The organism is Nostoc sp. (assembly GCF_036917195.1).
Taxonomy (GTDB): domain Bacteria; phylum Cyanobacteriota; class Cyanobacteriia; order Cyanobacteriales; family Nostocaceae; genus Nostoc.
Window position 1 is genome coordinate 57,672 of the sequence record NZ_JBALDG010000008.1, and the last position, 44,292, is coordinate 101,963.

General features: G+C 40.8%; 34 protein-coding genes and 2 pseudogenes. 17 read left to right on the top strand and 19 right to left on the bottom strand.

Going from position 1 to position 44,292, the window contains the following annotated elements:
• The first annotated feature begins 757 nt into the window (after positions 1-757).
• The 5 genes from V7K40_RS01895 to V7K40_RS01915 all read left to right on the top strand — a co-directional run bounded on the left by V7K40_RS01895 (position 758) and on the right by V7K40_RS01915 (position 4,426).
• Positions 758-1,174: a hypothetical protein gene (locus V7K40_RS01895; protein ID WP_334956201.1), complete on the top strand. Its 417-nt coding sequence runs from the start codon at positions 758-760 to the stop codon at positions 1,172-1,174.
• A 72-nt stretch (positions 1,175-1,246) separates the two neighbouring features.
• Positions 1,247-1,675, top strand: a complete 429-nt coding sequence (locus V7K40_RS01900) for a deaminase (RefSeq protein ID WP_334956203.1) — start codon at positions 1,247-1,249, stop codon at positions 1,673-1,675.
• Between the two features lie 284 nt (positions 1,676-1,959).
• Entirely contained in the window at positions 1,960-2,148 is a 189-nt protein-coding gene (locus V7K40_RS01905; protein ID WP_334956205.1) for a DUF3172 domain-containing protein, read from the top strand.
• A 648-nt stretch (positions 2,149-2,796) separates the two neighbouring features.
• The gene (locus tag V7K40_RS01910) at positions 2,797-3,816 is read left to right on the top strand and encodes an RpoD/SigA family RNA polymerase sigma factor (protein WP_334956207.1); all 1,020 of its coding nucleotides are present in this window, start codon (positions 2,797-2,799) and stop codon (positions 3,814-3,816) included.
• Positions 3,817-3,931: 115 nt separating this feature from the next.
• A complete protein-coding gene (locus V7K40_RS01915) occupies positions 3,932-4,426 on the top strand; it encodes an ureidoglycolate lyase (protein ID WP_334956209.1) in 495 nt (164 codons plus the stop codon).
• A gap of 293 nt (positions 4,427-4,719) precedes the next feature.
• Here the strand turns inward: V7K40_RS01915 and alaS are convergent, their stop codons facing one another.
• Positions 4,720-7,362, bottom strand: coding sequence for an alanine--tRNA ligase (gene alaS / locus V7K40_RS01920; RefSeq protein WP_334956211.1), 2,643 nt, complete (start codon positions 7,360-7,362; stop codon positions 4,720-4,722).
• A gap of 251 nt (positions 7,363-7,613) precedes the next feature.
• Here alaS and V7K40_RS01925 point away from each other — a divergent pair, with 251 nt between their 5' ends.
• Positions 7,614-7,814: a heavy-metal-associated domain-containing protein gene (locus tag V7K40_RS01925; RefSeq protein WP_334956213.1), complete on the top strand. Its 201-nt coding sequence runs from the start codon at positions 7,614-7,616 to the stop codon at positions 7,812-7,814.
• An 899-nt stretch (positions 7,815-8,713) separates the two neighbouring features.
• Positions 8,714-9,757, top strand: a complete 1,044-nt coding sequence (locus V7K40_RS01930) for a diguanylate cyclase (protein ID WP_334956215.1) — start codon at positions 8,714-8,716, stop codon at positions 9,755-9,757.
• 5 nt (positions 9,758-9,762) lie between these two features.
• On the opposite strand, the gene V7K40_RS01935 is transcribed toward V7K40_RS01930, so the two are convergent.
• Positions 9,763-10,446 (bottom strand): ATP-dependent Zn protease, encoded by a 684-nt coding sequence (locus V7K40_RS01935; RefSeq protein WP_334956217.1) that lies wholly within the window; start codon positions 10,444-10,446, stop codon positions 9,763-9,765.
• Between the two features lie 692 nt (positions 10,447-11,138).
• Here V7K40_RS01935 and V7K40_RS01940 point away from each other — a divergent pair.
• Complete coding sequence (locus V7K40_RS01940) at positions 11,139-13,250, top strand: AAA family ATPase (protein WP_334956219.1); 2,112 nt, start codon at positions 11,139-11,141, stop codon at positions 13,248-13,250.
• Between the two features lie 241 nt (positions 13,251-13,491).
• Here the strand turns inward: V7K40_RS01940 and purU are convergent, their stop codons facing one another.
• The 5 genes from purU to V7K40_RS01965 form a co-directional block, all read right to left on the bottom strand.
• Complete coding sequence (purU, locus tag V7K40_RS01945) at positions 13,492-14,346, bottom strand: formyltetrahydrofolate deformylase (protein WP_334956221.1); 855 nt, start codon at positions 14,344-14,346, stop codon at positions 13,492-13,494.
• 266 nt (positions 14,347-14,612) lie between these two features.
• Positions 14,613-15,236 (bottom strand): DUF4340 domain-containing protein, encoded by a 624-nt coding sequence (locus V7K40_RS01950; RefSeq protein WP_334956223.1) that lies wholly within the window; start codon positions 15,234-15,236, stop codon positions 14,613-14,615.
• Between the two features lie 95 nt (positions 15,237-15,331).
• Positions 15,332-17,005 carry a Gldg family protein gene (locus V7K40_RS01955; RefSeq protein WP_334956225.1) on the bottom strand — a complete coding sequence of 558 codons (1,674 nt, stop codon included), beginning with the start codon at positions 17,003-17,005 and terminating at the stop codon, positions 15,332-15,334.
• A 127-nt stretch (positions 17,006-17,132) separates the two neighbouring features.
• Entirely contained in the window at positions 17,133-17,945 is an 813-nt protein-coding gene (locus V7K40_RS01960) for an ABC transporter permease (RefSeq protein ID WP_334956227.1), read from the bottom strand.
• On the bottom strand, positions 17,946-18,950 hold the full coding sequence (locus V7K40_RS01965) for an ABC transporter ATP-binding protein (RefSeq protein WP_334956229.1): 1,005 nt from the start codon (positions 18,948-18,950) through the stop codon (positions 17,946-17,948). It abuts the gene before it with no gap.
• Positions 18,951-19,336: 386 nt separating this feature from the next.
• On the opposite strand from V7K40_RS01965, the gene V7K40_RS01970 reads away from it, so the two are divergent.
• Positions 19,337-19,558: a hypothetical protein gene (locus V7K40_RS01970; RefSeq protein WP_334956231.1), complete on the top strand. Its 222-nt coding sequence runs from the start codon at positions 19,337-19,339 to the stop codon at positions 19,556-19,558.
• 161 nt (positions 19,559-19,719) lie between these two features.
• On the opposite strand, the gene V7K40_RS01975 is transcribed toward V7K40_RS01970, so the two are convergent.
• The 3 genes from V7K40_RS01975 to V7K40_RS01985 all read right to left on the bottom strand — a co-directional run bounded on the left by V7K40_RS01975 (position 19,720) and on the right by V7K40_RS01985 (position 23,946).
• The gene (locus V7K40_RS01975) at positions 19,720-21,456 is read right to left on the bottom strand and encodes a diflavin flavoprotein (RefSeq protein ID WP_334956233.1); all 1,737 of its coding nucleotides are present in this window, start codon (positions 21,454-21,456) and stop codon (positions 19,720-19,722) included.
• A 106-nt stretch (positions 21,457-21,562) separates the two neighbouring features.
• Positions 21,563-22,075 (bottom strand): phosphate-starvation-inducible PsiE family protein, encoded by a 513-nt coding sequence (locus V7K40_RS01980; protein WP_334956235.1) that lies wholly within the window; start codon positions 22,073-22,075, stop codon positions 21,563-21,565.
• A gap of 140 nt (positions 22,076-22,215) precedes the next feature.
• Positions 22,216-23,946 (bottom strand): diflavin flavoprotein, encoded by a 1,731-nt coding sequence (locus tag V7K40_RS01985; RefSeq protein ID WP_334956237.1) that lies wholly within the window; start codon positions 23,944-23,946, stop codon positions 22,216-22,218.
• A gap of 221 nt (positions 23,947-24,167) precedes the next feature.
• Here V7K40_RS01985 and V7K40_RS01990 point away from each other — a divergent pair, with 221 nt between their 5' ends.
• Together V7K40_RS01990 and V7K40_RS01995 are read left to right on the top strand one after the other, a co-directional pair.
• Positions 24,168-25,124, top strand: a complete 957-nt coding sequence (locus V7K40_RS01990) for a pyridoxal-phosphate dependent enzyme (RefSeq protein ID WP_334956239.1) — start codon at positions 24,168-24,170, stop codon at positions 25,122-25,124.
• A 108-nt stretch (positions 25,125-25,232) separates the two neighbouring features.
• The gene (locus tag V7K40_RS01995; protein ID WP_334956240.1) at positions 25,233-27,014 is read left to right on the top strand and encodes a DUF262 domain-containing protein; all 1,782 of its coding nucleotides are present in this window, start codon (positions 25,233-25,235) and stop codon (positions 27,012-27,014) included.
• A 646-nt stretch (positions 27,015-27,660) separates the two neighbouring features.
• Here V7K40_RS01995 and V7K40_RS02000 read toward each other — a convergent pair.
• Positions 27,661-27,921 carry a hypothetical protein gene (locus V7K40_RS02000; protein WP_334956242.1) on the bottom strand — a complete coding sequence of 87 codons (261 nt, stop codon included), beginning with the start codon at positions 27,919-27,921 and terminating at the stop codon, positions 27,661-27,663.
• Between the two features lie 645 nt (positions 27,922-28,566).
• Between V7K40_RS02000 and V7K40_RS02005 the strand changes: the two genes are divergently transcribed.
• A complete protein-coding gene (locus tag V7K40_RS02005; RefSeq protein WP_334956244.1) occupies positions 28,567-30,678 on the top strand; it encodes a tetratricopeptide repeat protein in 2,112 nt (703 codons plus the stop codon).
• A 17-nt stretch (positions 30,679-30,695) separates the two neighbouring features.
• On the opposite strand, the gene V7K40_RS02010 is transcribed toward V7K40_RS02005, so the two are convergent.
• The 3 genes from V7K40_RS02010 to V7K40_RS02020 all read right to left on the bottom strand — a co-directional run bounded on the left by V7K40_RS02010 (position 30,696) and on the right by V7K40_RS02020 (position 34,340).
• Positions 30,696-31,457 carry a hypothetical protein gene (locus V7K40_RS02010; RefSeq protein ID WP_334956246.1) on the bottom strand — a complete coding sequence of 254 codons (762 nt, stop codon included), beginning with the start codon at positions 31,455-31,457 and terminating at the stop codon, positions 30,696-30,698.
• Positions 31,458-31,573: 116 nt separating this feature from the next.
• Positions 31,574-33,118 (bottom strand): DUF1565 domain-containing protein, encoded by a 1,545-nt coding sequence (locus tag V7K40_RS02015; RefSeq protein WP_334956248.1) that lies wholly within the window; start codon positions 33,116-33,118, stop codon positions 31,574-31,576.
• 691 nt (positions 33,119-33,809) lie between these two features.
• Positions 33,810-34,340: a pentapeptide repeat-containing protein gene (locus V7K40_RS02020; protein WP_334956250.1), complete on the bottom strand. Its 531-nt coding sequence runs from the start codon at positions 34,338-34,340 to the stop codon at positions 33,810-33,812.
• 280 nt (positions 34,341-34,620) lie between these two features.
• Between V7K40_RS02020 and V7K40_RS02025 the strand changes: the two genes are divergently transcribed.
• On the top strand, positions 34,621-35,511 hold the full coding sequence (locus V7K40_RS02025; protein WP_334956252.1) for a hypothetical protein: 891 nt from the start codon (positions 34,621-34,623) through the stop codon (positions 35,509-35,511).
• 266 nt (positions 35,512-35,777) lie between these two features.
• Here the strand turns inward: V7K40_RS02025 and V7K40_RS02030 are convergent, their stop codons facing one another.
• Positions 35,778-37,172: a TldD/PmbA family protein gene (locus tag V7K40_RS02030; protein ID WP_334956254.1), complete on the bottom strand. Its 1,395-nt coding sequence runs from the start codon at positions 37,170-37,172 to the stop codon at positions 35,778-35,780.
• 520 nt (positions 37,173-37,692) lie between these two features.
• Between V7K40_RS02030 and V7K40_RS02035 the strand changes: the two genes are divergently transcribed.
• The 3 genes from V7K40_RS02035 to V7K40_RS02045 all read left to right on the top strand — a co-directional run bounded on the left by V7K40_RS02035 (position 37,693) and on the right by V7K40_RS02045 (position 39,116).
• Positions 37,693-38,007: an RNA-binding protein gene (locus V7K40_RS02035; protein ID WP_334956256.1), complete on the top strand. Its 315-nt coding sequence runs from the start codon at positions 37,693-37,695 to the stop codon at positions 38,005-38,007.
• A gap of 120 nt (positions 38,008-38,127) precedes the next feature.
• On the top strand, positions 38,128-38,319 hold the full coding sequence (gene rpsU, locus V7K40_RS02040) for a 30S ribosomal protein S21 (protein WP_323199850.1): 192 nt from the start codon (positions 38,128-38,130) through the stop codon (positions 38,317-38,319).
• Between the two features lie 590 nt (positions 38,320-38,909).
• Positions 38,910-39,116 (top strand): hypothetical protein, encoded by a 207-nt coding sequence (locus tag V7K40_RS02045; RefSeq protein ID WP_334956260.1) that lies wholly within the window; start codon positions 38,910-38,912, stop codon positions 39,114-39,116.
• A gap of 737 nt (positions 39,117-39,853) precedes the next feature.
• On the opposite strand, the gene V7K40_RS02050 is transcribed toward V7K40_RS02045, so the two are convergent.
• Complete coding sequence (locus tag V7K40_RS02050) at positions 39,854-40,021, bottom strand: CopG family transcriptional regulator (protein WP_334797488.1); 168 nt, start codon at positions 40,019-40,021, stop codon at positions 39,854-39,856.
• 498 nt (positions 40,022-40,519) lie between these two features.
• On the opposite strand from V7K40_RS02050, the pseudogene V7K40_RS02055 reads away from it, so the two are divergent.
• A pseudogene (locus V7K40_RS02055) lies at positions 40,520-41,421 on the top strand (IS630 family transposase).
• A 303-nt stretch (positions 41,422-41,724) separates the two neighbouring features.
• Here the strand turns inward: V7K40_RS02055 and V7K40_RS02060 are convergent.
• The 3 genes and pseudogenes from V7K40_RS02060 to V7K40_RS02070 form a co-directional block, all read right to left on the bottom strand.
• Positions 41,725-41,868, bottom strand: a pseudogene (locus V7K40_RS02060) (transposase); the annotation flags it as partial.
• A gap of 268 nt (positions 41,869-42,136) precedes the next feature.
• Entirely contained in the window at positions 42,137-42,445 is a 309-nt protein-coding gene (locus V7K40_RS02065) for a hypothetical protein (protein ID WP_334956262.1), read from the bottom strand.
• A 448-nt stretch (positions 42,446-42,893) separates the two neighbouring features.
• Positions 42,894-43,970 carry an IS701 family transposase gene (locus tag V7K40_RS02070; RefSeq protein WP_334956264.1) on the bottom strand — a complete coding sequence of 359 codons (1,077 nt, stop codon included), beginning with the start codon at positions 43,968-43,970 and terminating at the stop codon, positions 42,894-42,896.
• Positions 43,971-44,292 lie beyond the last annotated feature (322 nt).

The following is a 44,292-nucleotide window of genomic DNA, read 5'->3' on the forward strand; positions in this document are numbered from 1 at the left end:
CCAACTTACAAGCTATGGAACAACTTCAAAGATAAACTTTGTCCAGTTAAAGTAGACACTTGGAAAGACTGGATGGATATTTACGTAAGCTGCTTAAAAGCTTTCAGGAACAATTAATTATTGCTCTGAATAATGGTCAATCTTGGAACGATAGGGGACTAGTAATATTAAGATTGTGTGATTTTAGTATTGAATTTGTAAAGACTTGCTATCAGTTTAATTTGCCCAGACTGATGAAAGACTTTTTTTGATTTTACTTGAGGTGTGGAAATTACCACACAGTGAGCCTTCCAAAATTTATTTAATATTGTACCATAAATGTAACCTAGGAGTAATATATAGGAGAGATAAACGGCTAGTAAGTAAGTTGGGACAATAAAACCAAACTATGTTAATAAAGATAAACTAGGCTACAACCCTCTTTTCGCCTGCCTCCTGCCTTGTGCCAACAACAAATTTTTACGCCTACCTAGCTATTAATACGCTTAACAGAATATGAGTTAGTACAGTTGTAGCAGGAAGCAGATAACAGGCAAGTGTCAAATTCCGATGTGGTTAGAGCATGGATTGCTCAACTGCCTCCTCCCAGATAAAAGTCTACATCTGACTAGACTTCACTATATTTTTAATGAAGTTTAGCTATACTTCTTACTACCTGTGTTAATCTGAAGAACTCAAACCAGGCTGCTATTTTTTTGTTTTTGTATTTAGCCAATTGTAATTATTAAACTGATATTAAATGTTAAGAAATTGAATTATGAAATCCTCTTCCATCATCTTAGTCGTTGTAATTAGCGCACTTACTCTCTCCCAGAGTGCCTATGCTAACCAAGAGAATGTTCCCATGACAACAGGCGATGCTCTGAAGGAGCCGTTTCACGATCGCAATCAGGCTGGAGTTTTATTGACGGAACCAGCCACGATTAACACTACATGGGGTAATTTTATCGGACAGACTAATAATCGAAAACAAACTGCTGAATCAATTTCGCTAGTGCGAGAGCGAGGATGCAAAAAAATCAACCCGCTTGAGTTGATCAATAATCCAGAGGCTTTTTTTAAGCAATGTCAGAAACCAACAAATACCCAAAGTTCTCACAGTAGTGAGCCAATTGAGTATCTCAAGGTTCCTAAACTCGATTCTGGTATTAGTGTGACAGTCACTAAGTTTTGATATAATAACTTTTTTAACAAGAGATAACTAATTCTTGATAGTGTAATTTATCTAGATAATTTCCGCTAATATATGGATGAAATATTTATGCTGGCTGCTTTAGCTCAAAGCAGAAAAGCTTTGCCGGAATGTTTACCGAACCCACCAGTAGGCTGTGTGATCGTAGATGCCCAAGAGATAGTAGCTCAAGGATATACACGGACACCAGGAAAACACCATGCTGAGGCTGACGCACTTAACCAGATTCAAGACAAGGCTTTCGACTTCTTGAAAATGTATGTAACTCTTGAACCTTGTTCTTTTCATGGACGCACACCCGCATGTGCTTTAGCGATCGCTGAAGATCGGCGGATACATGAAATATATGTATCTATAGTTGATCCAGACCCCCGTAATAATGGTAAAGGATTAGACATTCTCAGAAACGCAGGAAAGACAGTTAATGTCGGGTTATGCGCCAATGATGTGAATGCTTTTCTTAACCAATATCTAATAAAGTGATAGTTGAAGAGTTAGATTAAAATTGCAACGTAGTACCATTTTCCCAAAAATCTTTGCAAAAAGTCAATCATTTATATGGATGCATAACTGTGTAATTGTGTCAACTTAAGCTGAAAACTAGTAAAAGAGAAAGCTTTAAGATGTTGTCTCCTTAAGAGTCTCAGATGATTTCCGACTTATTAAAGAAGTGGGAAATCTTGTCGGTTAAGTATGCTGCATAACAATCAACCACCCACCTCTAAATGTAAATCTTTTCGCTTCAATTAGGATATTAGTAGCGATCCGTGGGTGTTGCTGTCTTGCCAAGTATTATCCTTGATGTTAATGTGACCACTGTTACTACTTTTAGTCCAAAAAATGTCTCCAAGAGTAATTACATTGATAATACCGCACTTGATGCAGATGTCTGCGTCCAGTATGACACAAGTGGAATTGTTACAGATACCCACGTTTTTGTCATCCTAAATCCCTAATTACAAGTATTTAATCAGACTCTTAAAGAAAACTGTTCTTCAACAGGGGCAGCAGTAGAAGGACTTTCTTTGATGTTTAATGATCGCCCGCTACGTACCCGGCTTTAGATGATTGGATTATCTCGCAAAAAATTAGAGGTCAACAAATGGACATTTTATATTTAATTAATTCCCATTGAATGAGAATTCTCTGGAAGTATAACCAGACTATTAACATTTCAAAAAATAAATTGCTGATGGCTTAACTATTGGGAATTATTTTGAGAGTTACTATTATTAATTGATTTCTTAGCTCATGAAATCATTATCCAGTAAAATTTTGATTTTTTCCAAAAACTGCATTGGATAATTAAACTAAATATAATTCGGGTTTTAAAATATGCAAGAATCAACAAGAAAGGAGTGTAATTACTTCAAAGGATATGTTGATGCTCCTTTAGCTAATTGATTTGTGACTGGTGATGATGTTAGTATTAAGGGGTGGGTTGATTTTGGGTTTATTATCTCCAACAATTGACTTGTAATGTATCATAGACCAGAATTCATCAGTATTGCCAATTGATTGATTAGCAGTGTGAAATGGCTATGGGTCTGAATATCTAGACTTGATACCAATAAATTGATGAGGTTACAGAGGAGCAAATAACCATGAGCAACTTAACATCTCCACATACCGAAGTTCAAAAAACGAAGAAAAAAAGTTTAGCCGCAGATAAAAAACCTCGAGCTACAGATGATATTGTGCGTAGTTATCTGCAAGAGATCGGGCGTGTAGATTTGTTGACTCGCGAACAAGAGGTTATTTTTGCCCAACAAGTGCAGCAGATGATGATTTTACTAGCTGCTAAGGAAGAATTGGCTGTGAAATTAAAGCAGGAACCCACGCTGCAAGAATGGGCAGATCAGGTAGAGTTAAGTGTTGAGGTGTTAGAGCAACAGCTAAATTTAGGACAACAAGCCAAGCAGAAAATGATTCAGGCTAATCTCCGGTTAGTGGTAGCTGTGGCGAAGAAATACCAGCACCGTAACCTGGAATTTATGGATTTAATTCAAGAAGGTACTTTGGGTTTAGAGCGAGGGGTAGATAAATTTGATCCGGCTCTTGGTTATAAGTTTTCTACCTATGCTTACTGGTGGATTCGTCAAGGAATCACACGAGCGATCGCTCAACAAGGACGGACAATTCGCTTACCTATCCACGTCTTTGAGAAACTGAATAAAATTAAACGCGTGCAGCGAGAATTATCTCAACAGCTAGGTCGTGTTCCCACTACTATTGAAATTGCCAATGCGTTATCTTTGACACCCAGTCAAGTTCGAGAGTGTTTATACTTGGCCCGTCAACCCTTCTCCTTAGAGGCGCGAGTTGGTGAACAACAGGATACAGAATTACAGGACATACTGGAGGATGATGGCCCTTCTCCGGAAGACTATGCTGTTGAAGAATCTCTCCACCAAGACTTACAAGACTTGTTGGCAAAGCTGTCTCCCCAGCAGCGAGAAATATTAACCTTGCGCTTTGGTTTGAGTGATGGATATGAACTTTCTTTAGCACAGATTGGCGATCGCATGGGTATTAGTCGAGAACGGGTGCGTCAGATTGAGCAAAAAGCTCTCAGTCTCCTCCGACGCCAAAAGGAACAAGTACGTAGTTATCTAGCTAGCTGAGGTTATTTTTTCACAATGTAGGGCATTTAAACTTAGGAAGTCACCATCATGACTGTATAAAATTCAGTCATTTTGGGGGAAAATAAATCTAAGTAATCTATCTCAAAGATTTGATATGAGCACATCAAAGACAGTGCAACAATTGCAGGCACAATGGGTGACTTCTGAAAACTTTCGGCGTTATGGACAGGTGATTTTTGCGAGTCTTGATGGCAAAGCTTACGATGTGGAAGATGCCCAGTTAAATCTGCAAAACGGGATTCCACGATTTTATGTTATGCGATTGGAGAAGAGAGGGCGAAAGTTTCATAAAATTACTCGCCATGTCCAATGCACTCAATGTCTGGGTTCTTTGTCAGGGAAGGATTGGTTAATTGCAGTTTGTCCTCCTGATAATGATCAGAATGAACCAGCATTAGAAGAGATTGCTGCTTTTCGCATTCCAGGAAATTGTTTTATCAAGCTACATGAGGGTACTTGGCACGCTGGGCCCCATTTTGACTATGAAGCTGTGGATTTTTATAATTTGGAATTAGTTGATACAAATGTGGTGGATCATTTCACTCATGATTTTTTTAAGAGTCATCAATTAGAGTTTGAGATGGTATAGGTGAGATTGAGTTTAATTAGAGATTTTCAAGAAATAAATTATCCAAAGAAACAAACCACTCCCGACGCAGAGAATACAGAGAGGATTTTTGCGTCAGTTTTGGGATATTTTTTTATTTGCAAGTCCCTTATAGGCATAAACTAGTTATAGATAGCAGTGGTTATCCTACACTTGCGATCACTGTATTCATTTAATGTCTAATAGCGCTTCTGGGTTGAGTTCAATATAGACCTAACAAGAACAGCCCCTTCCTTGCAAGTGAAGGGGAGTAATTCTTAAAGTGAGGAAGATGGTTAACCCAACGCGGACTTTAACTCACTTTGTGCTTGTTCCAACGCTTCTGGTAATTTACTCGCATCGCGTCCGCCTGCTTGGGCTAAGTTCGGTCTTCCACCGCCACCGCCACCGCAGATTTTAGCGATCGCACCTACAAATTTACCAGCTTGCAAACCTTTTTTGTTCACTTCTGGACTAAAAGCTGCAACTATGCTAACTTTTCCTGGTTCAGGAACAGAACCCAGCACCACTGCACCGTTACCGATTTTTTGCAGTAAGCGTTCGGCTGCGGTTTTCAATGATTCTGGATCAACATCTTCTAATTGAGCGACGATAATTTTATAATCGCCTACAGTTTGGGCTGTTTGCAACAAGCTGTCAGATTTTGCGATCGCTAACTGTACCTTCAAGGTTTCCAGTTCCTTCTGGCTAGTTCTGAGTTCGGTTTGCAGACTTGTGATTCTATCTGGTAGTTCTTCGGGTTTAACTTTAAAGCGATCGCTCAAATCTTTAACTACTTTATCCCGAAGGTTGAGATAATCTAGGATTGCTGGCCCCGAAACAGCTTCAATGCGCCGTACCCCAGAAGCCACACCAGCTTCTGAGATAATCTTGAACACCCCAATTTCAGCAGTGTTAGTGACATGGGTTCCACCGCACAGTTCCATTGATACGCTAGGGAAGTCAATCACCCGCACTTCCTCGCCGTATTTTTCGCCGAACATAGCAACAGCACCCCTAGCTTTCGCCTCTGCTAAAGGTAATACTTCCACTTTTGCAGCATGTGCTTCAGCAATCCAAGTGTTCACCTGTTCCTCAACTTGTTGCACTTCCTCTGCTGTCAACGCGCGGGGACAGTTGAAGTCAAAGCGCAACCTGTCAAAAGAAACTAGAGAACCAGCTTGAGATATGCCATCATCAACAATTTTCTTCAACGCCGCTTGCAACAGGTGCGTTGCGGTATGGTTAGCTTGGGCGCGACGCCGACAAGCCTGATCAATTTGGGCTGTAACATGATCACCGACGCGCAGTGTACCGCGTTTGATGCGTCCGAAGTGAACAAAGAAATCAGATTCTTTCTTCATATCTTCCACCCGGACTAGAATACCATCACCAGAAATATAACCGCGATCGCCGATTTGTCCCCCGGATTCGGCATAAAATGGCGTTTTGTCAAGGACAATTTGCACCTGTGTTCCCGCTTCTGCTTCCTCTTGGGAAACACCTTCTACCAAAATCGCTTCAACTTTCGCAGTCGCCGCAGGTTGGGTATAGCCTAAGAACTCCGTGGCTTGGATGTTTTCTGCTAATTTGTCGAGGGAACCTTGTACAGTTAAGTCGATGGTTTCATGTGCTGCTTTGGCACGTTCCACCTGCTTTTGCATTTCGGTATCAAATCCGGCTTCATCGACTGTCAGATGATTTTCCTCGGCAATTTCTTGAGTAAGTTCGAGGGGAAATCCGTAGGTGTCATAGAGGGTAAATGCGCTTTCACCGCTAATTTGAGTGTTCCTTTGCTGTTTCACCTCTTGGATGATTTCTTCTAGGAGTTTTTCGCCTCTATCCAGAGTTCTGAGAAAATTGGATTCTTCCCGTTGCAACTCAGCTTTAATTGCTGCTTCCCGTTGGCGCACATTGGGGTAAGCTGATTCAGAAAGAGCGATCGCAGTTTCGGCAACTTGGGTAGTAAATTCGCCAGAAATCCCAATTAGTCGCCCATGACGCACCACGCGCCGAATTAATCGCCGTAGCACATAACCCCGTCCGACGTTGGAAGCACGAATTTCATCGGCGATCATGTGGACAACTGAACGAACGTGATCACCAATGACTTTCAAAGAGATTTTGGTTTTTTCATCACTTTTGTGGTAATCAACACCAGCAATTTGCGCTGCTGTTTGGATAATTGGGAAAATTAGGTCAGTTTCGTAGTTATTGGGCACTTTTTGGAGAATTTGCGCCATTCTCTCCAAACCCATGCCGGTGTCAATGTTCTTGTTTTGCAGCGGCGTTAAATTGCCAGAGGCATCCCGGTTATATTGCATGAAGACGAGGTTGTAAAACTCGATGAACCGGGAATCGTCTTCTAAATCTATATTTTCGTCACCGCGTTCTGGGTAAAAGTCATAATATATTTCTGAACAAGGGCCGCAAGGCCCAGTCGGCCCAGATACCCAAAAGTTATCATCTTCGCCCAGGCGTTTAATTCTCGCTATCGGCACACCGATTTGATCACGCCAAATACCAAAAGCTTCATCATCATCTTCAAAAACGCTGACGACGAGATTTTGGGGGGAAAAGCCAAAAACTTGTGTGGAGATTTCCCAACCCCAAGCGATCGCTTGTTCTTTAAAATAATCACCAAAGCTGAAATTGCCTAGCATCTCAAAAAACGTGTGATGCCGTTTGGTGCGTCCGACGTTTTCGATGTCGTTGGTACGGATACACTTTTGCGAAGTCGTAGCCCGCTTAAATTCTGATGTGCGTTGCCCCAAGAATATCGGCTTAAATGGTAGCATCCCCGCGATCGTCAGCAGCACGGTTGGGTCTTCTGGCACGAGGGAGGCACTTGGGAGAATTTGGTGTTTCCGTTGGGCAAAGAAGTCGAGGAATATGTTGCGAATTTCGTTACCGCTTAGGTACTGAGGATTTGAAGACATGGGTGTTTTTAACTTTAGACTTTAGACTTGGGCGTAGCGGCACTAGGTAGGTGTATTTTCATAAATAGCTTTATATATTCTTGCATTTTGTTTCATATTAGTGCTAGCGAATTGTACCAGTCGATAAGCTATATACAGTTATTGTGATGCTTTTACACCACTACCTTACTTTAGTAGGATGCAGGAGCGCATTTTGGTAGTTAAGATTAATCGTTAAGAAATGATTTAAAATCTCTCTACTGAGGTAACAAATGGCACTAAAACTTAAGGTATCAAATATTGCTTGTGAAGGATGTGCAGAAACAATTGCTGAATCCATCCACGTTATGGAACCTGAAGCCAAGGTGGATGTCAATGTTAATGCTAAAACTGTCACGGTAGAATCCGCAGCTTCTGAGGAGTCAATCAAACAGGTAATTGTTGCTGCTGGTTACGCTGTTGAAGGTTATTGATCTGATTCTAGCTTTTCACAAAAGTTTAGATTTTAATATCTTAAACCAGACTAACAAATTTTCTTATATTTTTCCGCCCTTTCTCCAAGCGGAATCGAACTAATATTCCCACATTAGGGGCAGGTTTTGACATGGGGTTTTTTATTTAGCTTTGTTTTCTAGATTTATGATGTTGGGGCAAATTAAAAAAAGATGTGAATTAAGTTGACAAACAAACACAGATCAAGGTTAAGCTGAGACATTTTTTCTCACTCTAACACATTGTGATACTTGGGTTTAGACCTTATTTAGATTGGAGATTTTTTATACTATCAATTTGATCTGTAATCGTAATGATGTTAGTGGCAGAAAGCTACTTACCTTAGTGTGAGTGGGTTTTGCTGCATATTTGATTGACGTTTTTATGCAATTCAATCCCTACCTTGACACTTGATAAAAGCCGATTCATTAAAGAAAAAGGCTGAAGTGTTCTATGGGTAATAATATTTTTAATTCAATGAGAAAATATTGGCTTTTATAATTTATTATTTTTCTTTATCGGAAGAAAAATGAAACACTAATGTGACAGTTATTACAAACTATTTATTTTGGTAATTACCTCAGAAAAATAACACCTAAGAAACTACTGTAAGGGTTTTTGGACATGCAAATAATATTCAGTAGTTTTACTGATTTAAAAATATTCTGTAAAGAAGACATTAGTTGTCAGAAGTGGAGGTTTTAGAAAGTCTAGTAATAAATCTCAAGTCTTAAGAGGATATTGAACTTGGAAAATTATTGTGAATTTAGTGTCAAAAAAACGAGATATCAAGAAACATAACTCAGTCAAAAATATCATATTTAGTATTAATCAACAATCCCAGCAACTTTTACTAAGTTAATCTCTTTAAAATTTAAATATGATAAAAAATAAACCAAGGAATATTTCTATTCTGGTCTTTGGAAAGAATAACTTTAGCGCCACACTTCCAGATCAGATCCGTTATGCGACTGATTTTAGTGTAGAAGTTATAGACAATCTTAATCAGGCAATGTCGCGAATTCAAATGACGCCCCCCGATATAATATTTGTGCAGGCTAGCCTGGATGGCAGTATGAAACTGTGCAGTTGGTTGAAAAAGCAGACAAAACTATCCTGGATATACTGTATTCTGTTTGAGGATCGTCCCCAACAGCTTACTGATAGAAATAAGTATGGTTGGCAAAGGGAATTGGAGATGAGTGCTGCGGCATTAAAGCAAGGAGCCGATGCTTATATTTGGTATCTTATTGAAGAAAAAACAGACTATACCTTAGCAGAGTTGACCGCTAACCATAGTCTAATACTTGCTCAATTAACTGTTGGCTTGCGGAAAGCGCAAAAATACCAAGATTTGATTCGGACAAATGATATGTTATCAGCGATCGCCTTAGCCGATTCCTTGACAGAATTAAAAAATCGTCGCGCTTTAGCATGGGACTTACCCAGAGAAATTAAAACAGCTAGGACTGAAAAAACTTCCCTGAGTTTGATTATTCTGGATATAGATCATTTCAAGAAAGTTAACGATACTCATGGGCATTTAGTAGGCGATCGCATCTTGCAGTTGCTGTGTCAGCGTCTGCAACACAATCTGCGCTCTCAAGACACAGCATTCCGCTATGGTGGGGAAGAATTTGTGATTCTTCTGGCTAACACTACCGACGACGAAGCACTATCAGTGGCCCGTCGTCTCAATCGCTTAGTCAGCGACAAACCATTTGCACTCAGCAATAAACTGACAATTAATATCACCATTAGTCTGGGCACAGCCTGTCTGCAAGCTGAGGATGATGATCAAGGAGAGAGTCTGCTGTATCGTGCTGATCAATGTCTCTTACAGGCTAAAACTGCTGGGCGTAATCGGGTTATTAACTCGAACTACCCATCTCATGTCTCACGTTTAAAAGCTGTTTCTTCGTGAACTACCTACTCCCCTCTCCCTACTCCTAACTCAACATGACAATCTTCTACCGAAGTGCGTTGTCGCATGGCATTAACTAAAGCTTCGTAGCTAGACCAATTTTCTTGCAGTAGGGTTTTTGCCTGGAGGGTATGAAACCGCAGTTTCTGCTGATAAACTGATTCAGAAAAGCCCAAAATTGTCAATACTCCTATCAGCTTGTTTTTATCATCAGATCCACCTTCAGCATTATTAAAAATTAGGGTTTCAGCAGCAATACCCGCCATCCAAACAGTGCAGTAGCGGTCTAGCATTTGGACACTGATTTTACCCACTTCTAGTTGAGATGCTAATTCGCCATCATCAAAGCTAACGCCGCCTTGCCCAGATTGCCCCTGTTTCCAGGCTTCCCAAGCGCTGAGGGTGTAGCCAGTAACGGGAATACCCAACAGGTAAGCAACCAAAAAATGCCCTGCTTCGTGGTGGACGATGCGATCGCGGTGTTCACTTGAAAAACCAGCAATCCAATCTAAAAAGATAGTACCACCCTTGCCTTGCAAGCTAAAACTATCTAATGTAGCTATACCTAAGATGGTGAAGGTAGCAAGTGCCGGTACTGCTGGCGATAAGTTTAAGAATGGCCCCAGCAGTACCGATAGGGTCATGAGAAAGATAGATATTGCAACTAAATTTAGACTAGTCTGGCTCATTGAGAGTTTTCTGAGAATCTGCTTAATCTTTCTTCATTATGAGGCGATCGGACACCTTCTGTATCAAGTGTCTTTACAAATCCCTTGACGACGTAATTTCCCGCACTGGCATTTGACTAGAAGTGAAGAACTTTTACAAAAGTTTAATAAATTACAACTATCTAAAACCAAGGCTTGTTACCAATAGTATATGCGTGTAAATTAATACTATTCAACTTAGAGTTTCGTTGTGAGCTTTTTGCTGCTGTTATAGGAGATTTTCATAAAGTGTGATCGCTTGTGCGATGACTTGACTAGCTGATTAAACTCGGCTATTAAAGACTTGCCAATAGACGGATTCTGACATCGCGCCCACTGGCTTCTCTTATTTTTTCTAAAACTTTCTGTTTTTCTGCTTTATAAATTTTAATTTTTCCATCTAAAGTATCCTTAGATTGATATATAGCAATCCTAAATCATTTGTGAGAACTAAAATCTCTGAAAAGCCTATATATACGTACTTTTAATCTCCGTAGTTTCTCACCTTTAAATTCAGATTGCTATAGCCCATCAAAACCTTTCTTGATGACTCTATTTATGTGACTAATAGAGTGCTTAATTTTTACTATTCCACAATCAAATGTCAATAAGATGGCGTATATTAAAATTGAATGTGGGTAGTATTAATATTAAAGTTGAATAAAAGTTAAATAATGCGTATTTGTAGCCTTGAAATAAAAAACTTTCGTGCGATTACTAGTCTTAAGCTTACAGATTTGAGCGAGGTTGTTGTTATTGCTGGCCCAAACGGCTGTGGGAAGTCATGCGTTTTAGATGCAATCCGACTGTTAAAGTCAGCCTATGGAGGTTATCAGCAGAATGAGTTGCAGCAGTGGTTCAATGAATTCCAAATTAATAGCAGTAGAAAAGAGGATATCTTATCTCTGTTTCAAGATAAGAATCAGCCACTAGAAGTAGTTGTAGAGATTTTGCTATCTCCTGAAGAAAATAACTACCTTTTAAATGAGACAAATAAGCTATTACAAGATAATGCAAGTAGTCTTATACAAAATCAAATTTTGCAGGGGGCCTCACTTCAAGATTGGCAGGGGGGATTCACCAATGTAGAATCTCTAGCAGTGCAACAACGTATATATACGCCTATTAGAGAACAGCGTATCAGAAAGACAGTTCCATCTCTAATTAAGGATTTAAAGCAGACTTCTCACGTTGGTCGTATAACAATACATCCTAATAGTAATATAGACATAGCACCATCACAAATTCTTGAGCTTGTATTTGGCAATTATAATCCCCAGCACATTGGCATCATTGATTATCATGGAGCTAGTCGGAATTACGCCCGTGAAAAAATTAACGCAATTAACCTCAGTCTTGAGTTAAATGAACAGCAATTGCGGCAACATACACTCTACAACTACACAAACAAATATTTAAACTTGAAGGCAGAAATGGCTTCAGGCTATATTCGTCAACTTCTTGCGAAAGAGATTAGCACAACGGGTGGCGAAAGTGACACGCTAACTAATACATTAAAAGAACTGTTTACAACTTTTTTCCCTGGTAAAGAGTTTTTAGGAGCGCAACCTCAGGCTGATGGACAGCTCCTATTTCCTGTGCGAACTACCTCTGGTGCCATACATGATATCAATGAGCTAAGTTCTGGTGAGAAGGAAGTTCTCTACGGCTATCTGCGTTTACGGAACACGGCTCCTCGGAATTCTGTACTTCTAATGGACGAACCTGAACTTCACCTAAATCCACGCCTGATAAGTGGTCTAGCATCTTTCTATCACAAGCATCTTGGAAAGCCATTAGGAAATCAGTTATGGTTAGTTACCCATTCTGACACTCTTATCAGAGAAGCAGTTGAGCGTGATGACTTCCAAGTATTTCATATCCAGCCGCCTAGCAATTTGGACAGTCAAAATCAGGCTACGGTGGTTAAAGCAAATGAAGATGTTGAGCGAATAATTATTGACCTGGTTGGAGACCTTGCAGCTTACCGTCCAGGTGCCAAAATTGTAATTTTTGAAGGTGGAGGTAATACTGAGTTTGACTGTTGGATGGTTAGTCAGCTGTTCCCAAAATTTTCAGATGCAGTCAACTTTATATCAGGTGGTAACAAAAGGCGAGTTGCAGACCTTTACGAAGTACTGGAGAATACGCGGCGTTATATCCCTGCAAAGTTTTACGCCGTAACTGACCGCGACACAGATGACTCAGATGTGGTAGAAAATTCCAATCGTATGAGTTGGGATGTTTACCATATTGAGAACTATCTTCTCGAACCACATTTCATTTTCCAAGTTCTCCGGGATATAAATACCTTATGTAAAGAAGTTGCGACGGAGGAAGATATTGAGAAACAGCTTATGGAGTTCGCTTCTGAGATAATTACTAATGTGGTTACACATCGGTTGCGTAAGTACGCAGATCACCAACTTAAAAGCAAGCTTGATCTTGGTTTTGGTCGAAGTATTCAATCTGTAGGATCTGAACTTGCAAAAGCAGTTGCTCGATGCCATGAGCGCATTGAAAAATTGACTTTAAATGAGCTTTCTGAAAAACATCTCACTGACCTTGAAAGAGAATATCGCTTAGAAGCAACTACATCTCTTGGAAATGGCACTTGGCGTAGAATTTTTCCTGGGCGCGACATTATGCAGCGCTTTGTAGGAAGATTTGGGCGAGGTATTCCTTATGAAAGGTTTAGAGATTTAATCTTAGCTCGTATGCGTGATAAGAATTTTCAGCCAGCAGGTATGAAGCAAATTGTTGATCGGATAATTGCCGATCATTAACGTTTGAAGGTTTAATTCGGAACGCACAGTTACAACTCCTTCCCTGCACTCTCGGAAATTTCTCTACTGTGATCGCCAAATTGTAATAGACGGGACGCTTGAATATTTGGAAACTCAAGGGTATTAATTTTGATCAGGGTTCACACCTTTTATTGAGAAGCGCTATTGAGGGAATTGAGGATTACTCATGAAGACGCTTTCTAACTTAAAACTGCCTGTTTAGATTCCTTCGGATATAAAATCACTCAAATACTACTGTCCTATTACCATAGACTAATACACGATTTTGTAAGTGCGATCGCACCGCTCTTGCTAATACAACTCTCTCCAAATCTTTCCCTTTTCTCACCAGATCATCAACTTCATCACGGTGACTAACTCGCACTACATCCTGTTCAATAATCGGGCCTGCATCTAAATCAGGAGTGGCATAATGCGCCGTTGCCCCAATAATTTTTACCCCACGTTCAAAAGCTCGATGATAGGGATTGGCTCCGATAAAAGCTGGTAAAAATGAATGATGAATATTAATAATTTGCGGAAATTTATTAATAAAATCTGCACTAACAATCTGCATATATTTTGCCAATACAACTAAATCTATTTTGTACTGGTGCAGTAATTCTAATTGTTGGGCTTCTTGTTCTGATTTATTGTCTTTAGTGATGGAAACGTGCTGAAAGTCGATATTAAATTGTTCTGCAACTACCTTTAAATTAGAATGGTTACTAATAATTAAAGGAATTTCAGCCACAAATTCTTTAGCACGTTGTCGCCAAATTAAGTCAAATAGACAATGGTCTTGCCGACTTACCCAAATAGCAATGCGTGGTATAGTATCAGAAAAACGTATTTCCCACTTAGCGTCTAAAGGTTGTGCGATCGCATTAAAAGCAGGTGCAATAAATTCTCGCGGTAAATTAAACCCATCTAACTGCCATTCAATGCGAGTAAGGAATAACCCAGCAGCAAAGTCTGTATGCTGATCTGCATGGATAATATTACCACCATTAGAATAGATAAAATTGGCAATTTTTGCCACTAATCCCCGTTGATCTGGGCAGGAAATCAGCAATGTTGCTGTCGAATTTGTCATAATAAATTATAAAAAATAGTGAGATTTGAAGTGTCAACTTAACGTTAAATCGGCGTTTAAAAACCGCGTCTACACGAAGCTTTACCCACCTACCCTGCGGGAAGCCAAGGGCAAACGTGGGTTTCAAACCCTCAATTTTTCCTTAGTCCGCGGAGGCGGTGAGACCAGCGCTGTAGGCGGGTTTCCCCCCGTAGGCAACTGGCGTTAGCGCAGCGTTAGCGAGTCATCGAGCGTCACCCGGAGGGATGCCTATGTAGCCGCTATGCTCATTTACCATTTGTCGGAGTTGGTAAAGGGGTGCTGAGTCCAGGTAATTTCTGACTATTATCTACGGGTTGCTGCCACTCTGATAGGTTACGATTCACAGCATTTGCAAAATCTGTAGATACTAACAACACATTTATATTACCATCGGGTTTAGCAACAGAGTCAGCTTGAGCATACAAGAAACGTTTGTTAAAGTTAGATTTACCCAAAATCAATTGATGGCTTTGTCGGTTTTTCAGGGTGATATTGATAGTGGCTTGGGGTTGATCTAAGGCAAATTCTCCAAGCTCTTTTACAGGAGTTGATAGAGTGCGATCGCTCTTACCTTTGACCAACAAATCCATCAAATAAGAAACAATAGCATCATTTGCTGGGGCCGATATCGGAGATTTGATTAACCACTTGGGGTTACTAGATTCAGAGCTACGTTCCAGATTCAAGGTGAGTTTTTTTGTCTTGACTGTTAGAGACTGCACATCATTTTCTGCAAAAGAGAAAATTTGCTGCTTTTGCTCGTTGATTTCTTCTCGCACAGTCGCCCCCCGAATTTCATAGAGGTAAACAAAACCACCTAAACCCAGCGCTAGCAGTATCAAAATTAAAGTATTTCGCGGCAATTTCATTTTTTAATCATTGGGCATTGAGCATTGGTGAAGAGTTAATATTTATAACTCCTGTACAGACGCGATTAATCGCGTCTCTACTCCTAACTCCTTTCTTACCTTCGTTTCCACCAAATAATAACTGCGATCGCAAACCCAATTAAGGGTAAAACTAACAGAGATGACAATATTAAAAGATTAGCTTGTGTGGTTGTCAGGGCTATCCGACGGTTTTTCGGTTCTTTGGGGCGAATGGAAAGGGGTTGCTTTTCCTGTTGACTCAGCCAAGTAACTGAGTTGAGGAATACATCTCCATTTAATTGCTGTTGAAACAAACCATCAGTGGCGAAATTGGAATTTCCTAAAACCACTAACCGTGACTCAGTGGCTATTTGAGATGAGGGAGTGGGGGAAGGAGTGGGAGCAGGGGGGGGAGGGGAGGCAGCGGGAGTGGGGGAAGCCTTGCTTTGAGTGGTTGGTGATGGTAGGGGTGAAGGTGTCGGTGCAACTTGGGGAGTGGAAGCAGATTTAGCTGCTTTTCTTGTTAAGGCTACGCCCAAGGTTAGAGGCCCTTTCAGGTCTTTATCTGCATTAAACTCCAATTTTTCGCTTTGGAGATCGCTTTCTGCCCAGCTATTAGGATAGGGTTTGGTTCGCAGCAGTGGAGTAGCCTCAACACCAGGCACAGAGCTAATTTCCAGAGGTCGGGCAATCGGATAAAAAGAATTGCCCTTACCGAAATCTTTGGTAATCGGATGTTGTCCGTATTCTGTGACTAAGGGCGTTGCAGGGCCAAGTCCCACGACGCTTTCGCCAGAGACATCGACTGCTAAACGATTATCCAGACGAACACCCCACTCTTGTAGCAAGCTGTCAACTTTAGGATCGGTATTAGGATCAATCATCAGCAGTAAGTTACCGCCGCGATTAAGATACTCTTGTAAGGCTTTGACTTCGCCTTCAAACAGCTCTCGCTTGGGGCCAGCCACGATCACCACAGCGGCATCTTGAGGAACTTTGGAAGTTTCTCCTAAATTCAGCGGTGATGTTGTGAAATTTTTGTCGCCTAATCCTTGAATTGCTTGTGATATTGCACCTTTACCAGGCGAAAGTTGGCGTTCGCCATGACCTTGGAGTAAGTAAACTTTGGCTGTAGTTGAATTTGTTAGTTGTTGCAGGCGACTAGTTAATCTGACTTCCGACAGGCGTTCATTTTCATTTACTGTTTGCACTAATTGCCGTTTATCCCCAGATTCTAAATAAACTTCCCCATAATCTTTAACACCAAACTTTTCTGCAAGTCCTGGTCTAGTTTGGGGGTCGATGTACTCATATTTAAATTTTGAGCTTTGCCGCTGATAATTTTCTAGTAATTCTCGGTCTTGGGGATTCTGATTAATATCAAACACCCACACCTTAACTGGCTGTGGTAATACCCTCACCAATTCCCGTGACTGAGGCGCAAGGGTAAATAATTGAGTTTCTGTTAAATCTGCCCGCAAGTGGTAGCGAGTTCCCAAAAAGTTAATCAATCCCAAAATTGCCAACACTGCTAGAGTTGCTACTAAAGCATTAGTCCCAGCTTGCGTAGAACGACGCCTCCACCAGTTACTCTGGTAGCTTTGCCATATTATCCCCAATCCACTGATGACAATTCCCGCAATCAGAAATGCTAATGTAATTAGTCCCCACTGTTGAGAGACTAACCCAACTGTTAAGCCGACAGTAATTAGGAACGGGCCCAACCAAAACAGATATTTCCACAGTTTCTTTTTTGCAACTATCTTCATATTCTTAAACTGAAGTGAGGAGTTAGGAGTTATAAGTTAAAACTCATAACTTCTAACTTTTAAAGCCTCGACTTTGCTCGGCTTTAACCTTGAGCGAAGCCGAAGGGTTAACTCATAACTTATATGACTACTGCCTTTGAAAGCGCAGTGCATCAATTGATTGAGCTGTGAGAAAGATGCCCAAAAAAATGTAACTGGCGAATAAAATCAAAGCGCTGGTATCAAAAATGCCTTGAATTAAGGTGTTGTAATGTTTCAGCAACGAGAGATAACCTAAGGCTTCACCCACCGGACCAGGGACAATTTTAGCGATTAAATCAATCAATAACAACAATAAAACTGCTGCAAATGTGAGAACAGCAGACAGAATTGTGCTGTCTGTTAAGGAAGAAATAAACATTCCTAAAGATAAAATTGCTCCTGCTAGCAAGATTAATCCAAAATGACCCAGCAACGGAATTGAGAGCGCCATTGGTGGATTTGATCCGCTGATGGCGATCGCTTCAAACACTAGCATAGGTGCAATTATCGTGGTGAAAAATGTTAGCACGCCTAATAACTTACCTACAGCTACCGCCCAATTGGTGATTGGTGACGTGGCTAACAGTTCTAAAGTGCCCCGCTTACGTTCTTCGGCATAGAGTCCCATTGAGAAAATTGGCAGGATAAACAGCAATAGCCACTCCATACGCTCTAAAAATACCCTGACAAATTCGTAAGGGACATCTATTGGCGGTACTGGCACTCCTAATTGTTGCCCTTGTGAATCTATTGCCGCGACTCCTACCAATATGCCATCTGGCCCTAGCAAAATCATCACGAAGAATAACCCCGCGAGCAACCAAAATATGCCTGCGATCGCATAAGCTAAAGGCGATACAAAATAACTCTGTAACTCTCGGCGATAAATGGCAATAATATTACTCAGTACTATACCCATTTACGCTGCCTCTCCTTCGTTGTCTGCTAAGTCTACCTCAGTATCGAAATTCTTTTCTTCTGTGGTCAGTTGCAAGAACACATCTTCTAAGGTAGCGTTAACACGCCGCAGTTCATGTAAACCAAATCCTGCACGCACTAATGTTATGGCAATATCCTTTCCTGGTTCTTTTCCCGGTTGCGATATCACCCGCAGGTAAGCGCGATTTGCCTGTGGTTGATAACCTTGTATTCCCGTCGCAATTGATTCTATCAAACTCACACCCGCGACTTTTTGCAATACTTGTTTGGCTAAGGCAGCTTCTCCTTCTATTTCCAACTCATATCCTGAACCACCTGTCAACTGAGTCATCAGGTTTTCTGGTGTATTAGTTGCCACAACTTTGCCTTGATTGATGATGGCTACACGGCTACAAGTCATGCTAACTTCTGGCAGAATGTGCGTGGAAAGAATAATTGTGTGAGTTCCAGCGAGGCTTTTAATTAAATTCCGCACCTCAATTATTTGTCGAGGATCGAGTCCGACGGTGGGTTCATCCAAAATGATCGCTGGTGGATCGTGGACGATCGCTTGAGCAATTCCTACCCTTTGGCGATATCCTTTAGAAAGTTTGCGAATAATTACCCGCCGCTTATCTTCTAAGTTGCAGCGTTTGATAGCGGCTATTACCTTATTGGTGCGATCGCCTGCTGGAACTCCCTTAATTCGGGCGACAAAATGCAAAAATCCCTCCACCGTCATTTCTGGATATAACGGTGGTGTTTCCGGTAAATAACCTATTCGTTGGCGCACAGCCAGAGAATTTTGATGGACATCATAACCAGCAATCCTGGCATTACCATTCGTTGCCGGTAAATAACCAGCCAGAATCCGCATGGTTGTAGTTTTACCAGCGCCATTGGGGCCCAGAAGCCCTAAAATCTCCCCTGGCTCGACGCTAAAAGTGACATCAGTAATCGCTGGGGTGGAACCGTATATTTTACTTAGATGCTCAACTTCAATCATCGGTATCAAGCGATCGTAATTTATAGGATACCCAACAATATTAGATCACGATATTCAGCATGGGGGATTGGCACTAAGATTGCCGACAATGGGTATTCCTGAAAAACTTAACTACTAAGCTTGCTTCCGTACTAGGGAATGGTGAAAAATAAAAGCCCCTCTCCTCTTAAGAGGCTACGGTGTACACACAAGTCTGAAGTAGTTTACGAATCTGGTTTTTACCCCACCCTAACCCTCCCCTTGTAAAGGGGAGGGAACTGGATTTCCGGCTTCCCCCCTTTACAAGGGGGGATTGAGGGGGGTAATTTAACTTGTGTGTACACCGTAGTCTTATGAGGAGAGAGGAATGGAAGTGAGGTTTTCCATATCTCGTGAAAAGTCTAGCATTGTCAGCCACAACAATGCCATTGTCGGTTGAAACAATCGCATTGTTAGTTGAAACAATCGCATTGTCGGTCGAAACAATCGCATTGTCAGTCAAAATAATCGCATTGTCAGTCAAAATAATCGCATTGTCAGTCGAAACAATCACATTGTCAGTCAAAACAATCGCATTGTCAGTCGAAACAATCGCATTGTCAGTCGAAACAATCGCATTGCAACTCTAAAAGACTTGTGTGTACCTGACTTTTCACGTTATGTAGGAAAGCCCACGAAAAACCTAACCCCCTAACCCCCTTCCCGACGCGGGAAGGGGGAAAACAAAGTCTCTCTCCTAAAAGGAGAGAGAAATAGAAGTGAGGTTTTCCACATACCGTGAAAAATCAGGTTAATAATAGCTGCCAGATTTTCGATGCTCTAAAGCAGTGACACCATCATTTTCCAACACTTCACCGTGATTGATGACGGCATAAATTAACCATCTATCGCCACATTCAAGCTGATTTTGCACCGTACATTCTAAATAGGCTAATGCCTCATTTAGAATCAAACAACCATTAAGAGCAGTTTGTGTGGCAAGATTTGCAAAGGGATTATCTCCTAAAGTGCTATGACGAGAAAAATATCGTCGCACATTTCTTCCTTCTTTGAGGATATTCAGCACAAATTTATCACCAGGATGATGCATTAAATCTGCATTTTGCTCCTGAGTGATCGCAATCATAATTCCTGGCGGGTTAAAAGTTGCCTGAGATATCCAAGAAGTTAAAACCCCTTTGTGGGTTTCTTCATCACGAGTTGTCACAACACACAGAGAACCAACGATCCGCCCCACCGCTTGTTCGGTACGATCTACATGAGTTTCTGTCACAACCTGACGGGAAGTCCGCAGTTTTTTAGTTTTCTTCAAGTTTTGGGCAAAGGAAGCACCCGCTTCTTGACACTGCTGAAGAATTTCAGGAGTAGGGCTAAAACGCACCCGAATTGTTTCAAACCCTAGTTGATAATTTGCATCACTGAGCTTGCTTTCTAGTAAATCTATTGCTTCTCCACTCCAACCGTAGGAACCAAACACTCCTGCTAACTTAGTTTTAGCCGCCACCGAGAGGACGATTCCTAAAGCAGTTTGAATTTGAGTCGGTGCATGGCCGCCTAATGTGGGTGAGCCGATAATCAAGCCATCGCAAGTTTCTACAATGCGGTTAATCTCCGCAGAATCGGCTAGTTCACAGTTGATTGATTCTACATTAATTGCATTTTGAATCAATCCTTGAGCGATCGCATTCGCCAGAGTTGCTGTATTACCATAAGCAGAAGCATAGAGTAAAGCAACACTCAACTCCTGAGATTTTTGTCCTTGACACCATTGACGATAATCATAGCTAAAACGACTCAGGCTGTAACGGACAACCGGGCCGTGTGCTGGGGCATAACATCTGGCTCCCAAAGCTGACAATTTATCTAAGGCTACTTCAACTTGTTTGGCTTGGGGTGCATGAAGACATTCAAAATAGTAACGACGTTCCGCATCTAATCCCTTCCAATCTTCATCAAACAAAGTATCTTCGCAAATATGAGCGCCAAAAAGTTTATCTGTGTAGAGAATTTTTGTGGCGGAATCATAGGTACAAAGTCCATCCGCCCACCGGGGAGTTGGTACGGTGATAAATGATAGAAGATGTCCTTGTCCTAAATCTAGAGTATCCCCTGATCGCATCGCTTGAATAGGTGATTCAAATTCGGGAAAGGCAGTTTTTAGAGCATTGGCGGCGGGGCGAGAACAAATGAGAGTGGCTTGAGGAACCAGAGAGAGCAATACTCGCAAGGTTGCTCTGCGGTTCGGGTTGACATGACTGAGAACAATGTAATCGAGGGAGATAAAATCTAGATGTTGTGCTAGTTGCTCAAGGTAAATTTCCGTAAAAGATTCACCAGGAGGGTCAATTAAAGCTTTTTTATTAGCTTGAATCAGATAAGAATTTGCTGTAGTTCCCCGTTGGCGGGAATATTCCACCTCAAATTTTAATCTGTCCCAAGTCCGCGATCGCAGAATCAGAGTATTTTTACCAATTTCAGCAACTTGTACATCTCTGCTATGGTTGGACGTTAATGTTGCAGTAGACATAATAACCTCTCTTATGGGGATTGGGGATTGGGGATTGGGGATTGGGGATGGATAAATAATCAATAGTTCTTTCTCTGTCTGCCTTTCCTACTCCCCCTGCTTGTTCCTAATGACCATTGGTTTGTGTTAATTCAGACTTGGCTAGATTTCTATAGCGTTTAGATGCTTCTTGTTCCGGGTCGATACCTTCAAAGGTCGGGGGTAGCCAAACTCGCAGGAACAGTAGTATTCCCAGCACTAATAAAAAGGCACAAGTTGCTAAAACTTGACTCCAATTTGTTTCTAAAACCCCTTTAACAATGACTTCTCGCAAAGCAGAAACAATGGAAACTTCAACAGCTACCCCAATAGAGACTCGATGTTCCTGTAGGTAAATAATTAGCAGTCGGAATAACTCAACTAAGATAAGTAAAAAGAGAATATCGGCAGTAACAGCATGAAAATCTAGAGGCGGAAGTAAGGAGAGAAACATATCTCTCACCTGAAGCACCATGAAGCAAAATAAACCGATACACAAAGAAATTACAATTACATCTTGGATAAATTCCAAGGTTCGCACAACGCGCCCCCGATTGATTTCGTACATGGTAATCGGGGCATTTTCAACAGATTTATACATAGTTTTTTAGCAGACGCGATGAATCGCGTTTGTACAAGAGTGGGTAGAGACGCGATTCATCGCGTCTATAAGAAGCAGAAGCAGGAAAAGTCGGGGAAATAAGCGAGGTAAAGGGACAAGGAGAATGACCAATGCCCTATTTAGTAATGATTGCCAATTTTGCGGTGATGAGCGGCGGTAAGTGCATTTAGCTTGGCAACTCTTCCAGTTTGGACTGTGCTATAAATTACCCAATGATCTCCACAGTCCATGCGGCTAGTGATTTCACATTCCATATAAGCTAGGGCTTCTGCTAAAACGGGCGATTCATTCTTCGCTGGATATGTTTTCACTCCGGCAAAGCGGTCTGCACCAGGAGTAAAACGCTTCAGGAAATGTTTCATTAATCCTTGATATTTACCTTCTTCTAAAACGTTTAAAACAAAGCGATCGCCAACATGCATCAAAGATTCAATTGCTCGATCTTTGGATACTGCGATCGCTACTCCTAAAGGTTCAAGACTCGCTTGTGTCACCCAAGAGGCCAACATAGCACTCTGAATTTCTCCTTTTTTGGCGGTGATAATGTATAATCCTGTGCTAATACGCCCTAAAGCTTTTTCTAGCTCGGTATTGATGGATTTGATCTGTTTAATGGTGCGATCGCGATTTAACCATTGACCCATATCTGTCCCCGCTTCATCACAAAGCTGTTCCATTGTTTGGGTAGGAATTTCCTTAACTAAGATAGGTGGAAAAGCTTCAGTTAATCCTAGTTCTTGAAACTTATTACGTAAAGGGTAAAGGGGTTCATCTTCTCCCCCTCCCGACTCTAATAAACCAATTGTCTGTTTTTTGTGAACAGCAGCTAAAATTGTACTTAAAGAAGCTTGAGCCATTACCGAAGATTGGGGTGGCATTGCAATTACTAAACCAGAAGATTGGGCAACTAATTCTCGAACTTCTTGAGGCTCAGAACTATTGAGAGGAAATAATTCTACTGCCACGCCTGTTTTTGCACATCCATGTGCTATAGTACGGACTAAATGCTCGCCATGCCCGTAATCTTCAACATAAAATAGAGCCACTAAAGTCTCTGTTTTTGCTTGTTCTAAACTCCAGTTTTGATACCGTCCAAGCCATTCCGAAATATAATTTTGTAATAAAGGGCCATGTCCTGTGGCAACTGTTCCTATTTCTAACTTTTCAATCCGCTTTAAAGCTGCCAAAACAGACCGGGCATTGGGGCCCATGAGACAATCATAGTAATATTTAAAATCTTCCTCTACTGAAATAAGATTTTCATCATAGGTGTGGTCATCACAGTAGTGCATCCCAAACACATCACAGGTGTAAAGAGTGGAAGTTTTGTGGTCATAAGTGAAGATTGTGTCAGGCCAGTGTAAGTTAGGTGCAGAAACAAATTCTAATTGGTGTCCCTTGCCTAAATCTAATAGCTGTCCACTTTTCACCTGCATTGATTTAAAAGGCTGGTGAACCATATTTTCTAAAAATTGAATAGCTACCTTAGCACCGACAATAGTAATGGAGGGAGCTAATTGCAAAATATTTTTCACTAAGCCACTGTGATCGGGTTCTGTGTGACTAATAATCAAGTAATCTATTTTAGTCGGATCAATTAATCCTACCAGTATCTCAAGATATAGCTGCTCAAACTTGCGGTGAGATGTGTCAATTAAAGCAATTTTTTCTCCTTGAATTAAGAAAGAATTATAGGTCGTCCCATTCCGTAAACCAAACTCGATATCAAAACGTTCTCTATCCCAGTCGAGACAACGGATAGCAGTCGTTTGAGGAGCAACTTCAACAGTTTGAATCGTCAAACGTCCTGGGTTGGGAGTAACTTGAGTGGGCTGGATGAGTGCAACCATTTGTTTTCTCCAAAAAGATTATTATTTGAAGCGAGAGTTATGTTTATTATATTTACCTGAAATACTCAATTAGTAAAATGTTAATTTCTAAAGCTAATCATCAGAAAGATTTATTGGTCATTTAGATTGATTTACCATTGGAATTACTCAATGTTTATCATTACTTTTATCTTTAATAATGAATGTGAGAAAATGTAAATACTAAGTTAGAATGTTTAGGCATGTCGTTAACTTTTATTTCTCCTCCTCTACAACAAATCAACAGCGAAATTGTCCGCCACGCTGGTGTTGATCTGTATGTACTGCGCCTGGATCTCATGCACCGATGGGTTAACGGCAACAAGTGGTTCAAGCTAAAGTACAACCTTTTAGAGGCCAAGCAGAAAAATTTTACGAGGTTACTTACCTTTGGGGGCGCTTATTCCAATCACATCTATGCAACTGCGGCTGCTGGTAATCTTTTCGGTTTTGGCACCATTGGTATAATTCGTGGAGAGGAGAGGCTACCATTGAACCCGACGCTGAGTTTTGCTGTACAGCAGGGTATGCAGCTTGTGTATCTCAACCGCGAGATGTATCGACAACGCAACACAGCAGCGCTACAGGAATATCTGCATCAACGTTTCGGTGAGGTCTTTATCATTCCCGAAGGTGGGAGTAATTTAAATGGTGTGCGCGGCTGCACGGAGATAATTGGTGATGCGATGCCTACGGCTGGCTACGCCTACGCATTTGATCATATATGCGTAGCTTGTGGTACAGCTACCACACTGGCTGGTATTGCGCTTTCGTTGCATCAAGGACAAAAAGCGATCGCTTTTCCAGTATTGAAAAATGGAGCTTTTCTTGCACAAGAAATCGAAAGTCTGCTGACAAATTACCTCGCCTCTGGTTTACCCGCAGCATATAGTCCGGCATCTTGGGAATTGGTGTGTGATTACCACTTTGGCGGCTATGCAAAGGTAAACGATGAGCTGCTACTGTTCAGCCAACAGTTCAGCGAGGAACATGGCGTACCTCTTGATTACGTATATACCGCTAAAATGTTTTACGGAGTGATGGATTTACTACAGCAAGGATTTTTTGGTAAAGGCGATCGCTTGTTGCTGGTACACACAGGTGGCTTACAGGGCAACGTTGGTATGGAGGAAAGGTTGCAGAGATTATCTAAAATCTGAGTTGACACTTAATTAAATATCAGTTAACTTTGTATGGAATTTTACTAAAATCAGTTAAATTCACATACTAATCTTAATATTTACGAAAAGTTAAGTAAAGTTAATTTAATGTCTACATACACTGATCGCATTCAGCCAACTAATTCTGCTATTGCTACCTATTTAGATAATCTCTTAGCTAGAAAGTATCAAATTCCCACTTTTCAGCGAGATATTGTCTGGGAGAAAGAGAATGTTAAAAAACTCTGGGATAGTATTTATAAATTTTACCCATTAGGAAGTATTTTAATTTGGAAAACTAGCACCAAGCTTGAAAGTCATAGAGAAATAGGAGGTATTGAGCTTGCTGATAATTTTTCTTCTAACGAATACCAATATATTTTAGATGGACAACAAAGGACAACTGCCCTTCTAACCTCAATATATGGAGATAAAATTGCTTGCAAAAATAAGTTTAACCCGACACTATATGTAGATTTGACTATTGAATTTACTGATGCAACCGATGATACAAGTTATATCAAAAGATTTTTATTTTGGGATGAAATAGATGATAATAAAGGGCGAAATAAAGGAAATAAAAGTAAAACTGAACGTTATGAGGAAAAACTGATTGTTAAGTTAGAAGATATTAAAAATGATTATGGCAATGTTGAAAAAAATCTTCATAAAGGTGGCTATGGTGACTTTGATCATCCCTACAGACAACAGTTAGCGAAGTGTAAAGAAGTTTTGGATAATTATCGAATATCCTTCATTGAATTACGAGGTATTGAAGTTGCGGAAGTCTGCCAAATATTTGAGCGGATTAATCAAGCGGGTAAACCATTATATATCTTTGATATTGTGGTTGCTAAAACTTTTCGTATTGAGGACAAAAAGAATAATATTCCTGGGTTTTACCTTCGTGAATTAATTAATAATTTTAGAAAGTCTATTGCTAGCAGTCAATATGCGAATGTTGATGATTGGACATTGCTCCAGATGCTAGCTGTAGTAGTAAAACTTTCATTTCCCAATGCTGGGATACAAAATATTACTGATAAGTATCTTAATGAGCTAAAAACAGAGCATATTGAAGCTGTATGGTCTAATTTTAAAATAGCAGTTGTAAAAACTTTTGATTTTTTTGATAATATTTTGCATATTAAGGGTACAAGATTAATTCCTTACCGATATTTATATTTGACTATCACAGCATATTTTTATCGTAATGATAAACCAGATTATAGTTTTTTAACTAAGTATTTTTGGTATTATAGTTTTCATAATGCAGACTTACTAACAAATACTACTCACCTCTGGCAACATATAGACTTTCTTAATCAACAAAAGGCTAATACTACTTACTCATTCAACCAATTTGATATTGATAAGAATTTGATAAGAAAATCTTTCTACAGTTATAGAGGTCGCTTATCCAGAGCAATACTATCACTTTATGCAAACCACAAGCCGCAGGATTGGGCAAAACCGCATAAAGATGTTTTGTCTGATGTTTATTATCTGCTAACAGATAAGCCTAACTTGCACCATATATTTCCAGTTAACTTTATTAAACAGAGTGGCATTGCTAGTCAAATAGAATCTGATAGCTTGATGAATATTGCCTATCTGTCTCAAATAACTAATTTGAAAATTAGCGATAAAAATCCATTAGATTATCTTAAAGAATATGACGAGCCTGGTTTAGAGGCAGTGCTACGCTCTCATCTTATACCGACGATTATTCTTGAATGGTCAAGATCCAATGCACTTCCTGAAGACGCCATAACCATTTTTATTGAAGAAAGGGTAAACCTCTTATTAGAGGCTTTGAGGCTGAAGTTAGACGGAATTGAATTTAATATTTTTGATATGGGCAATCGCACAGATAATATCTATTCCTAAATAAGCGATTTGGTGAATATCCAATAATTTGGTTTACAGTCATCATCCACTTCCTAATTTTTGAAGCTATAAATTGGTGTACTAAGGAACCATTTATAGCCTTAAGCTAGTATATTTTATGTTTATTGTACCTCACCCTTTTGATTTACCTGATTAGGTGATTTTGATTAACGCACACATGTAGCGAATTACTGCAAGCTACCACAGAAATGATAAAAGTGCAGAGGACGAAGTAAAATTTGCTATCTATATAGCAGTCCTAAATAATTTATGACATTCTCTGTTTCTTTTCTTGGCGCTCTTGGCGGTTCGATATTTGAATTTGACGTTTGTTTAATGCTAGATGACCGAAGTAAGCAGCAATTCCTAGTAAAAGGAAATACAAAATTGTATCGTAATAGGGAAATTGTGATATTTCTGTTGAAATAATGCTCAGGTAGGCTGACATAGAGATGGATATCAAAATTCCGAAGTAAACCTAAAATGCAAAAACCCAATGCTGATGATATTTCATTTTTATAATTTTAAAAGGTATTTATGAGCAATACAAAGATAATAAAGAGCGTTCCCCAATTGGGAACGCTCTATTTTGGTAAATTATGTTAAGATAATATGAATTTAAATTGAAAATTGCTAGTTGCTAAAATCAGACATGAAGATTTGCTTGTTCCTGCAACCAAGGATCTACAGGTTGTCCATCTTTGCGGCGTAATTCAATTTCCACTACCATCACTTCTTTTGAACCAGGAGGCGCAGGTTTTTTATGGAAAATAATGTCATAATCTTCTGGATTGTGTTTGCGTTCTTTCAACCATTCCTGTACCTTGGTTGTGGCAAAAAATGATTGCCCTTGCTCAAACATTCGAGTAATCTGCAATTGCAGTGTGTAAGGATTTATGCGACTCATTTTCTACCGCCTTTGTTAAGTTAATTTTAGGACAAGTAATCTGCTTACCCTAGATAATCTAATGTTAGTGCGAAGTACCCACACCTGACACTTAGCGTATAGGTGGGGCTTCCAACTTAACTCACTCTGCCATCCAATACGCTTGGGTTAGAGGCAGATAAAATATATGCGTAGGTTGGGAAGCCACAGTGCCCAAGCGGGTTTTCTGACTTGTCCCTTGCGCGTCTCTTCTTCTCCCAAAGGGAGAGGCTAACGTCTGCCGTAGAATGCCCAAAGGGCTGTAAAGAGAAACAAGTGGCGTTTGAAGAACGAAACCGAACATTTTGGGGCATTTGTTGGGTTTGACTACCCTGCCTTAAGCCGCCTCCTTTGTCTACATTCAATCTAACCCACAATCTTTCTTAACTGAACTTTATTACTCTGCCATCTGTAGGAACAAAGTCAAACCTAGTTCGGTAAGTGAGTAGGCATTAGACTGCACTCCACCGCTGAAATTTCGCATACAGTGACAGATGAGAGGGCAGATTAGTTAACGATGGTTTAGCATTTCCCACTGCCTCTACAACATTTCACTACTTAATTCTGTTATAGATTGGAGAGAGGCACGCCGCTTCAAAAACTGACCAACAGACTGAGATGGTTGTTATGAAGAGCAAAAATCAAGCTGTTTTCGCTTTAATTGTAAAAAGTACTATTGTCTTTTTACCCTTACTGTTATCCATTGGAATTGTCAGTGGACAATCTGCACCATCACCCTCCCCAGCACTAACTCCTACTCCGGTGTTATCAAATCAGGAACGGGAAGAATTAGTGCGACTACGAGCAGAAAAGCGAATTCAACAGCAAGTGCAATCTGATTTTAAGAGCGCTTTTAGCCGTACAACTATCTTACTCAATATCTGGCTAGTTATATTAAGTCTATTTCCAGTCGCAATCATTGTTTTATTTTGGCTCCTGCGACGGGTGGTAATCCGCGAAATTGTTGATAGAGCAATGCAACAACTACAAGGAATGGAAAAATTACAAAATCAGCTAACCACAGTTAAGCAAGATGCTGAAAATATTATTCAAGAAGCTAAAAAAATAAATTATGAATTAGAACAGGAAACAGCTAATTTACAACAAAAAATTAAAAACGAACAAGAAAATTTATCTACCCTGACATCTGAACTAGATTTAGCTAAAGCCCAGGTATTAAGTAGATTAGAAACGGAACTCAAAAAATCTCAAGAAAATATAGTAAATTTAGAGTCAAATTTTGCTTCTGAGCTATCTAAGTTAGAGTTTGATGCTCAACAAAAAAGAGATATAGCACTGCAAAATATAGGAAAATTAGCATCTGTCATGACAGAGGAACTGTCTAATTTAAAGTTAGGGGTGCAACAACAACAACTAGCCGTTGCTGATTTAGAAATATCAAGGTCTGAGTTCACATCTCAACTTTCGGGATGGCAGTCTGATGCTCAAAAGCAAAAAGATATAGCTTTTGAAAGTTTAACAAAATTGCAGTCAGAATTTACTTCTAAATTATCCGAATTACAAGTAGATGCTCAAACCAAAAAAGAGATTACGTTTGATAATTTAGGAAAATTAGATAATCAATTTAAATCTCAATTATCTGAATTACAGGCGGATGCTCAGGAGCAAAGAAATAAAATTATTGAGAGTTTAGCAATATTACAATCACAGTCTATTGCTCAACTATCCGAATTACAAGTAGATGCTCAAAAGCGGAAAGAGTTAATCATTGAAAATTTAGAAAAATCTGGTTCGGAATTTACTTCGCAATTCTCAGAATTACAATCGAATGCTCAAAAACAAAAGATTCTTATTTTGGAGAAGATAGAAAGATTAGAAACTGAGTTTGTCTCTCAACTTTCTGAGTTACAATTGGATGCCCAACAAAGAAAGGATCTAATTCTTCAAGAACTAGTTGAGATGACATCTGCATCCATTCCAGAGGCAGTGAATTCTGAAGTTGAGATGACATCTGCATCCATTCCAGAGGCAGTGAATTCTGAAGTTGAGGAAGAAATACAGGAACAGCCACAAGAAACAGAATTCACTGCTGATGAGTATGTAAAACAGGGAGATGCGCTGTTTTCTGAAAGGCGTTATAAAGATGCGATCGCAGCTTACAACCAAACGGTTAAAATCCAACCTGATGAACCTGTGGCTTGGTTAAAACGAGGTCTAACTCTCGGAAGATTAAAACGCTACCAAGATGCGATAGCATCTTATGACCAAGCTATTAAACTCCAACCAGATTATCATCAAGCTTGGTGCGATCGCGGCGTTGCTTTTGGTAACTTACAACAGCATCAGCAAGCCTTTGCCTCATTTGACAAAGCTACACAAATCAAGCCTGACGATGCAGTTGCTTGGTTAAATCGCGGTCTTTCACTAGTAGCATTGGAACAATACGAAGAGGCAATGGTATCCTTTAATAAAGCGCTGGAATTCCAACCCAATTCTCCCAATATCTGGGATAAACATGGTTATACTTTGGTGAGATTGGGACGCGATGATGAAGCGATCGCTAGTTTTAACAAAGCTTTAGAAATTAAGTCAGATTATGCTAGTGCCTATTACAACAAAGCAGCCTGTTACGCACTGCAAAGACAAGTTGAACGCTCTCTGCTAACTCTACAACAAGCAATTGAACTTAATCCCAGGTATAAAGAAGACGCAGCAATTGACCTAGATTTTGATGACATTGCTGATGATCAGCGCTTTATGCAGTTGGTTGCAGAGTAAAAACTTAAAAACATTAATTACTCCCCACTCCCCACAATTGGCGGATTTGGTTCGCCAGACATCGCTTTGAGTTTAGATGTGAAAGACTCAGAGCGATCGCTTTTTTCTGGGGTAAATTGCCCGATTGGAGCATGAATAGCAGCAGGTGGTAGCAGTTTTGCCCGTTTATGATGGAATGGTGATGGAGAGGAGGGTGGACTTTCTTGTGAAATTTGCCTTTGGCTAACAGTAGATGATAGCTGAAGCGTTGCCGAAGAGGCAAATTTCCCAGAAAGGGGAGACTTTAGGACGGTTTTATTGTCTCTATCTTCCTGCTTCCCCTCTTCTTCACTCAAAGATGCCTTTTGTTCGTAACTTTTCAGTTGTAGAGTTGCAGTATTGCTGTGTTGATAACCGTTGCCAATCTTAGCAGGTGGTAATTGAGGACTCGTGACTTTCTCTACAGTAGGGTTTTTCTTGGCTGGTGGTAGGGCTGGAGCAGGCGATGAGGTTAACCTTTGGGGAAATTTGCTACAAATCATCCGTTCAAATTCCATGTTGAAATGATATGTAGCCTGATCCCGGCGCTGCCAAAATACTAAAATTTGCTGCACGGAAACCGCTTTATAACGACCTTGATATAGTGCCTCAATCACTGCCAGGTGTAGCCAATTAAGGGGATATTGCGTTTGCCAACGCTCAACTAGCTCACTGGCACTATACCCACTGAGATCGAAACTATAGTTAATTAATAAAGCGATCGCCAAGTTGGCAGAAGTGTCTGGAAGTGTTGTTAACATGGGGCTATTAGCTTTAGGCAATAGGTCTAAAATTTGTCACCCATCGCATATTACCCTAACGTGCTTTTAACTACATGATTTTTTTCACGAGTTACTAAGCCGATAGGCAGTGTTTCCTATTCTACTTGTGAACTTCTGGAATGCAACCCTACATAGACAGATTTAATTGCAGGTGTTTGCCCAATGGCAACTAATGCCTGATAAACCATTGCTGCAACTTCGGCGCGTGTTGCCGAACGTGAAGGTGCAAGTACTTTCGGATCTGGATAGTTGACAACTATTCCCCGTTGTGTCGCAGTGGCAACGGCTGTCCGGGCATAGTCGGGAATGGTATGACGATCACTGTAAACTTCTAAAGCATGGCTATCAGCAGAAGGTAGTCCCAGTCCGTTTACTAGGGAGACAATCACTTGTAGCCGCTGGACATTTTGATCAGGGCGGAAAGTGCGATCGCTAAATCCGCCAACAAAGCCACCGCTAGCCGCGATTTGGATTGCGCTATAAGCCCAAAAATCCTTGGGTACGTCTGTAAAATCAGGTGCTGGGATTTTAGGAAATGGGTTAAAGGCGATCGCCACCAAAGCCGCGTACTGGGCGCGAGTCATGGGTTTATCTGTCTGGTAGCTACCATCAGCGAAACTATGAGTTAAATCCATGCTCACTAATGCCTGGATAAATGGTTCTGCCCAATGTTCATCCAGTTGAACAGGTGCGGGGAGTTTTTCAGATGGGGATTCAGTCGGAGCCTCTGAGGAACTGGTGCTAATTGCTACTCTATCCGCTGGAAGCAATTCGACTAAGCCCTTGACTAGAGGAGGATTCAACTGATTACCTACTGAAACCAGCTTTTGTGTAGTGGCATTGTATAAATCGAATTCACTATGGTCACGAAAAATATTATCAGCAGGATCTTCGGTATTACCTAAGTCAGGAATTGCATTGCCATTGACTAATAGACCACCTTGGGTATTTTTAACAATGAGATTTTGACGCAGCACAGGGCGGGCGTTGCGAGAAAGTGCGATCGCTGTGCGATTTTCTGATAATTTGTTATTTGCGATCGCCGGAGCGGCAAAATCACTAATTACTATGCCTAAAGGGTTTCTTTGAAATACATTCCGCAGTACTTCTCCCTGGCTATGACCTGCCATCACTAACCCACTAGCAGTATTTTGCACAAATATGTTATCTAAAATTGTGGGTTTGGCAGTACCAGTGGTAAACACACCTTCCCGCCCACAGTCGCTCAAAGTATTGTTAGCTAAAGTAGATGCAGCCGATTCAATCCAGATACCAGTACCTTTTGCTGAGGGATTGGTAACAGTTACACCTAAAAGACTGGCATTATCTAGCAAGAGAAACGTGATATTTTGCATACCAAAGCTGGGACTTTGATACTCCCCACTCCCAGAAATTACAATCCCTGCACCTTTGTTCGCTTCGTTACCTACCACTGTCGCCTCTCCAGGGATAACCAGTGGGAACACCTCACCACTAGCAGCACTGTAAGTCCCCGACTCCAGATGAATTATCGTGGAAATTTTGGTTACTTTTAAGGCCCGGGTGAGGCTTTTAAATGGACTCAACCGTGAACCAGTATTGGTATCATTCCCTGTCATAGGGTTGACATAGAGTGTGACAACGAGGGTAAAGTTCTCCATTGATAGTTGAGAGTCGGTTGTTTTAATTATGACAATCGTAAATAACACTACTTGTAGCAAACTTTTTCAAAGTAGTATCCTTGTGTGTAGAAAATATATCCACGTTACTTGTTCTTGCAAGCGGATAATGTGTACACACAAGTTATACACTCTCATGCAACATTCAGAGTTATGATCTGGAGGTTTCGAGTTATGATCTGGGCGTTCCGAGTTATGATCTCGGCGTTCGGTGTTCCAAGCTTGAAGTTCCGAGTTATGATCTCGGCGTTCGGTGTTCCAAGCTTGAAGTTCTGAGTTCTGATCTCGGTGTTCTGAGTTCCAAGCTCAAAGTTCCGAGTTCTGATCTCGGCGTTCCGAGTTCCAAGCTCAAAGTTCCGAGTTCTGATCTCGGCGTTCCGAGTTCCAAGCTCAAAGTTCCGAGTTCTGATCTCGATGTTCGGTGTTCCAAGCTCAAAGTTCCGAGTTCTGAGAGCGATCGCATCCAAATATATTTTTCAGGGTGCTGTCTTAGCTACGCAGCGATTCTCTTGCCAGTGCCAAAAGTAATCACCAAAAACCGGAAACTAGGCTGTCATCAGTAAATGGTATGGTGATATTATCCCGGGCAATTGCTGTTAATGTTGACTGATTTGACTAATTCGCCTGATATCCCACCGCTATAATCGGTACTGCGATTTAGCGGCGGGAGATGTCACACATTTTCATCTAGGATGGTTCCTTCTATATTGGCTCCCTCCAAATTTGCTCCGCTCAAATTTGTCTGGTTCAAATCTGCTTGGGTGAGATTTGCCTGGGACAAGTCGGCTACACCTAAGTCTGCACCACTCAAATCGGCTCCATCTAGATTCGCTGCCATCAAGCTTGCTTCCTGTAAATCCGCGTCACTCAAGTTAGTTTCAATCAGTTTAGCAACTGTCAAATCAGCCTGACTCAAATTAGCTCCTTCCATTGCTGCTCCATCCAAGATAGCTCCATCTAAGATGGCTCCGCTTAAGTTGCTACCAGTGAGGTTAGCATTGCTCAAATCTGCTCCATTTAAGTCTGCCTCAATCAAACTGGCTTGGGCTAAATTAGCGTGACTCAGATTAGCTCCATCTAAAATTGCTTTATCTAAAATTATGTCACTGAGATCGGCTTCCCTTAAGTTTGCCTCGCTCAAGTTGACACCAGTAAAGTCTCTGACACCTGCTTGATAGTTTTTCAGGAGTTGATCTGCTTTCATATCTGTCACTGTGCTAAGGAACTTTTTAATTGAGGCTATCCAGGTTACCCAGACAGGCAGTAAATCCCTAAGTACGCGCCACGAAGGATTGGTATGGTGAATCAAACCAGAGTCAATATCGCAATCACTTTTATCTAAATTAGCTATCCTCAACTACTAGCGCTACTACCTAAAGTTATGAGTTACTCTCATCCTTGGGACGGATGTTGAGGAATTTAAAAATTTAAATTAGTGCAAAGTGATCGCTATACTCAATTGTGGTGTTCATCTGGCAGAGGTTATGGCAAAACCAATTCGTATTCTTTTGCAGACTACGATTCCTACGACTGAAGATGACTGGAGCATTTTTCGTTTCTCGATGTTACAAGATTACTTAGCATCGATTCAAGACGAAGCAGGAAACTCCTTATTTGAAGTTACAGGACGCGATTACGAATCAGATGCAGTAGGTGGTGATCCAGTTTTAAGTAGTCTCGACAAATCAGATTTTGATGAACTTTGGCTATTTGGCTTAGAAGTGGATAAGGGTTTAACCGAAAAAGACATTGCCGGAATTAATGCTTTTCGGCAACGCGGCGGCGGTATTCTAGCAACACGCGATCATCAAGATATGGGCTGTTCGATGTGTGGTTTAGTTGACATTGGTGATGTTCACTATTTCAACACAAAAAATCCCGATCCCGACGAATCTCGCAGGAGCCGAGATGACTCATACACAACTTATATTTCCTGGCCTAACTATCATTCGGGAGCTAACGGCGATTATCAAAAAATTACCATTGTTGAACCCATTCACGAACTTTTAAAAAATCCCAATTCACCTACGGGAAGTATTAATTTTTTCCCAACACATCCCCATGAAGGTGGAATTGGCGTGTCTTTGGGCAATGCAAACGCGCGGGTAATTGCTCTGGGTAAAAGTTTAGTTACAGATCGTAACTTCAATTTGGTTGTAGCGATCGAACATCATCAAGATGAACAGGGAAATAGACTAGGACGAGCAGTAGCTAACTCCAGTTTCCATCATTTAGTAGATTACAACTGGAATATCAACCAAGGCTGTCCCACTTTTGTAGATGAGCCACCAGGAGATGGCATCAAAAAAGAGCCACGTGCCTTAGAAGATATCAAAACCTATGTGCGTAACGTCGCTTTCTGGCTAGCAAATTGATTTGAATTGAGGCATTCCCCCGTGAGACTAGTATAGTACGGCAAAATCCAGCCACCACCTCAATTAACAAGACTTGGGGCAAAATCCCCTTGTTAAAGGTAGGCAAACTGACGCCGCACTGTACTAGTACAGTATGGCAAGAATCCAGCTACCATCTCAATTAACAAGACTTGGGGCAAAATCCCCTTGTTAAAGGTAGGTAAACTGACGCCGCACTGTACTAGAAACCTGAGTTAACCCTGAGTACCGGGTATAGGGCGGGTAGTTCAGGTTTCCCCACCAACCACTACATCTCGAATTCGGAGACTAGGGCCACCACAACCCACTGACAAGCCGTTTTGCCCTCCTTTACCACAACCGCCGGATTCATCCCAGTAAAAATCATCACCAATTGCCTCAATATCCGCTAAAGTTTGGAATACATTTCCCGAAAGCGTTACGTCCCGCACAGGTTCAGCAATTTTACCGTTCCTAATCATCCACGCTTCCCCAGCACTAAAGGTGAACATTTCACCATTCGTCATCCCACCCAACCAATTACGGGCATACACTCCTTCTTTGATATCGGTGAATAAGTCTTTGACTGGTGTTTTACCCCGTTCAATCCAGGTATTTGTCATCCGCACAATGGGCGTAAAGTGATAGTTGAGACAGCGGGCGTTACCCGTAGGCGCTTCCTCCAATTTGCCAGCGGTTTCACGAGAATGTAAACGTCCAACTAAAACTCCATCTTTAATTAGTTGAGTAGTAGTAGCAGGCGTGCCTTCATCGTCGTAAAAATAGCTACCGCGATGTCCCTCTGAAGCAGCACCATCAAAAATTTGGAGTTCTTCTGGCCCAAACCGCCGTCCAATGGTCATGACTTCTAACAAATCAGGGTTTTCGTAAGCCATATCAGCCTCAGAAAGATGTCCGAAGGCTTCGTGGACAAACAAGCCGGTAAGAATTGGGTCAATAACGACGGTGTAGGTATTGCCTTTCGCCGATGGCAGAGATAAAGCTGCGATCGCTCTTTGGGCGGCACTTTTGACCTGTTCATCCAAATCAGTTAAATCTTCGTAAGCTTTGCGAGAACCAGTAGTTTCCCGTCCAGTTTGTACGGTTTCGCCATTTCTGGCGGTGGCAGCAAAGCGCATTTCCATATCCACCCAAGATTGCTCGATTAAAGTGCCTTCCGAAGTAGCAATGATCACTTTTTGGGCACTGTCTCCATAGCGCACCGAGGTAGTGGTAATCCGGTGATCAACGCCTTTGAGCAATTGGGCATAGCGATCACACAATTGTTTTTTCTTAGAGAGTGGGATTTTTCGGGGATCAGTGCCTTTTAGGGGTAGAATGCATACTGCTTGCACCGGGTCAATGGGTGCAAGTAAAGTTTCTTCATCACCAACCATCCGCGCAGCAGCGATCGCTTCTTCTATCCGATCCTGAATTGTTGCCAGCTCGTTAAAGCAGCTCAACCCCCATCCACCTTTATAACAAGCGCGAATATGTCCACCAATTGAAATGCCTTCACTGAGGGTTTCTACCTTGTCGCCACGCAACAAGATATCAGTCCCTTCTGCTTCTTCAAGGCGAATCATCAGATAATCTACACGCTTTGAGTAGCGAGGGATGAGGTCAGAAAGCACATTTCGTGCGTCAGCAAGTGTAGTCGGCATTTCCAGGTAGTAACAATGACGAACTGCATTTATTTTGCAATTATTTGGGGAATTTCTGCTACTCAATGTCGGAGTTGCCCATGAATCCATGACTTAGAAGATGTTTGAGAAGTGTTTGGGTGTGATTTTAGGTACTTATTGATCTTCCCTAACCCATGCCAGTCGCTCCACTTGGGCAGACCCCTCTGAGCGACTGGCTCCCCTTAAAAAGCAGGGCTGTTTCACTTCCTAAAAGGCTCTGATTTACAAGCGTATAAATCAATAAAATCAGGTGATTAAATTTGCTAGTAATTAGAGGACTTTTAAAACATCCTTTGAGAAGGCATCAGGCGATCGCTGACTCTTAATACTTCCTTTTTTACGGTGGGTAAGAACTCAATGATGTGCTAAGGTAATTAGGTGAGAATAAAATTCGGTTACAGTGTTTGTTTTTAGTATTGACAGGCTTTTCCCTTTTGGTCTTAACAAGCTTGTCTCCGAAATCTAAATCTCTACACACCTATGATTTTGGAGATAATGCATGTCAATTTATGTAGGTAATCTATCCTACGAGGTCACACAAGAAGACCTCACTTCTGTTTTTGCCGAACATGGTTCTGTAAAACGGGTTCAGTTACCTACTGACCGTGAAACTGGACGCCCTCGCGGCTTTGCTTTCGTAGAGATGGGTACAGAAGCTGAAGAAACAGCTGCCATTGAAGCTCTTGATGGTGCTGAGTGGATGGGACGCGACCTCAAAGTGAATAAGGCTAAACCCAAGGAAGATAGAGGTGGTTCCTTTGGTGGTGACCGTCGCGGCAGCGGCGGTGGAGGATACTCTCGAGGACGCTACTAAGCTTTAAGATAAAAAATTCAGTTTTAATGTTTTAAGGGCAGAATCATTATCTGCCCTTTTTGCGCTCCGGTCTACTGGATGGCTTAAAATTGCCCAGTACCAATTAAGTAGGAGATGAAAATGACCCAAGTATTTGTGGGCGAAAATGAAGGAATTGAGTCAGCCTTACGTCGATTTAAGAGGGAAGTTTCTAAAGCAGGTATTTTTCCAGACATGAGAAAGCATCGTCACTTTGAAACACCTTTGGAAAAACACAAGCGCAAAGAAGTCGCAAGGCACAAGCAACGTAAGAGGAATTTCCATCGCAATTGAGAACAAGCGATACCTACAGTAAGCTACGCTAACGCACTCTTTGATTAGATTCTTAGCTCTCGAAGAGGCAATCGCTCTACTCCTGTATGTAAATTTAAAGGGTAGGTTTTGGCAAAGCCATTACTATTACTGATTATGGGATGGGCAATGTAAATAACGGTGTGTTCCCCATCTGACAAAAACCTGTTATCGTTACTTCCAGGGTGGCGATCACTACGCTGACTTTACTAGATTTGGCTGAAGAATTTATTTTTGGGATTCCCTTAGTGGTCAACAAGACTTTTGAAGGGTCTGTCTATTCGTGAGAGGTTAAGACAAAATCAATCTTGTCAATAGTAATTAGGCGATAAATTAACTACTTGATGACGGATCAAATTAAGCTTTGTACTGATTTTTTCGGGTAAGGGTAAATGATGCTTTTAAATATGACGCGTAGGCGTAGCCCGTCTTCTCTACGAGACGCTCCGTGAACGGGATAGCCAGCTTTAAAATTGTGTTTTCTACCCGGATTTCAACATAATTTTAAGCACTATTGCTTATTGACAAATTGTTAATGATCTTAACCTATCACTGATGGGGTTTTTGAAACCTTGTTTCAAGTCCTCAGAGAAAATCTCTGCTGCCAGATTAATACCTTAGGTTACCCAAAGGCTGCCTTGTTTACATTCTGTATCGCTTTAGTTGCCTATAACCCACTGTCTGCGGTTAGGGCAGCTTTAAGAAGTGTTTATGCAACCGAGAAGATAGAAGCCGAAATTTTCAGCTATTATTTAGCTGATGAAATCAAGGCTACTTAGAGGTCATTTATAAAGTAAAAATCAAATTACTATAGGGGAGCTAGTGCGTTGGACGGGTTCCCCAGCTTGTACCCATACGGGGAAGCAAGCTACGCGCAGCGTCTCCCTTAGGAGAAGCAACTGGCGTTGTGTTAGGCACATATTTCGATATCCTTTATCACAAAAAATATATCAAAGCCCCTAACGCATTGCTATACAAAATGGTGCATTAGGCTTTAGCCTAACGCACCCTAACTTTTGATTTACTTTATAAATGGTTTCTTACAGGGGGATGATGATTGCGATTCCCCCTGATAGTGGTGTGTTTTTCAGAACATCACCTTCACAAAATTATCGCAAACCCTCAACATCTGGCAGGTCTTATCAAGCTCAGAGCTTTTCCTCGTCATCCGCCAGACCCAAAAAACCTCAGCCAAAGAGGACTTACCCCAAGAATCGACCTCATGTCTAAACTTATAAGATTCTAAACCAGAAAAAACAGGAAAATAACACACCTTGAAAGGGCTAGTCATAAATGAGAACAGAAGGGGTTTGGGGATTTGCTTGTAGGTGAACTATTAGCTCAAAACCATCCATATTGGACATGGCTAAATGAGCAGAATCACATTTGGGTTGTGTTCAGTTGCTACCTATAGCGCGTGTTTGCAAGAAAATAACTGATAACTATGAAACACTATATTTCACTTACAAATTTAGATGTGCTTGTCATGGTTTCATTTTTTGTTTAGTATGATTTCCTAAGTTTGGGGGACTTTTTCCTCTTGAGTAGAAAGAGAACGGATTAACTCCCGAATCACATCGGTTGCTGGTCTGCCCGTCATTGAACAGTATTGTTCAAGCTTCTGTGCCTCGCTTGATGTGAGATTGATTGTAAGTCGTTTAGCAGCCCATTTTTTATTCATAATAGTAGACAGACAAGCTATATTTTTAAACTACTTCTCTAATATCAATCTTTTAAGCTGCTACTACAATGGTATAATTAATGACATTTTATTTAAGTAATTATGAAGCAGGATATTATGTTTTTCTAAGCAATAGTGAAGAGGTAGGGTATATTCTCAAGAATGAAGTTTAGCTACTTTTAAAGCAGTAATTATAAATATAATGTAAAAGTAATATTAAAGTAAGTAAACACAAAATAAGTATTCTCACATACTGTTGTCGAATTTTAAAGAATTAAGATGATTTAGTGAGCCAAGTCACTAATAAGTCATTCGATTGGTCGTGGCAACCAGAATAATGTTAATCAATCTTCTTTTAACAATACTCCGGACAAAATTAGGCGGCAATAACGCCATAAGACCGTAGGTTTTGGTAGTTAGGATGGGATTTATAGCAACCGATAAGGCGGTTAGGACGTAGACTAAAGATGTTATCGTGACCTGCTATCGTCTGATCTACTTATGCCTAAACCATACAGTTACGACTTCCGTCAGAAAGTACTCCAAGCTATCGAGTTAGATGGACTCAAGAAAAGCGAAGCCAGTGAACTGTTCAACATCAGCCGCAACACGATCAACCTATGGTTGCAGCGCAAAGCTGAAACCGGAGATGTTCTGCCGTTCGTTGCCCAACCACCCGCCTGGAAACAACCACAAAATCACAGACTGGGATGAATTTCGGGCTTTTGCTAAATCTCATGGTGATAAAACCCAGGTAGAAAATGGCTCAACTGTGGGAGGGCGACATCAGCGATGCCTACGGCGAGCTACGCTAACGCACAATCTCACGAGGGTTGAAGAAAATTGGGTTCACGCGAAAAAAAAGACCTACGGCTACCAAGAACGAGATGAGGTGAAACGGCAGATATTCCCAGAGCAATTGGCAACCCATGAGGAAGAAGTGATTGTTTATGTGGATGAAGCAGGCATGGACAATCGGGAAGACTACGCTTATGGCTGGAATGAAAGAGGACAAAGGTTTCATGCCTTGAAGTCAGGACGAAAGCAGGGGCGAGTAAATATGATTGCGGCTCAATGTATTGGACAACTGATGGCTCCCTTTACTGTCGTTGGCTCCTGCAATCGGACTGTTTTTGAGATTTGGTTGGAAGGAGAGCTTAATTCCTCTACTGAAACCGGAGCAGGTAGTGGTCATAGATAATGCCACGTTTCATAAAGGGGGTCGCATTGAGCAACTAATTCACGAAGCCGCCTGTGAGTTGTTATACCTACCTGCTTATTCACCGGACTTCAATAAGATTGAGCGATGTTGGTCTTGGCTCAAAAGTCGGATTCGTAAGCAACTTGACCAGTTTGAGTGTCTACGCGATGCGATGGAGTATGTCCTACGTCTAGCGTCCTAACTGCCTTGGCGCCTGCTATAATTACAGTCGGCGAGAGTCCTAACATTGAAATAAAGGTGTCGAGTAAATGGTCATTAAGTGCCCGTCGCTTGACACTTGCCATTGAAAAGACAAAGGGTGTCTGACCCGACTGCTGATACAATTTAACGAAAAGCCTGATACAAATAAAGCATCAAGAATAAAATCCCAACCTGTAATAGAAGCAACTATTGATGTGTTTAATTGTTCCAATCGCTTCCAAATAAATTCTCTTAATTCATCTAAAGTTGAGAAGCTTTCCCAAGTTAAATGCCTTTTAACCTCCTACCACAATCTTTCAATTGGATTAAGTTGAGGTGTATGCGGAGGCTGAAATAACAAAACTATATTTTCTGGTAGTTTGAGATGCTGACTAAAATGAAAAGATCCATTATCTAACTGAAGAACATGTATATCTTGAGAATAAGTCTTTGAGAATTTTTCTTAAAAAATCTTGAAACAATCTGTATTTAAATGAGAGAATTCCCAAATAAAATGCTCTCCAGTTAATGGTTCTACGAATCCATATAAATAAAAATTATCCCGCTTTCATTGGATAATGCCGATGGGCTTGACTCCTTTTCTGGTAATTAATCTCCCAGCTTCAGTCTTCAACCCCACATGGCTTTCGTCTCCACACCAATATCTAATTTTTTTTGTTTATCGACTGGTGCTATGATGTATTTTTTAATTACTTCTAGGTATTGTGGCAGTTTTTTTTAAATTCCAATTCTGCTTCACTATCGTATTTGACACCTACTGCTGGCGGTACTTTTAGCTTCGCTTTCATTTGATAGCGCATGTCGTGTACTACTTTATACGATGCTTCTATCCCTTCCACTGCTTTTAACCAGGTTCGTATTTTTTCATAACTTTTAAATCCTTGTGGCTGTTGAAGTTCTCTCTCTAGCTGCTTTCTTGCTTGTAAGTTAATGATTGGCGGTCTTGCTGGACTCTTTTTCCTTAACAATAAACCTTTTATTCCTGATTCGGTATAGTCCTTCAACCATCTTTGTACCCTTACCCAAGTCTCCCTACCACCACTGCTACATCCTGTATTGTTTTTACCTAACCTATTTTCACTAAATACAACGCTTGAATCCGTTCACGATTTGATACTATTTTTTGTTTTCTCAGCAGCTCCTGTAATTCCTCTGCTGACTCATATATTTCTACTTTAGTGACTCCAGCCATCTTTGCTCGTTGATATTTATTCCTTCTTTATCTGTATCACAGTTTTAGTGAATTGGTATGACCCCTCTTTTGTTACTTTAGGGAAAGAAAAATAGAGAGAAGATTAACTAGCAATGGAGAAAGGAATCGGAGAAGCTCGAAAACCATTCATCAATTCAATTAACTTAAGGAAACAGCGTCTCATCCCAGGAATGTTGAATACATCTAACCAAGGTAACAGCAAATGGTAAAAGATATAAGGCTGAATAATTAGTCTCAAGTTATTCAGGGAACTTTTCACTTTTCCATGTCATACCTACTTCCCACTCCCGATGTTGGCTAAATTGAGTAGTTGATGCATTGATGAATGAAGAGGAATCAGGGCTAGAATTTGGAAGATTTTCAGCTATCACCTTCTCAGCTTCTAATTGGAAATAAGTCGCCTGAATGCTGACTAAAAGATAAGCACTAAAAATTATTTCCCACCAGCGCTCAATACTTTCATAGTCTGTCAGGCGAAAATCAGCCCAGCCGAGTTCATTTTTGACTTGTTTAAAGCCATATTCAATCCAGTTTCTCAAACTATAAAGTTGAGCAACATTGAGTTGAAAGTCAACAGATAAATTAGTCATAACGTACCAGCTTTCGTCTCCTGTAGGGTCAGGAAGATTACTTTTACTGATTTGGTAATATCTCAAGCGACGACGTTGACCAAAGATGATTTCTCTCTTGTAGCGAGTTTCTGTTTGACGATGTGAAAGCTTTTGCTGATATGCTTTCCATCTGTTATAACGCTTCCGGCTTCCGGCTGGCATCAACACACCATGATTGGAACGAATTGCCACGATAAATTCTAGGTTTAATTTTTCTAATACCCTGATGACATCTCCACTCTCTCCATAAAGGCTATCTGCCAATACCAACTTGATTTTAAAACCCATCTCTTGTATCTCTTGAATTATTTCCACCGCTATTTGTGGTTTCGTTTTATATTTATCTCCTGATTGCAGTCGATTTTTCAGTTTAAAAATTTGAAAAATTAATGGATAAGTAATCCCATCTACTACACCATAAGCATTAACTGAGACTATTCCATTCTCGGTTTTGCCTAAATTCCCTATATACTGACGAGTTACATAGTCTGTAGATTTCCCCTTTTTCTTGTCTCCTGTTTCGTCAATACACAAAATTATTTCTCTTTCTCCAATAAACATTTTCGTTAGCCATAACCTCATTTCTTGCACCGCCTTGACATCCCACTGTGCATCTCTCAAAAAATGATGTAGTGACTGACCGTCTTTGAGTCCTGCTGTTTTGGCTATCTCCGGCAGAGATTTCTGTGGGATTTTTGATAGCATTCCCAAGTGTAAAAACTTGAATGCTTCAAAATGTCTCACATCCTCAAATAACGAATAATAGTGTTGACAATAGTTATCTATGAAGGCAACTGTGCTTAGTGCCTGTCTACGCGGCGTAACCATCCCTATTACTTACTGTTTCTGGTTTTCTTCCTGATTATACTTTCCCCGTAGTAACAAAAGAGGGATGACGATGAGCATCGAACTTTTTAACAGTACCTTCCTGCAAAAACAAAAGCCTGCCCGAATGGTCATCGGGAGGCTTTGGTTAGATTATTAAACCTGGCATCGAGCTATTTTTGCGTAGGGCTACCCCTAAACT

Bases quoted from the DNA above. Each gene is read 5' to 3' on its own strand.
- V7K40_RS02025 (WP_334956252.1), top strand. From the start codon at position 34,621: ATGGCAAAACCAATTCGTATTCTTTTGCAGACTACGATTCCTACGACT.
- V7K40_RS01935 (WP_334956217.1), bottom strand. From the start codon at position 10,446: ATGAGCCAGACTAGTCTAAATTTAGTTGCAATATCTATCTTTCTCATG.
- V7K40_RS02030 (WP_334956254.1), bottom strand. From the start codon at position 37,172: ATGCCGACTACACTTGCTGACGCACGAAATGTGCTTTCTGACCTCATC.
- V7K40_RS01895 (WP_334956201.1), top strand. From the start codon at position 758: ATGAAATCCTCTTCCATCATCTTAGTCGTTGTAATTAGCGCACTTACT.
- V7K40_RS01950 (WP_334956223.1), bottom strand. From the start codon at position 15,236: ATGAAATTGCCGCGAAATACTTTAATTTTGATACTGCTAGCGCTGGGT.
- V7K40_RS01985 (WP_334956237.1), bottom strand. From the start codon at position 23,946: ATGGTTGCACTCATCCAGCCCACTCAAGTTACTCCCAACCCAGGACGT.
- V7K40_RS01980 (WP_334956235.1), bottom strand. From the start codon at position 22,075: ATGTATAAATCTGTTGAAAATGCCCCGATTACCATGTACGAAATCAAT.
- V7K40_RS02000 (WP_334956242.1), bottom strand. From the start codon at position 27,921: ATGAGTCGCATAAATCCTTACACACTGCAATTGCAGATTACTCGAATG.
- V7K40_RS01925 (WP_334956213.1), top strand. From the start codon at position 7,614: ATGGCACTAAAACTTAAGGTATCAAATATTGCTTGTGAAGGATGTGCA.
- V7K40_RS02070 (WP_334956264.1), bottom strand. From the start codon at position 43,970: ATGCTATCAAAAATCCCACAGAAATCTCTGCCGGAGATAGCCAAAACA.
- purU (WP_334956221.1), bottom strand. From the start codon at position 14,346: ATGACAAATTCGACAGCAACATTGCTGATTTCCTGCCCAGATCAACGG.
- V7K40_RS01965 (WP_334956229.1), bottom strand. From the start codon at position 18,950: ATGATTGAAGTTGAGCATCTAAGTAAAATATACGGTTCCACCCCAGCG.
- V7K40_RS01900 (WP_334956203.1), top strand. From the start codon at position 1,247: ATGGATGAAATATTTATGCTGGCTGCTTTAGCTCAAAGCAGAAAAGCT.
- V7K40_RS02005 (WP_334956244.1), top strand. From the start codon at position 28,567: ATGAAGAGCAAAAATCAAGCTGTTTTCGCTTTAATTGTAAAAAGTACT.
- V7K40_RS01915 (WP_334956209.1), top strand. From the start codon at position 3,932: ATGAGCACATCAAAGACAGTGCAACAATTGCAGGCACAATGGGTGACT.
- V7K40_RS01960 (WP_334956227.1), bottom strand. From the start codon at position 17,945: ATGGGTATAGTACTGAGTAATATTATTGCCATTTATCGCCGAGAGTTA.
- rpsU (WP_323199850.1), top strand. From the start codon at position 38,128: ATGACCCAAGTATTTGTGGGCGAAAATGAAGGAATTGAGTCAGCCTTA.
- V7K40_RS02010 (WP_334956246.1), bottom strand. From the start codon at position 31,457: ATGTTAACAACACTTCCAGACACTTCTGCCAACTTGGCGATCGCTTTA.
- alaS (WP_334956211.1), bottom strand. From the start codon at position 7,362: ATGTCTTCAAATCCTCAGTACCTAAGCGGTAACGAAATTCGCAACATA.
- V7K40_RS01995 (WP_334956240.1), top strand. From the start codon at position 25,233: ATGTCTACATACACTGATCGCATTCAGCCAACTAATTCTGCTATTGCT.
- V7K40_RS02035 (WP_334956256.1), top strand. From the start codon at position 37,693: ATGTCAATTTATGTAGGTAATCTATCCTACGAGGTCACACAAGAAGAC.
- V7K40_RS01955 (WP_334956225.1), bottom strand. From the start codon at position 17,005: ATGAAGATAGTTGCAAAAAAGAAACTGTGGAAATATCTGTTTTGGTTG.
- V7K40_RS01975 (WP_334956233.1), bottom strand. From the start codon at position 21,456: ATGTCTACTGCAACATTAACGTCCAACCATAGCAGAGATGTACAAGTT.
- V7K40_RS01990 (WP_334956239.1), top strand. From the start codon at position 24,168: ATGTCGTTAACTTTTATTTCTCCTCCTCTACAACAAATCAACAGCGAA.
- V7K40_RS01940 (WP_334956219.1), top strand. From the start codon at position 11,139: ATGCGTATTTGTAGCCTTGAAATAAAAAACTTTCGTGCGATTACTAGT.
- V7K40_RS02020 (WP_334956250.1), bottom strand. From the start codon at position 34,340: ATGAAAGCAGATCAACTCCTGAAAAACTATCAAGCAGGTGTCAGAGAC.
- V7K40_RS02015 (WP_334956248.1), bottom strand. From the start codon at position 33,118: ATGGAGAACTTTACCCTCGTTGTCACACTCTATGTCAACCCTATGACA.
- V7K40_RS01910 (WP_334956207.1), top strand. From the start codon at position 2,797: ATGAGCAACTTAACATCTCCACATACCGAAGTTCAAAAAACGAAGAAA.
- V7K40_RS01930 (WP_334956215.1), top strand. From the start codon at position 8,714: ATGATAAAAAATAAACCAAGGAATATTTCTATTCTGGTCTTTGGAAAG.